The organism is Pseudomonas sp. NPDC087817 (assembly GCF_044742875.1).
Lineage (GTDB): Bacteria > Pseudomonadota > Gammaproteobacteria > Pseudomonadales > Pseudomonadaceae > Aquipseudomonas.
Map to the genome: position 1 here is coordinate 1 of NZ_JBIUVJ010000008.1, position 42,903 is coordinate 42,903.

The window sequence follows — 42,903 nt, forward strand, 5'->3', positions numbered from 1 at the left end:
TGGAGCAAGTCGCACGCCTTGAGCGGGTCAGAGACGTGATGCAGGTTGACTTCGAATTGCGCCGGGGCGCTTTCCTTGACGATGGCGTCAGCCGGGATGCCCTGCTCTTTCGCGCCTTCGAGGATGTCTTGCAGGCAGTCGACGTATTCGTCGAGGTCGTCGATCAGGTAGACCTGAGTCGACACCGGACGCTTGCCCGATACCGGCGAGCGCGGCGACTGCGGACGGCCGTTCACGTTGTCCTGGTCGATCAGGTAGAACTCCAGCTCAAACGCCGCGCAGATAGTCAGACCCATTTCATCGAACTTGCGTACGACGTTGGCCAGCACTTCACGCGGGTCGGCGAAGAACGGCTCGCCTTCGAGCTCGTGCATGGTCATCAGCAATTGGGCGGTTGGGCGCTTCTGCCACGGCTCAATGCTCAGGGTGCCGGGGATCGGGTAGCAGATGCGGTCAGCGTCGCCGATGTCCAGACCCAGGCCGGTGCTTTCCACCGTGGAGCCATTGATGTCGAGGGCGAAGAGCGAGGCCGGCAGGTTGATGCCCTTCTCGTAAACCTTATGAAGACTGGTGCGTTCGATGCGCTTGCCGCGCACCACACCGTTCATATCCGCAATCAGAAGGTCGACGTACAAAACCTCAGGATATTTCTTAAGGAATGCGTTTGCTTCGTTGAGTTGAACGGTACGCAGAGGGACCGACATGATGCACCTATTTAGCTGTTAATTATTATGTTCACTGCTGTTTCGCCGAGCCAGTCAACCCGAACGGCAAAGTGAAGTCAATAGCGAACAGCTGGCCGCTCAGCCTTTATTTTTAGGGCCTTTTTTAACACTCTCGTGCCAATACAGGTGCCAGAGGCCCGGAAATTATGAAGATTTGATGAACGGCGTTTAGAATTTTTTACATGGCAGTTGTTAATTAAAATCAACGAGGCTAAGCTCCGGAAAAGCTCGTTCAAGTGTCAAACTTCGAGGTGAATAAAAATGGCATTCAAGCCATTGATCGGCGTTACTGCGTGCGTCAAACAGATTGGCCTGCACCCCTATCACATCAGCGGCGACAAATACGTTCGCGCTGTCAGCGTTGCGGCGCTGGGGTTGCCAGTGGTCATTCCTTCCCTTGGCAACCTGACTGAAATCGAGGACCTGCTCGGTCAACTCGACGGTCTGCTGCTGACCGGTTCGCCCTCGAATGTGGAACCTTTCCACTATCAAGGCCCGGCCAGCGCCCCCGGCACGGATCACGATCCGGCGCGGGATGCCACCACCCTTCCTTTATTGCGTGCAGCCATCGCGGCGGGCGTTCCGGTGCTCGGCATCTGCCGTGGTTTCCAGGAAATGAACGTGGCGTTCGGCGGCAGCCTGCATCAGAAAGTGCACGAGTTGCCGGGCATGCTCGATCACCGCGAAGCCGATAGTCCGGACGTGGCCGTGCAATACGCACCGGCTCACGCTGTGACCGTGCTGGATGGCGGCGTGTTCGAAGCGCTGGAGTTGCCGGGCGAGTTCCAGGTCAACTCGATCCACAGTCAGGGCATCGACCGCCTCGGCCCCGGCCTGCGCGCCGAAGCGGTGGCGCCGGACGGTCTGATCGAGGCGATCTCGGTCGAGCACAGCCCGTCGTTTGCCCTCGGCGTGCAATGGCACCCGGAGTGGCAAGTGCTCGACAACCCGAACTACCTGCGAATTTTCCAGGCATTCGGCGAGGCTTGCAGGCAACGGGCGGCGCGACGCAACCAGCGCTGATACATCCAAGGATTTCAAAACTGTTTACTGCCCCCACGGGGTCGGCGGTTGCGCGTGTGCGCATCCGTCATCCGTGAAAACAACAAACCGTAATAACAACAAGTACGACCCAGGCAGCCAGGACGGCGGCGCCGACCAAGCCGGATCGGTATGAGCTGTACCCGTCAGATCAATGCAAAACCCTGTGGGAGCTGGCTTGCCAGCGATGAGGCCATCACCTTCAACATAATGGGTGACTGACCCTCCGCCATCGCTGGCAAGCCAGCTCCCACAGGGGGATGTGATCCGACCGGGAATGCACTTACAGATCTGCAATCCACTCTTAAGCCAGGCCACGTTGGCCCGGCGACTGAAACCTGTTGGGAGTTTCACATGGCAAACGCCTCCAGCACTTACAGGAAGGCACTTGAAGGTCATCAGCAACCGAAAAAGGTGTTGGTGAAAGTCGATCGTGTCACCAAGAAGTTCGACGAAACCACGGCAGTGGACGACGTGTCCCTGGAGATCCATCAGGGCGAAATCTTTGCCCTGCTTGGCGGCTCCGGTTCGGGCAAATCGACCCTGCTGCGCATGCTCGCCGGTTTCGAGCGGCCGACTGAAGGGCGGATTCTGCTCGACGGCGTGGACATCACCGACATGCCGCCGTACGAGCGGCCGATCAACATGATGTTCCAGTCCTACGCGCTGTTCCCACACATGACCGTCGCGCAAAACATTGCCTTCGGCTTGAAGCAGGACCGTTTGCCGGCCAGCGAAATCGACGCCCGCGTCGAAGAGATGCTGCGCCTGGTGCACATGACCCAATACGCCAAACGCAAGCCGCATCAACTCTCCGGCGGTCAGCGCCAGCGCGTCGCCCTCGCCCGCTCGCTGGCCAAGCGGCCGAAGCTGTTGCTGCTCGACGAACCAATGGGCGCGCTGGATAAAAAGCTGCGTTCGCAGATGCAGCTTGAGCTGGTAGAGATCATCGAGCGCGTCGGCGTGACTTGCGTGATGGTGACCCACGACCAGGAAGAGGCCATGACCATGGCCGAGCGCATTGCGATCATGCACCTGGGCTGGATCGCTCAGATCGGCAGCCCGGTCGACATCTATGAAGCCCCGGTCAGCCGCATGGTCTGCGAGTTCATCGGCAACGTGAACGCTTTCGACGGCACCGTGGTGGAAGACCTTGAAGGTCACGCGATCATCCACAGCCCGGATTTGCAGCAGAAGATCTACGTCGGTCACGGCGTCAGCACCTCGGTGCAAGACAAGTCGATCACCTACGCGATCCGCCCGGAAAAAATGCTCGTCAGCACGACCAAGCCAGAGTTCCGCTACAACTGGTCCGAAGGCAAAGTGCATGACATCGCTTACCTCGGCGGTCACTCGGTGTTCTACGTCGAACTGCCCGGCGGCAAGATCGTCCAGTCGTTCATGGCCAATGCCGAACGCCGTGGCGCGCGTCCGACCTGGGACGACAAGGTTTACGTCTGGTGGGAAGACGACAGCGGCGTGGTGCTGCGCTCATGAGAACCTTCAATCAGCAATTCCTGCGCCTGGTGCCCAGCGGACGAAAACTGGTGATCGGCATTCCGTTCATCTGGCTGTTCCTGTTCTTCATGCTGCCGTTCTTTCTGGTGATGAAGATCAGCTTTTCGGAAGCCGCACTGTCGATCCCGCCGTACTCGGAGATCTACACCTACGCCGAACAGAAATTCCAGCTGCTGCTGAACATCGGCAACTACAGCATGCTCGGCGAAGACGAGTTGTACCTGTCGGCGTACCTCGGTTCGTTGAAGGTCGCCGCACTGAGCACGATGATGTGCCTGCTGATCGGATTCCCGATGGCCTACGCGATCACCAAAACCGGCAAGGAAACGCAAAACGTCCTGCTGCTGTTGATCATGATGCCGACCTGGACCGCGATCCTGATCCGCGTTTACGCGTGGATGGGCATTCTCAGCAACAACGGTCTGCTTAACGCATTTCTGATGTGGACGGGGCTGACCGATCACCCGATCGAGATCCTCAACACCAACACTGCGGTGTACATCGGCGTGGTCTATGCCTATCTGCCATTCATGGTGTTGCCGCTGTACGCCAACCTCGTCAAACACGATGGCAGCCTGCTGGAAGCCGCGTCGGATCTGGGCTCGAGCAACTTCAACAACTTCTGGAAAATCACCGTGCCGCTGGCCAAGAACGGGATCATCGCCGGTTGCATGCTGGTGTTCATTCCGGTGGTTGGCGAGTTCGTGATTCCGGAACTGCTGGGTGGTCCGGAGACGCTGATGATCGGTCGCGTGCTGTGGCAAGAGTTCTTCAATAACCGCGACTGGCCGGTAGCGTCCGCGCTGGCGGTGGTGATGCTGTTGATCCTGATTGTGCCGATTCTGCTGTTCAACCGCAGCCAGGCCAAAGAGATGGAGGCACGGGGATGAAACGCTTCGGTTTTTCCAAGTTCATGCTGATCTTCGGCCTGATGTTCATCTATCTGCCGATGCTGATTCTGGTGATCTACTCGTTTAACGCCTCGAAACTGGTGACGGTGTGGGGCGGCTGGTCGGTGAAGTGGTACGTCGGCTTGCTCGACAACACGCAACTGATGGGCTCGGTGGTGCGCTCGCTGGAAATCGCCTGCTACACCGCGATTGCTGCGGTGGCCTTGGGCACCCTCGCCGCCTTCGTGCTGACGCGTGTCACCCGTTTCAAGGGCCGCACGCTGTTTGGTGGCCTGGTCACTGCGCCGTTGGTGATGCCGGAAGTGATCACCGGTCTGTCGCTGTTGCTGCTGTTCGTGGCGATGGCGCAACTGATCGGCTGGCCGCAGGAACGTGGCATCGTGACGATCTGGATCGCCCACACCACGTTTTGTGCAGCCTATGTGGCGGTGGTAGTCTCCGCCCGCCTGCGTGAACTGGACCTGTCGATCGAAGAAGCAGCGATGGATCTGGGCGCGAAGCCGTTCAAGGTGTTTTTCCTGATCACGATTCCGATGATCGCGCCGTCGCTGGCAGCGGGCGGGATGATGTCGTTCGCCTTGTCGCTGGATGACCTGGTGTTGGCGAGCTTCGTGTCCGGCCCGGGCTCCACCACCCTGCCGATGGAAGTGTTCTCGGCGGTGCGTCTGGGCGTGAAGCCTGAGATCAACGCGGTGGCGAGCTTGATTCTGCTGGCGGTGTCGCTGGTGACTTTCCTGGTCTGGTACTTCGGCCGCAAGGCAGAGGCCAGCCGCAAGAAGGCGATTCAGGAAGCGATGGATCAGACGGCGAATGAGTCGTGGCAACAGCCGCAACGCGCCGCGACTATCGCTTAATGTGAGACAACTTTTGTGGCGAGGGGATTTAGCGAAACGTCGCACCGCCCCGATCGGCTGCGAAGCAGTCGTAAAACCATTCCACGCGGAGTATCTGACTCACCGCATGCACAGGTTTTGGGGCTGCTTCGCAGCCCATCGGGGGCGGTGCGACGTTTCGCTAAATCCCCTCACCACAGAAGCTCTCTCCCAAGGTTTTATGTACACCCGGTTTGTGTTTTTGAATAAGAAGAATGGAGTTTCACCGATGAAAATGTTTGGCAGGACTCTGCTGACACTGTCCTTAATGGGCGCAATCGTCATGGGCGCCCAGGCCAACGACAAGGTGCTGCGTGTTTACAACTGGTCCGATTACATCGCGCCGGACACCGTCAAGAAGTTCGAAGACGAGACCGGTATCCGCGTGACCTACGACGTCTTCGACAGCAACGAGACCCTTGAGGCGCGTTTGCTGGCGGGCAAATCCGGTTACGACCTGGTCGTGCCGTCCAACAGTTTCCTGGCCAAGCAGATCAAGGCCGGCGTCTATCAGACGCTGGATAAATCAAAGCTGCCGAACTGGAAGAATCTCAACCCGGTGCTGCTGAAAAACGCTGCCGCCAGTGATCCGGACAACGCCCATGCGTTCCCGTACATGTGGGGCTCGATCGGCATCGGTTTTAACCCGGCCAAGGTCAAGGAAGTACTCGGCGCCAACGCCCCGACCAACTCCTGGGACTTGCTGTTCAAGCCGGAAAACGCTGAAAAACTCAAAGCCTGCGGCATCAGCTTCCTCGATTCGCCGACCGAAATGATCCCGGCCGCCCTGCACTATCTGGGCTACCCGGTGAACGACAAGGACAAGGCGCACATCCTCGAAGCCGAAGCGCTGTTCATGAAAATCCGCCCGTACGTGGCGTACTTCCATTCTTCGAAGTACATCTCGGATCTGGCCAACGGCAACATCTGCGTGGCCGTCGGTTATTCCGGTGACGTGCTGCAGGCCAAGGCCCGCGCCGTGGAATCGGGGAACAACGTGGTGATCGACTACAGCATCCCCAAGGAAGGCGCCGGCAGCTTCTACGACATGGTAGCCATCCCGCGCGATGCGGCGAACGTCGAGAACGCTTACTTGTTCATGGACTTCCTGATGCGCCCGGACATCATTGCCGAGATCACCAACAGCAACGGCTACAGCAATGCCAACTCGGCCGCTACACCGCTGGTGGACGAAGCGATCCGCAACGACCCGGGCTCTTATCCGTCGCAGGCGGTGATGGCGACTTTGTATGCGGTACCGGATCAGCCGATCGCCACCCAGCGGATCATGACCCGTGGCTGGACCCGAGTGAAACTCGGCAAGTAACCCTACGGAGTTGGAGTTCCAACAACACTGATGAACATGTGGGAGCTGGCTTGCCAGCGATGTCGGTGGGTCAGGCAAAGGTGATTCGGATGTGCTGACCCCATCGCTGGCAAGCCAGCTCCCACAGGGTTTTGAGATCACATTCAGACAGTGCCAGGCCCAGGATTTTCTTAGCTTAAATAATTCAGTGCTTTCCCGTTCACGCAGCGCCTTACCACCGCTGCACCCTGCAAATGAACGGCCTCACCTGGCTCCCTCTGCTCAGGTGAATTTCAGGCGCCCTCGGGCGCCTTTTTTTGTCTCTTCAGATCAGCGGCCAATCCTGCAGAACGCGGTAACGGCCCTTGTGCGATTCGAACAAGGCAAAGCGTTCGGCACGCAGGAAAAACTCTGGTGGCGTAGCGGATTCCGGCTCCGACGCACGGTAGTCACGCGCCAATGTCAGGTGCGGGCGAAACTCTCGGGCTGTCTCTTCAAAGCCGAATGGCAGCATGGCCTGTTCCAGGCCGTAGACCAGGCGCAGCAACTCCGGCGGCGCTTGCTCGGGCGCCAGTGACAACACCCCGGCGCGGTGCCAGACCTGCAAGCGATCCAATGAAATGCGCAACGCCTGCCCCGGCGTGCGCACTTTGCCAGCGGCTTCGCAGACCTCGCCGATCTGCGCCAGCGGCACGGCGCCGAGGAACAACAGGGTCAGGTGAAAATTATCCGCCGGTACAGCTTTGCCGGCCCGCAAACCCAACTCCGCACGCCACTGAGCAATCGCCTTGCGCTGCGCCGGTGGGCAGTCCAGTGCAAAAAACAGCCGCTTGAACGGCTCATCCCTGTGCGTTTCATCGGTCATGACCTGCTCCTTCACTGGTGAACGGCAGATTCTACACAGCCTGATCTGACGACTCGCAACGCAGGTCTATAGTTCAAGGATTGCCATCAACCGGAGGTCGCCATGCGCGAGATCCTCAGCAAAGAGCCGTGGTGGGCCCGGCCACCGAATCCCGGGCAGGATGAACAGGAACTGGAATGGGGCTGGCTGGTGCATTACAGCGAGGGCGAGCCACGTTTCGAATTCATCCGTGAGCGGCCGACGGACGAACAGATCCGCCACCGCAAAAGCTGCCGGATCACCCCGTCAGCAGAATGAGATACAAAACCTGCGGGATGCCGCGATCGTCCATCCAGCGCAAATCCCTGTGGGAGCTGGCTTGCCAGCGATGGCGATAGCCCCGTCAACACTGATGCTGAACAGGCTGGCCCGATCGCTGGCAAACCAGCTCTCACAGAGTTATTCGAGTTCCCGAAAGTTTCAGGCTTCAGGGCTCGATGAGGTACTGGAAGCCGCCATAAATCATGCGCTGCCCGTCAAACGGCATCGGGTTGACGTCGGGTTTCATGCGCGGGTCTTCCATCATTTTCGCCATGCCGGCATCGCGAGTGGCCTTGTCCGGCCAGATCAGCCAGCCAGACGCCACGGTTTCACCCTCCTTGAGTTTCACTGCCATCGGGAACGACGTGAGCTTGCCGTCCGGCACGTCGTCACCCCAGCATTCGGCCACGCTCAGAGCGCCGTATTCCTTAAAGAGTACCGCGGCGATTTCGGCATGTTTTTTGTACTGTTCGCGATTGGCAGTCGGGACCGGGGCAACAAAAATATCGATGTAAGCCATGACTATTCTCCTTGTACGGTGGGTTCGTTCTGTTGAATGGTCGATTGCGGCGGCTGCCATTCGACACGATTCACGCCCAACCCGACCGACGGCTCCTCGCCCCCACCCAGATTGCGCTCGACCTGCCCGGCCATGTGCAACGTGCCGGCCATGACACCGGTGGTCGGGTTCTGCACCAGTTTCAGCCAGGCCTTGTCAAAGGTGTTGCCCAGGCTGCTGCGGATCAGCGCCTCGCTGTCAGGCCGGTCGTTGGCCTGGAGGATCGCCCGGATCCCCATCACTCCCACCGAGATCATCGCCCCAGCCAGTTTGCCGGCCGCTGCTGCGACGGCGCTGGCGGCGCCACGCGGGGCCATTTCCGCTTCCATGCGCTGGCTGGCGCGTTTGGCCACGGGTGCCATACCGGCGTCGGTCGAGGCAATGCCCTTGGCGCCGCCGTCGGTGTGAATCTTGTCGATCAGCGCCGCGTAGGCCGGCAGCGTGTTCAACGGTTCGGTGCTGATGACCTTGTACAACGAGGCGTCGCGAGCAGGCGGCGGGCCAAGTGCGATCGCCGGTATCTTCTGCAAACGCCCGTTGAGCTGAGCGACAGGCACACCGTGACGCTGGGCGATGAGCGGCATCTGTTGCGCCATCAGTTGCACATAGAACGCCGTGGCCTGCCCCAGAATGGCGTCCGGATCGATCTCCACCGCCACCGGCGCAAGGACCCTTTCCTGATATTGCTCAAGCAGATACGTCGCCAGTCGCTTGGCCGATGCGTCCTGCTCGCCGCCGGCACTGATCGTGTACCAACTGACCTTCATCGACAGCCATTCCTGGGTCCAGTAGCTGCTGAACCACGGGATGAAATTTTCTTCAGTTTGCTGATAGACGCGAGTGCGCCAATGTTCCATCGAGCCACGGGCGAACAGCTTGACCTGCTCGGTGGCCTGTTGCGAAGCACTGACGATCTCGCGGTCGACTTGCTGCCAGGTCGCTGGTGACACAACCACTGCCGGCGCGGGTGCAGGGGCCCGCACCGAAGAGGCGCAGCCGGCCAGCAGAAACAGTGCGGCAAGGGCCAGCGCACGCAGGGTCACGGTGGCGGTTTCCTTCAAATCAGGAGATAGGCAGATTTGAGTATAGGTGGATCAGTAGAGCCTGATGGTGGAGGTGCTGGCCCTATCGCTGGCAAGCCAGCTTCCACAGTGATCTCCAGCGAACTTGGATTTTGTGAGCACCCGCGATTCCCGTGGGCGCTGGCTTGCCGGCGATGGGGCCAGCAAACCCACCACCGAATTCCCAACCATCAATGCCGTCGATATTCACCATCGCGACGATTGCCTTCCGCCCGCCGTCCGGCGAAGGCACGATTGCCCCATCCGAGACACAACGAGGAGTTCACATCATGATTCACACCATCGCACTCTCCGTGAGTTTCCCGGTGTTCGGCAGCAACTACTACGAACAACACGTCGTCAACCGCAAGGCGCAGACGCTGGTGTTCAACGAAGATTTCGAAGATCTGCTGATGCCCGCCGCGACCAATCATTTCAGCAATGAAGTGGTCGGCATCAACGATCAGTTCCGCTTTCTGAGCGACATTCTCGCCACCCATTTGCTGGATCTCGAGGCCTCAGTGCCTGCGCATACCAGCGTCCGGGCGAGCGCTCACTTTTAATTGCAACACGCACAAAAAAGCCCACTGGCCGTTTCGGCGCAGTGGGCTTTTTTACAACGCAATAACGCTGCTCAGCGTGTCCAGCAATCGCGGTAACGCGAGCACACGTCGTATTGCGCTTCCAATCTAGCCATGCGGTCGAGATGGCGTCTGCTGGCTTCGGCCATCTCCTCTTTGGCCGACTGATAGTAAAACTGGATCATGGCCGTCTCCATCTCCGTCGGCGCCACGTTGCCGCGCTTACCGGAAGTACCGTCAACGGCGGACCATGCCTTCAACTGCTGGTCGTCGATACTGCGCAAACGCTTGCGGTACTCATCGCTGGTACGTGCCATCGCCTCGCTGGCAATGGCATCGCTTTCATGGGTGAACTCGAACAGATTCTGGCGATAGAGCGTCCAGTACTCATCCGGCAATTCGAAGCGGATTTTGCCCTTTCGCTCGCTGACCATCGAATCGATTTTGTCCGGGGAAAAGCTCGTCGACGTCGGCGTTTTCAGATCAGATTTGATCGCCACGAAAAGACTCGCCTCGACGATGCGATCGATCATGGCGGTGCGCTCCGGCGTATCCGGCAACTGCACCAGTGTTTTCGGAAAGATCCCACGCCCGGCACATGCCTCCAGTCCCTCTCGTTTCATTGGAATGGGCGTGCGCAGGTCCTTGCCGTCAATACGCTGCACCTGCTGCAACAATGTCGAACATTGCCGGCCCTTGACGCTGAGGGTCAATTCGTACTCTGAACCACGCTCAGGTTTGAAGTTGAAACCGTATCCGCAAACGGCATAACCCACTTGGGTGTTGACACTCAGGTACATGTCTTTTTCGGGCGGCAGTTTGATTTCCAGATAGCCCCTGGCCTTTTCCGGTGGGGCGACCATCATGCCGGCCCGGCGGTTGCTGTCGGGGATGAACAGATTGTTGAGCAGGCCCGTCGTCAGACCATCGCAATGCTCTGCATCGTAGTAGTCCATCGTTGCGTTATCGGTATTGGCGACAAAACGCAACTTGGCGGCATTGCTGTCGGTAGCATCCTGATAAGTGCCCGTCACAGAGCATCCCGAAAGCAAGAGCCCCGACAGCGCTGCGCAGATTACAGCGGGCGAGCAACGCAACAGAGGAGAGACAGACATGATCATCCTTGGGTGAGAAAGGCAAAAAGACGGCGATGCTACTGAATCGCCATCATCGAGTCCATCCCCTCATGTCTGCGTAACTCTTTTCATGCCCGACGCGCAGAACTCAGTCAGTCATCATCGCGATCACGGTAGTAGCGACGCCCGTCGCGGCGGTCGTCATCGCGGTCATCCCAGCGCCGGTCATGGTCGTAATTGCGCCCATGATCGCGGTCGTAATGCCGGCCGTGGCGGTGGTCATCATCAAAGTCCGCCACACAGCCACCGAGCATTACGGCGGCGGTCACGGTCAGCAACATCGTTGTAGTGCGCTTCATTCAACACTTCCCTAAAACCAAGGTCTTGACGACGGAACGGCTAACGCTGCCTGCATCTTCAGGACGCAGTGCGCGCAGCCGCCCATACGACCGGGCAAAAACACTTTGATTCAGTGGCCAGCAATGACCGTTTATCGCCTCAATCACCCTGGCCGAACGGCGGCGTAATGCCACCTATACTGCTTCTTGACGATACCCACGCAACGGACCTGCGCCCTCAAGAATAAAAAGCAGAGGTGCACCATGGTCTGGCAGCAAATCTATGATCCGTTCGGCAACCCGGTGATCTCCACGCTCATGGCCGCCGTGCCGGTGGTGGTGATGCTCGCGGCGCTGGCCTTCTTCCACGTCAAGGCGCATCTGGCCGCCCTGCTCGCCCTCGCTTCGGCGCTGCTGATTTCGATCTTCGCCTTCGGCATGCCGGCGAGCATGGCCGGTTCTGCGGCGCTGTTCGGCGCAGCCAACGGCTTGTTGCCGATTGGCTGGATCGTGCTCAACATCATCTTCCTGCATCGCCTGACCACCGAGAACGGTTCGTTCAAGGTGTTGCAGGATTCACTGGCGCGGATCACCGACGATCGACGCTTGCAGTTGCTGTTGATCGCCTTTTGCTTCGGGGCATTTTTCGAAGGCGCGGCGGGCTTCGGCACGCCGGTAGCGGTGACCGGGGCGATTTTGATTGGCCTCGGTTTTTCACCGTTGGCCGCGTCCGGTCTGGCCTTGATCGCCAACACCGCGCCAGTGGCTTTTGGCGCGCTCGGTACGCCGATCATCACCCTGGCCAAAGTCACCGGACTGGATGAGATGGAACTGTCGATGATGGTCGGTCGGCAACTGCCGTTCTTTTCCGTGCTGGTGCCGTTCTGGTTGATCTGGGCGTTCGCCGGGTGGCGCAAGATGCTGGAGATCTGGCCGGCGATTCTGGTGGCCGGGGTCAGCTTCGCCGTGCCGCAATTCCTCGTGTCGAACTTCCACGGACCAATGCTGGTGGACGTGATCGCCGCGCTGATTTCCATGGCGTGCCTGACGCTGTTCTTGAAGGTGTGGAAACCGGCGACGATTCATACCTCGGCGGCGCTGTCAGGGCGAGTCGACAACTCGAAAGTCGAGGAAGAAAAAGTCACCGCCAGCGCCGCGTTCAGCGATCAGGCGCGCCCGGCGGTGATGCGCGCGTGGATGCCGTGGATCATCCTCACCGTGTTTGTGTTTGCCTGGGGCACCCAGGGCTTCAAGAACATGTTCGACGTGCGCCCGGCAATCGATCCGGTCACGCATTCGGCGAAACTTGATCCGCAAGGCAAACCGGTCAACGAGGCCAACCCGATTTTCGCTCCGGCCGTGACCTTCACCACGCTGCACCTGCAAATCGAGAAAGTCCCGCCAGTGGTACCCGCGCCGAAAGCCGAGGAAGCGGTGTACAAATTCACCTGGTTCACCGCCACCGGCAGCGGGATTTTGCTCGCGGCGATCGTCGGCGGTCTGCTGATGGGCTACTCGATTCCGCAACTGTTCAAGCAGTACCTGCGCACGCTCTGGGTGGTGCGCTTTTCGTTGATCACCATTGCGGCGATGTTGGCGCTGGGGTTTCTCACGCGTTACTCGGGACTCGACGCGACCATGGGCCTGGCGTTTGCGGCGACGGGGATTTTCTATCCGATGTTCGGCACCTTGCTCGGGTGGCTGGGCGTGGCGTTGACGGGCTCGGATACCGCTTCGAACGTGCTGTTTGGCGGGCTGCAACGGGTGACGTCAGAGCAGCTCGGGATCAGTCCGATCCTGATGGCGGCGGCGAACAGTTCGGGCGGGGTAATGGGCAAGATGGTCGATGCGCAATCGATTGTGGTGGCCTCCACGGCGACGCGCTGGTATGGACATGAGGGCGAGATTTTGCGCTATGTGTTCTTTCACTCGATTGTGCTGGCGATTCTGGTTGGCGGGTTGGTGACGTTGCAGGCGTATGTGGCGCCGTTTACCCATATGGTGGTTGGCGGGCATTGAGGCTGGATGATCTGGCCTCATCGCTGGCAAGCCAGCTCCCACAGGTTTCTATGTTGTGAATCAAATTGTGTTTACGGCATAAGTCCCTGTGAGAGCTGGCTTGCCAGCGATGAGGCCCTGTCATTCAACACCTATATTGGCTGACACCCCGCCATCGCGAGCAGGCGAAGACCTACATTGAATCTGTGTCGGCCAGACCATTGATGAGCTGTGCGCATAACTCTATAGCGTAAATCCGCAAAAACCTTTTCCTATCCCCGGCGGTCATTCCTAGAACGAGACTGGCAAGCATGCCGGCGTGCCCCCATGGGCCATTCGCAACCCTGCCGCCTGATTGAGAGAAAAAGGAATCGAACCATGCCGATTTCCCGACGCAAATTTTTGATCCTCGGCGCTGTGACCGCGACCGCGTTTGCGATGCCACCCTTTATCAGCCTCAAGGCCTACGCCGCCAATCTGGAGCAACCGGCCATGAACAAAGTGACGATTCAAATCAATGGCAAGCCCCGCGCCCTTGAGGTCGACAACCGCACCACCCTGCTCGACGCCCTGCGTGAACACCTGCACCTGACCGGCAGCAAAAAAGGCTGCGACCACGGCCAGTGCGGCGCGTGCACGGTGATCGCCGATGGTCGACGGATCAATTCCTGCCTGACCCTGGCGGTCATGCACGAAGGCTCAGAGATCACCACCATCGAAGGCCTCGGCATGCCGGACAACCTGCACCCGATGCAAGCCGCGTTCATCAAACACGACGGCTATCAGTGCGGCTATTGCACGCCGGGGCAGATTTGCTCGGCGGTGGCGGTCATCAAGGAAATCCGCGACGGCATTCCCAGCCATGTCAGTCCCAGCCTGACCGAGCAACCACAACTGATCGCATCAGAATTCCAGGAACGCATGAGCGGCAATATCTGCCGTTGCGGCGCCTACTCGAACATCATCGAGGCGATCAGCGAAGTCGCGGAGGTGCCGGCATGAGACCGTTCAATTACAGCCGCGCCGACTCCCCCGCCGCCGCGGCACAAGCGGCGCAGATCGAAGGCGCGAAATTCATCGCCGGCGGCACCAATCTGCTCGATCTGATGAAGCTCGACATCGAAACCCCGCTGCATCTGATCGACGTCAATCACCTCGGCCTGGATCAGATCGAAGCCACGCCCGAGGGTGGTCTGCGCATCGGTGCGCTGGTGCGCAACACTGATCTGGCTGCCGACGCCCGCGTGCGCAAGGACTACGCGCTGCTGTCGCGCGCTCTGCTCGCCGGCGCTTCGGGGCAGTTGCGCAACATGGCGACCACCGCCGGCAACCTGCTGCAACGCACGCGCTGCCCGTATTTCTACGACACTAATCAGGCCTGCAACAAGCGCAATCCCGGCAGTGGCTGTGCGGCAATTGGCGGGGTCAGTCGGCAGTTGGGAATCATCGGCGTCAGCGCGGCGTGCATCGCCACGCACCCGAGCGACATGGCGATTGCGATGCGCGCCCTCGATGCGCAGATTGAAACGGTCAAACCGGACGGCAGCACGCGCCGCATTGCCATGGCGGATTTCCATCAGTTGCCCGGCGACACGCCGAACATTGAAACAAGCCTCACACCCGGCGAATTCATCACCTCGGTGACCCTGCCCGCTCCGCTCGGCGGCACCCACGTTTATCACAAGGTACGTGATCGTTCGTCCTACGCGTTTGCGCTGGTGTCGGTCGGTCTGATCCTGCAAAAGGACGGCAGCGGCCGCATCGCCGTCGGCGGAATTGCGCCGAAACCGTGGCGCGTCGAAGCGGCTGAAGCGCTGCTGCCCAAGGGTGCGAAAGCCGTCAGCGAACGATTGCTCGAAGGCGCCACGCCAACCGACGACAACCAATTCAAACTGACCCTGGTCGAGCGCACGCTCGGCTCGGTGTTGGCGCAAGCGAGGGATGAAGCATGAAATTCGACACGCCCGCCACCACCAACCCGATTGATCAATTGAAGGTCATCGGCAAACCCACCGACCGCATCGAAGGCAAACTGAAAACCTGCGGCCAGGCGCCGTACGCCTACGAGCAACATGAAGCGGTGGCCAATCAGGCCTACGGTTTCATGGTCGGCTCGGCCATCGCCAAGGGCCGCATTACCAACATCGATCTGGAAGCAGCCAAAGCCGCGCCCGGTGTTCTGGCGATCGTTACCGCTGCCAACGCCGGCAAACTCGGCAAGGGCAAATACAACTCGGCGCACCTGCTGGCCGGCCCTGAGGTGCAGCATTATCACCAGGCTGTCGCGCTGGTGGTCGCCGAGACTTTCGAGCAGGCGCGCGCTGCTGCGCAGTTGGTCAAAGTCGATTATGTCGCGGCCAAAGGCGAGTTCGATCTGGCCAGCGTGCGCGATCAAGGCGTTGAACCGAAAGACGAACTGCCAGACGTAAAACACGGCGATTTTGCCGCCGCTTTTACCGCCGCGCCGGTGCAGTTCGACCAGACCTACACCACCCCGGATCAGTCCCACGCAATGATGGAACCGCACGCAACATTGGCCGCGTGGAAAGGCGATCAGCTGACCTTGTGGACGTCCAACCAGATGATCGCCTGGAGCGTCGGTGACATCGCCACTACCCTTGGCTTGCCCGAGGAAAAAGTCCGCTTGATCTCGCCGTACATTGGCGGCGGTTTTGGCGGCAAGTTGTTCATTCGCGCCGACGCGATACTCGCCGCCCTCGGCGCGCGCATGGCGAGCAGACCGGTGAAAGTCGCCCTCGCCCGCCCACAGATCGCCAACAACACCACCCACCGTCCAGCGACTATCCAGCGCATCCGTATGGGGGCGACGGCGGACGGCAAACTCACCGCCATCGCTCACGAAGGCTGGTCGGGCAACCTTGAGGACGGCAAGGTCGAGGTCGCGGCGCAACCGAGTCAGTTGCTCTACGCCGCACAAAATCGTTTGGTCAGCATGCGTCTGGCGCCGCTCGATCTGCCCGAAGGCAACGCCATGCGTGCGCCGGGTGAAACACCGGGGTTGATGGCGCTGGAAATCGCCATGGATGAAATGGCCGAGCAGCTCAAACTCGATCCGATCCAGTTCCGCATCCTCAATGACACTCAGGTCGACCCGGTGAAAACCGAGCGGCCATTCTCCCAGCGGCGTTTGATCGAATGCCTGCAAACCGGTGCCGATAAATTCGGCTGGGACCAGCGCAACGCCACGCCCGGCAGCCGCCGCGAGGGTCGCTGGCTGATCGGCATGGGCGTCGGCGCGGCAATCCGTAATAACCTGCTGGTGGAGTCCGGCGCACGGGTCCGACTGGAGCGCGACGGCAAGGTCACGGTGGAAACCGACATGACCGACATCGGCACCGGCAGTTACACGATCATCGCGCAGACCGCTGCCGAGATGATGGGCGTGGGTATCGACGATGTCGTGGTGCGGTTGGGCGATTCGAACTTCCCCGTGTCAGCGGGCTCCGGTGGCCAGTTCGGCGCCAACTGCTCGACGGCCGGGGTCTATGCCGCGTGCGTAAAACTGCGTGAAGCGGTCGCGGCAAAACTGGGCATGAATGGCGAAGTTGAGTTCACTGACGGTCAGGTGCGAGCCGGCGGCAAAACCTTGCCGCTGCGCAATGCGGCGCAGAACGGCGTTGTTGAAGCAGAGGACAGCATTGAGTTCGCCGACCTTGCCAAGCAGTATCAGCAGTCGACGTTTGGTGCGCACTTTGTTGAAGTCGCGGTGGACGCAGCGACTGGCGAAGTTCGCGTACGGCGCATGCTCGCCGTGTGTTCTGCCGGACGGATTCTTAACCCGAAAGCCGCGCGCAGTCAGGTTATCGGGGCGATGACCATGGGCGTGGGCGCGGCGTTGATGGAGGAATTGGCGGTCGACAAGAAGCTTGGCTTTTTCGTCAACCACGATCTGGCCGGGTATGAGGTGCCGGTGCACGCCGACATTCCGCATCAGGAGGTGATTTTTCTTGATGAGACCGATCCGATTTCTTCGCCGATGAAGGCCAAGGGTGTCGGTGAGTTGGGGATTTGCGGGGTGAGTGCGGCGGTGGCGAATGCGATCTACAACGCGACCGGGGCACGGGTGCGGGAGTATCCGATTACCCTGGACAAGATTCTCTCGTCGTTGCCGGAAATGATTTGAAGCGCTGAAAAGCCCCTCACCCTAACCCTCTCCCAAAGGGAGAGGGGACCGATTGGGGGATGCTTCAGAACTACGCCGACCTGAAAGAGCATTGCCGAATCCATAATCGACGCTGCTCTTTCAGGTCGATGTATAGCGCAAGACACCTCCGTCGGCTCCCTCTCCCACCGGGCGGTCCGACGTTTCGGGAGGGCTGGGGTGAGGGAAATGGGCTCACTCGGTGCGCGGATACTGCGTTTCGCTCACCTGCTCCATCCACTCCACCACATTGCCATCCAGCACTTCGGCAATAGCGATGTGCGTCATCGCCGTGGTTGGTGCCGCGCCATGCCAATGCTTGGCACCGGGCGCGATCCACACCGTGTCGCCAGGACGAATCTGCCGAACAGGTTGCCCCCACTCCTGCACAAAACCTGAACCAGCAGTAACGATCAGCGTCTGACCCAACGGATGGGTATGCCACGCCGTCCTTGCTCCGGGCTCGAATGTCACCGTGGCGCCGCTGACTCGCGCGTCATCGCTGCCTTTGAATGGCGCATCAATCCGCACGGCGCCGGTAAACCAGTCAGCCGGCCCTTCAGCCGATGGTTGTGATCCATTGGGCGTTACCGTCACCCGTGGATGTTCATTGGCCTGAACATCCGCAGCCAACAACGAAAGAGTCAAAGCAGATGCAGTAATCGGATTCATGACCAGCCCTCCAGAATTTCGACAAACCCCTGCGGCACTGCCAACACGGGACATGCGTTCACTTTATCGGGCTGTACTCTTTAGATAATCGACTAGAATTCGAAAAAACTTATGCAGGACACTCATCAATGCTTCGTGAAAACGCCACTGACCTGCTCGCCTTTCTCGCCGTGGCACGTGAGCGCAGTTTCACCAAGGCTGCGGCCAAACTCGGCGTCTCGCAATCGGCGCTCAGCCATACCATCCGTGCCCTCGAAGCGCGATTGGGCCTGCGCCTGCTGACCCGCACCACCCGTAGCGTCTCTCCCACCGAGGCTGGTGAACACCTTTTGCAAACTGTTGGCCCGCGCTTTGAAGAGATCGAAGTAGAACTCGCTGCGCTGAGTAATCTGCGCGAAACCCCGGCCGGCAAGATCCGTATCAACGCCACCGACCATTCGCTGGACTGGCTGCTGCGCCCGGTGCTCAAGAAGTTTTTGCCGCGCTACCCGGATATCGCCGTCGAAGTCTGCTGCGATTACGGTTTCGTCGACATCGCCGGGCAAGGTTTCGACGCGGGCGTGCGCCTGGGCGAGGACGTGGCGCAAGGCATGATCGCGACGCGCATCGGCCCGGACATGCGCATGGCGGTGGTCGGGTCGCCCGCGTATTTCGCCAGCCGCTCAGTGCCGCAAACACCACGCGCGCTAACCGAACACGCCTGCAACAATTTGCGCCTGCCCACTAACGGCGGGCTCTATACCTGGGAGTTCGAAAAGTATGGCGAAAGCCTCAAGGTGCGGGTTTCCGGACAAGTCACGCTGAACGGCGTCTACCCGCTGCTTGATGCGGCCCTGGACGGTTTCGGCCTGAGCTATATCCCGGAAAACATCGTCGCGCCGTACCTGGCCGATGGCCGCTTGCTGCAAGTGCTCGAAGACTGGTGCCCGACCTTCGCCGGTTATCACCTTTACTACCCGAGCCGACGCCAGGCGGCACCGGCGTTTGCCTTGTTGCTGGAGGCGCTGCGCTATCGCGAGTGAGCGCCGCAGAATGGCGTCAGCCGTTTGGTCATTTTTTATAACAACCCGCGGCGCCCCAAGTCGCCTTGGCTATTTTCACAGCCGCTTCCAAAGAGCTCGCAGACATTGTCGCAATCTGCCCGCGCTGCGTTCCCAGACACACAAACTGTTGATTCAACGCATAGGCCGCGAACACGATCAGCAGGAGGCAAACCCCAGTGAAGCAGGCATATCTGCGGCTTTGCACGTCCATGATCGTTCTTCCTGGTTGAAGCTACGTCTCTATGATTGCCTGCAAGCAAAATCCCTCCAACTGTCAGATATGACAGTCCTTCAGATCATTTGGAAATTAATGCACGGTCGAATCGGCGCAAAGTTGTGAGTCGCTTACCTAACCGTTCAACCCACCAGCGCAATCAACTGATGGCGCTGCGCATCGGTGAGCATCGGCCCGAATCCCGCCCTGACGTTATCAGCCATGTAGCGTGGATTGCCGGTGCCGGGAATCACGCAAGTCACCGCCGGGTGCGCCAGCAGAAACTTCAGCGCCAGTTGCGGCCAACTGTTGACCTGCACGTCCGACACCCACGCCGGCAGCGGTTTGCCCTTGAGCCGGGCGAGCACGCCACCGCCGCCAAACGGCCGGTTGCAGATCACTGCCACACCGCGCTCGCGGCACAGCGGCAGAATGCGTTTTTCCACGCCCCGGTCGTCGAGGGCGTAGTTGATTTGCAGAAAATCCAGCGGCTCAGCCTTCAACACCGCCTCGACTTCGTCATAGGCCGAAGGCGTGTAGTGGGTGATGCCGATGTAACGAATGCGCCCCTGCGCTTTCCATTCACGCAGGGTTGGCAGATGAGTTTGCCAGTCCAGCAGATTGTGGATCTGCATCAGATCGATGCATTCGGTGCGCAGCAGGCTGAACGACTGCTCCATCTGCGCAATACCCTCCTCACGTCCCCGCGTCCACACCTTGGTCGCCAGAAACGCTGGCGAGCGCGGCTGATGGATCGACAACAGTTCGCCCGTGGTCGCTTCAGCGCGGCCGTACATGGGCGAGCTGTCGACAACCGTGCCGCCCTTGGCGAACAGTTCGTCGAGCACCGCCGGCAGTTGCTTGTAGGCCGGATCGCCGGGGCCGACGTCGAAACCGCGATAGGTGCCCAGCCCGACCATGGGCAGCGGCTCGGAGCTGGATGGGATGACGCGGGTCTGCATGGCTTGGCCTCCGGGAACGGCGGGCGATATGGCAGTGGCCAACGCCCGATCAAAGGTGAAGACCGCCGAAACCCCGGCAGCCAGCGTGAGCAATCGGCGACGGGAGTAACCCTCAGTGTGGCTCATGCTGGTTCCCCTGCTGCGTGGATCTGTTGCACGTTGTGTGCGAGAACGGCCGGATCAAACCGCTGGACTACACTGCGACAGCGAACCCTCACACCCCGTTAAAAGTAGCCGAATGTCCCGAACCCTGATGTCACTCGTCGTTTTGATCATCGCCGTGTACCTGGTGCTGTGCGCGGCGCTGTTCTTTTTTCAGCGCTCGCTGATCTGGTTTCCCCAGCCCAACGCCGTCAACAGTGCCGACTCACAACTGACCCTGTCGATGCCGGACGCGCAGGTTTCGGTGATCACCCGCGAGCGCGTCGGACCGCGGGCGCTGATCTATTTCGGGGGCAATGCGGAGGACGTGTCGCGCAACCTGCCGGAATTTACCGAGGCGTTTGCCGATTACGCGGTGTATCTGCTCAATTATCGCGGCTTCGGTGGCAGCGGCGGCTCACCGTCCGAAGAGGCGATTGCCGAGGATGCGCTGGCGCTGTTCGATCAGGTATATGCCAGCCATCCGCAAGTCGCCGTGATCGGGCGCAGCCTGGGCTCGGGGGTCGCCGTGCGTCTGGCCAGTCAACGGCCGGTGCAGCGGTTGATTCTGGTGACGCCGTACAACAGCCTCGAAGAAATCGCCGCGCGGCAATACCCGTGGGTGCCGGTGAAGTGGTTGCTCAAGGATCGCTTCGAGTCAGGCAAGTACGCCGCGCATCTTCGCGTGCCGACGCTGTTGCTGGCGGCGAGTGATGACGAGGTAATCCCCCGGGACAGTACGCAGCGGTTACTGGCCAATTTTCCCAAGGGCGTGGCGGTGCTCAAGGTCGTGCCGGATTCGGGGCATAACTCGATTTCCGAGCGGGCGGAGTATTTGCAGTGGATGGGGGATGTTTTGAATCGCTGACAGTTGATTGCCTGGGATTTTTTCCTGGCTGGATGGGCCTCATCGCTGGCAAGCCAGCTCCCACAGGATCGGGGTCGTTCACGACATTTTTGTGCCGCACGGAACCTTGTGGGAGCCGGGTTTGTTAGTCCGGTCGAGATCAATCCTTAGCAACTCCTTGCGCAGCATGGAGGGCTTCAGGATTGCTATTCCAGCCTGCCAGTCGAGCGGCAAGAGATTATTCAGTTTGTCTTGGCTGACGCTGGATTGAGCCAGCAGAGCGCTTTTACCGTCGCGGATGCCGATTACATTCAGCAACCAGTCTTCGCCCTGCCCGGCCATCCAGCCATTGATCGTCGAAAGGTGCTTTTGTAATAAGGCATCGGCATCCCATACCGTCATTTGCGCGAAGACGTGCGGCAGATTGCTTTCGGGTTTCATCCATTTCAAATCGGCCGCCAACGCGGCCGCGAGGTCTGCTTCGATACTGACCTGGCACTCAAGGTAATACGTTTGTGGCCAGCTCACGTGCAGTTTTCCCAGAGGCGCGAGTTCGGCGTAGGCCTCGATATCGGCTGCCGTGGTCATCTGCCCGGTGAAATTCAGCGTGTTATCCAGAATCGCCGTGGCCAATAACGCGGCGCTTTGCTTGCTGATCTGCGGCAATAGACCCGCCGTCTGCCAGCGCTGGAAAACCTGAGTGGCGGCAGCGCCGATCGGGCGGATATCGGCGGTCGATCCCAGTTTTTCCGCCCAGTAGTGTTCGTAACCCGGGTGATGGTCAATGACTTCCACCACCTGGTCGAGCATCACGATCGGGTCAAAATGGTGATAGTCGGAAACGTCGACCAGGATGAATTGGTCGTTCGTTTTCGGGGTGTAGTCGCTAAGACCGTTGCCCCAGGTGAGCACGGTTTTCGACACGCTGGCGTTAGGTCGTGTGCTGCTGACGGCGCGAGCAGGAATGCCTTGCAGGTTGAGCAGTTCGGCGTAGGCGATGCAGCAGGCGTAGGCGTCGATATCCAGATAGGCCGCGCCGGAGGTGATGATTTTCATGGGCGGCAACATCGCACGAAATCATGACGTTTGGGTGACAGGAAAAGATCGCAGCCGCGTTGCACTCGACAGCGCCTGCAGGGCTGCGATCTCCTGTTTTTATGCCGCAGCTTTACCGCCCGCGACCATCGCCGAAGCCGCCAGCATCGCCCGCAACAACACCGCACACCCCGCCGCCAGATCATCCGGCGCAGCATTTTCGATTTCGTTGTGGCTGATGCCGCCCTCGCACGGCACAAAAATCATCCCGGCAGGCCCAAGCTCCGCGAGGAAGATCGCGTCGTGGCCGGCGCCGCTGACAATGTCCATGTGCGACAGGCCCAAACCTTTCGCGGCACTACGCACAGCGTCCACGCAGCCCTTTTCGAAGTACAGCGGAGGAAAATCGGCTGTCGGGGTCAGCTCATAAGTGAGGCCATGTTCTTCGCACGTGGCGTCGATGACTTGCTTCACCTCAGCGATCATCGAGTCCAGGCGTGCCGGTTCCAGATGGCGGAAATCGAGGGTCATGCGCACCTCGCCGGGGATGACGTTGCGCGAGCCGGGATAGGCTTGCAGGCAACCCACGGTGCCGCAGGCATGGGGTTGATGGCCGAGGGCGGCGCGGTTGACGGCGCCGACGATCACCGAGGCGCCGACCAGCGCATCCTTACGCAGGTGCATCGGCGTCGGGCCAGCATGCGCCTCGACACCGCGCAGCTTCAGGTCGAACCACTTCTGCCCCAGCGCACCGAGGACCACGCCGATGGTTTTCTGTTCGTCTTCGAGGATCGGGCCTTGTTCGATGTGTGCCTCGAAATAGGCGCCGACCTTGTGGCCGCTGACTTTGCGCGGGCCGGCATAGCCGATGGCGTTGAGCGCTTCGCCGACGGTGACACCTTCGGCATCGACTTTGGCGAGGGTTTCTTCAAGGGTGAATTTCTCGGCGAACACGCCGGAGCCCATCATGCACGGAGCGAAGCGCGAACCTTCTTCGTTGGTCCAGACCACCACCTCCAGTGGCGCTTCGGTTTCCACGCCGAGGTCGTTGAGGGTGCGCAGGACTTCGACGCCGGCGAGCACGCCGAAGCAACCGTCGAACTTGCCGCCGGTGGGTTGGGTGTCGATGTGGCTACCGGTCATCACCGGCGGCAGGTTCGGATTGCGGCCCGGGCGGCGGGCGAAGATGTTGCCGACTTCATCGACCGTGACGCTGCATCCGGCGTCCTCGCACCATTGCACGAACAGGTCGCGGGCCTGGCGATCGAGGTCAGTCAGGGCCAGGCGACAGACCCCGCCCTTGACCGTGGCGCCGAGTTTGGCCAGTTCCATGAGCGAGGCCCAGAGGCGGTCGCGGTTGATGTGCTGATGGGTGGATTGCAGAACGTCTACGGCTGCGTTCATGGGGATCTCCTCAGGCTGCTTTTCTTATGGATGTTGCTGTGGTGCTTGTGAGACCGCCATCGCTGGCAAGCCAGCTCCCACAGGGGAATGCGCTCCATATTTGAATTTGGAATGCGGTCCACTGTGGGAGCTGGCTTGCCAGCGATGAGGCCCTCAACTACACCGCTGATTTCACGACCGAAGGCTGCGCCCGCATCACGCACAACCCGTAATAAATCACCCCGCCCAGCGCCGAACCGGTAAACCAGCCGTAGCTGTAAAACCAGCTGAACGCATCGCTGCCCAGCGACAACAAGGTCAACACCACCGGCACGCCGAACGCGAGAAATCCAGCCCAGTTCCACGCCGGATACACGTCGTCGCGATACAACCCGGCCAGGTCCAGTTGCTGTTTCTTGATCAGGAAATAGTCCACCACCATGATCCCGGCGATCGGCCCGAGCAGGCTCGAATAGCCCAGCAGCCAGTTGGAATACACGGTCTCCAGGCTGACATCGGAAACGATCAGCCCAAGTTTTTTCAGCAACTCATGGCCCATCAGCAACAGCCCGACAAAACCGGTGAGCAACACCGCTTTGGTGCGATTGATGACCTTGGGCGCAATGTTCTGGAAGTCGTTGGTCGGCGAGACAATGTTGGCGGCGGTATTGGTCGACAGCGTGGCGATGATGATCAACGCCATCGCCACCGCAACCCACACCGGGCTCTGGATATGGCCGATCAGGCTGACCGGATCAGACACCGTGACACCGACCAGTTTCACCGACGCTGCGGTCATGATCACGCCGAGGGAGGCGAACAGAAACATGGTCAGCGGCAAGCCGAATATCTGCCCGAGGATCTGGTCCTTCTGGCTCTTGGCGTAACGACTGAAGTCGGGAATGTTCAGCGACAACGTGGCCCAGAAGCCGACCATCGCCGTCAGCCCGGCAGCAAAGTAACTGACCACACTCGCGCCTTCCGGACGTTTCGGCGGGATTGCCAGCAACTCGGTCATCGACACATTCGGCATCGCCCACACCAGCAAGCCGATCCCGACCGCCACCAGCAGCGGTGCCGATAAGGTTTCCAGCCACTTGATCGACTCGGCGCCGCGAATCACCACCCACAGGTTCAGCGCCCAGAAAATCATGAAACCGATCACCTCCCCGGTGCCGCCAAGGGATTTCCAGCCGTCGAAAATCGAGCCGAGAAACAGGTGAATGGCCAAGCCGCCGAACATCGTCTGAATACCGAACCAGCCGCACGCCACCAGCGCGCGAATCAGGCACGGCACATTGGAACCGAGAATCCCGAACGAGGAGCGCAGCAACACCGGAAACGGGATGCCGTACTTGGTGCCGGGAAACGCGTTGAGCGTGAGCGGTATCAACACGATGATATTGGCGAACAGAATGGCCAACAGCGCTTCGCCAACAGTCAGGCCGAAGTACGCAGTGAGCACACCGCCGAGGGTATAGGTCGGCACGCAGATCGACATGCCGACCCACAGCGCGGTGATGTGCCATTTGTTCCAGGTTCGTTCGCGCACCTTGGTCGGTGCCATGTCGTCGACGAAACGGCGACTGGCGAGCCCGACGCTGCCGGCTTCGAGTTCGAACAAGCCGTCGCGCTCGGTCACTTGCGATCTGTTCTGTTGCATGGCCGCTCCACTGTTCTTCTGATTATTTTTTTGCTCATCAGGCGGCTGCACACGCAGGTGCGAGCCGGACGATGGCCGGAGGAACTGACAACTTTCATGCACCGGCCACGGTGTCAGCGGCGGCATCAATAAACGTGCCGGGTGCCCCGCTTACGCATCGGGCGGTGTTTCAAACGCTTTGCAACTTTCTGATATTCATCAGTTTTAATTATTCACCGGATGAGTTCGCGCAAACTTGTCTGGGTGCTCAGGCTAAACACTTGGCAAGTTGTCCGAACAGACAGGACTCAATCTGGTGCACTGGATTTATTTTCATTGTGAACGAGCAACCGCAGCTCAACTTCAAGCGGCTGATTTCACATAGGAAATCTTGCTCATATTTCCATCCTGTCAAGTGCGTCAAAATGGTGAACAGCCTCACCATTTTGGTGATCTTGTATTTTTATCCTTATTTTTCAGTAGCTTAAAACAGTCATAAGCTTATAAAAAATAATCTTGATCTATTGCAAATCTGCGACTAGCTTCAATTCCTGACAGCGCTGACAGGAATACGCCCTTCACCGCTGTACATCAATAAAACATTTAGAACCGACACAAGTCGGTCATGCCTGCGAGGAACTCGGAATGTCTCTGTTGATCCGTGGCGCCACCGTTATTACCCATGATGAAAGTTATCGCGCCGACGTCTATTGCGCTGACGGCGTGATCAAAGCCATTGGTGAAAATATTGATATTCCCGCCGGCGCCGAAGTACTCGACGGCAGCGGCCAATACCTGATGCCCGGCGGCATAGACCCGCACACGCACATGCAACTACCGTTCATGGGCACCGTCGCCAGTGAGGACTTCTACAGCGGCACGGCAGCGGGTCTGGCCGGCGGCACCACGTCGATCATCGACTTCGTTATTCCCAATCCGCAGCAATCATTGATGGAAGCGTTCCATCAGTGGCGCGGCTGGGCCGAGAAGTCGGCGTCGGACTATGGCTTCCATGTCGCGATCACCTGGTGGAGCGAGCAGGTCCGCGAGGAAATGGCCGAACTGGTCAGCCATCACGGCATCAACAGCTTCAAGCATTTCATGGCCTACAAGAACGCGATCATGGCCGCCGACGACACCTTGGTGGCGAGTTTCGAGCGCTGCCTGGAACTCGGCGCGGTGCCAACCGTGCACGCGGAAAACGGCGAGCTGGTGTATCACCTGCAACGCAAGTTGATGGCCCAAGGCATCACAGGGCCGGAAGCGCACCCACTGTCGCGTCCGTCGCAGGTCGAAGGTGAAGCCGCGAGCCGGGCGATTCGCATTGCCGAAACCATCGGCACGCCCCTGTATCTGGTGCATGTCTCGACCAAGGAAGCCCTCGACGAAATCACCTATGCGCGCAGCAAAGGCCAACCGGTTTACGGCGAGGTGCTCGCCGGGCATCTGCTACTCGATGACAGTGTCTACCAACACCCAGACTGGCAGACCGCCGCCGGTTACGTGATGAGCCCGCCGTTCCGTCCGCGCGGGCATCAGGAAGCGCTGTGGCATGGCTTGCAGAGCGGCAATCTGCACACCACCGCCACCGACCATTGCTGTTTCTGTGCCGAACAAAAAGCCGCCGGGCGCGACGATTTCAGCAAGATCCCCAATGGCACCGCCGGCATAGAAGATCGCATGGCGGTGCTTTGGGATGAAGGGGTCAACAGCGGACGTTTGTCGATGCAGGACTTCGTCGCCCTCACCTCCACCAACACCGCAAAAATCTTCAACCTCTATCCACGAAAAGGTGCGATCCGCGTCGGCGCCGATGCCGACCTGGTGCTATGGGACCCGCAAGGCACGCGCACCATCTCCGCCAAGACCCACCATCAGCAGGTGGACTTCAACATCTTCGAAGGCAAGACCGTGCGCGGTGTGCCGAGCCATACCGTCAGCCAGGGCCGGTTGGTCTGGGCCGATGGCGACCTGCGCGCCGAGCGCGGGGCCGGGCGGTACATCGAACGGCCGGCGTATCCGGCGGTGTTTGATTTGCTGAGCAAGCGGGCTGAGCAACATAAGCCAGTTGCCGTGAAACGCTGAAAGCGGCCTTCGGCCTATCGCTGGCAAGCCAGCTCCCACAATGTTTTTGTGAACGCCATAGAAGCCTGTGGGAGCTGGCTCGCCAGCGATGAGGCCATCCCGAACGACACAAAACCCACTGCCCATCAGAGGCAGAAAACCTCAAATAACCGTGAGGCACAAAACCGTGATCGAGACCCTGAACCATCTCCCGCACCCGCACGAAAGCGCGGCCGCCCTCGCCGGCCATTTCAGCGATCTGGCGCCGCCGCTCAATGATCGCCAGGCGCATCTGGAAGCCTCACGCTGCCTGTACTGCTACGACGCGCCGTGCGTCAATGCGTGCCCTAGCGAAATCGACATTCCGTCGTTCATCCGCAACATCCATCAGGACAACGTGCCCGGTGCCGCGCAGAAAATCCTTTCGGCGAACATCCTTGGCGGCAGTTGCGCACGGGTCTGCCCGACCGAAATCCTCTGCCAGCAGGCCTGCGTGCGCAACAACGCCCACGAATGCGCGCCGGTATTGATCGGCCTGCTGCAACGTTACGCCGTGGACAACGCGCATTTCACCGAGCACCCATTCCAGCGTGCCGCCAGCACCGGTAAGCGCATCGCCGTGGTCGGTGCCGGGCCGGCGGGTCTCTCCTGCGCGCATCGCAGCGCCATGCACGGGCATGACGTGGTGATTTTCGAAGCGCGGGAGAAGGCTGGTGGCCTCAACGAATACGGGATCGCCAAGTACAAACTGGTCGATGACTACGCGCAGAAAGAGCTGGATTTCCTCCTGCAGATTGGCGGCATCGAGATCCGTCACGGGCAGAAACTCGGCGACAACCTGACCCTCAGCGAGCTGCATCAACAGTTCGACGCGGTGTTCCTCGGCCTCGGCCTTAACGCCAGCAAACAGCTCGGCCTGGCCCACGAGGACGCTCCCGGCCTGCTCGCCGCCACCGATTACATCCGCGAACTGCGCCAGGCTGATGACCTCACGCAACTGCCGCTGGCCGAGCGCTGCATCGTCCTCGGCGCGGGCAACACCGCTATCGACATGGCCGTGCAAATGGCCCGCCTCGGTGCTCGCGATGTCAATCTGGTGTATCGCCGTGGCGCCGCCGACATGGGCGCGACCGGCCACGAACAGGACATCGCCAAGGCCAATCAGGTGCGCCTGCTGACCTGGGCGCAACCGGAAGAAGTGCTGCTCGACGAGCAGGGCCACGTGCGTGGCATGCGTTTCGCCCGCACCGATCTGGTCGACGGCCGTCTGCAAACCACCGGAGAAACCTTCGAGCTGGCCGCCGACGCAATCTTCAAGGCCATCGGCCAGGCCTTCGACGGCAGCGCCCTCGTCGACCCGCTGGCCCGCGAACTCCAGCGTCAGGGCGAGCGCATTCAGGTTGATGAAAACCTGCGCACCAGCATCCCCGGTGTGTATGCCGGTGGCGACTGCACCAGCCTCGATCAGGACCTCACCGTACAAGCGGTGCAACACGGCAAACGTGCCGCCGAAGCGATCAACGCTCAACTGATGCTCAACGTGGAGGCTGCGTAAATGGCCGATCTCTCGATAGTCTTCGCCGGCATCAAAGCCCCTAATCCGTTCTGGCTGGCGTCCGCGCCGCCGACCGACAAGGCCTACAACGTGGTCCGCGCCTTCGAGGCTGGCTGGGGTGGTGTGGTCTGGAAAACCCTCGGTGAGGACCCGGCAGCGGTCAACGTCTCGTCGCGTTACTCGGCGCATTACGGCAACAACCGCGAAGTGCTGGGCATCAACAACATCGAGCTGATCACCGACCGCTCGCTGGAGATCAACCTGCGCGAGATCACCCAGGTCAAGAAAGACTGGCCGGACCGCGCGCTGATCGTCTCGCTGATGGTGCCGTGCGTCGAGGAGTCGTGGAAACACATCCTGCCGCTGGTGGAAGCCACAGGTGCCGACGGCATCGAACTGAATTTCGGTTGCCCCCACGGCATGCCCGAGCGTGGCATGGGCGCGGCGGTCGGCCAGGTGCCGGAGTACGTCGAGCAGGTCACGCGCTGGTGTAAGACTTACTGCTCGCTACCGGTGATTGTCAAACTGACGCCGAACATCACCGACATCCGCGTCGCCGCCCGTGCTGCGCATCGCGGTGGTGCCAATGCGGTGTCGCTGATCAATACGATCAACTCGATCACCAGCGTCGACCTCGAACACATGGTTGCCCTGCCCACCGTCGGCAGCAAGAGCACCCACGGCGGCTATTGCGGTTCGGCGGTCAAACCGATTGCGTTGAACATGGTCGCCGAGATTGCCCGTGACCCACAGACCCAGGGTTTGCCGATCTGCGGGATTGGCGGCATCGGCAGTTGGCGCGATGCGGCGGAATTCATGGCGCTGGGCAGCGGCGCGGTACAGGTGTGCACGGCGGCGATGCTGCATGGGTTTCGGATTGTCGAGGAGATGAAGGACGGCTTGTCACGGTGGATGGACAGTCAGGGCTACGCCAACATCGCCGAGTTTTCCGGGCGCGCGGTGGGCAATACCACCGACTGGAAGTATCTCGATATCAACTATCAGGTGATTGCGAAGATTGACCAGGAAGCGTGCATTGGTTGCGGGCGCTGCCACATTGCTTGCGAGGACACTTCACACCAGGCGATCGGCAGCTTGCGGCAGGCGGACGGGACGCATAAATATGAAGTGATCGATGAGGAGTGTGTGGGCTGCAATCTGTGCCAGATCACCTGCCCAGTGGCGGACTGTATCGAGATGGTGCCGATGGAGACTGGGAAGCCGTTTCTGGACTGGAATCATGATCCGCGGAATCCGTATCACGTCTCACCTTGAGTTAAGTGGTGTCTGAACCGGAGCCATCGCGAGCAGGCTCACTCCTACATTTGGAATGCGTTCCCCTGTAGGAGCGAGCCTGCTCGCGAAGAGGCCAGTCTGTTCACCGCAAGACTCAGGGCTCCAGCCCGATCCCGCGCAGGATCACGCTGGTCACCGTCTGCACCGCCCGTTCGAACTGCATGTCCGACAGCGGCTGGTGATCATTGAGTATGTTCACCTGATGATCAAAGTCAGCGTAATGCTGGGTCGAAGCCCAGATCATGTACAGCAGGCTCGACGGTTCCACCGGCAGAATCCGCTTGTCTTCTACCCACTGGCGGATCTTCGCTTCCTTCATTTTCGCCCAGTCATACAGGCTGACATCCAGCGCCTCGCCCAACGTCGGCGCACCGTGGATGATTTCGTTGGCCCAGACTTTCGAACCGTATGGCCGACTGCGTGAGTGGTTCATCTTGGCGCGGATGTAGCTGCTGAGCACCACACGCGGGTCGTCGAACATCTCGAAGCACAACGCATCCTGTTTCCACACTTCCAGCAGGTCGAACAGCACGGCGCTGTACAGTTCGCTTTTGGTTGAAAAGTAGTAATGCAGGTTGGAACGCGGCAGCTGCACCTCAGCAGCGATGTCGGCCATGGCGGTGCTGCCGAAGCCTTTTTCGGCGAAGACTTTTTCCGCCGCCAGGAGGATTTTTTCGACGTTACTGCGGCGGATCTCGATCTTGTGATTGCCCATAAGGGCTCCCTGACAACAGCGTTGCCCAAGACTAGCATCCGCTCTGGTGCGCGGGCGACCGCTGAAAACAAAACTTCGTACAGACGTGGCCGGATGGCTAAACTGACGGCTTCTTCGATCCTGCCTCAGAGGTACCCGCGATGCTGTTCAAGAACATCCTGACCACCACTGCCCTGCTCGCCTCGCTGTTCGCCGCCTCGTCGGTATTCGCCCACGCCCACCTGAAAAGCCAGACCCCGGCCGCCGACAGCACCGTCGCCGCCCCGGCCGATCTGCGCCTGACTTTTTCCGAAGGCGTTGAGGCCAGCTTCACCAAAGTCACGGTGACCAAGGACGGTGCCCCCGTCGCAGTCAAAGCACTGACCACCGAAGGCGACAAGAAAACCCTCATCGTCACCCCGGCCGCACCGCTGACTGCCGGTGAGTACAAAGTCGAATGGCACGCCGTGTCGGTCGACACGCACAAAAGCGAAGGCGCCTATCAGTTCAAGGTTGGCCAGTAATTCATGAGTGAAGCGCTGGTGCTGTGTCGCTTTGTGCATTTCACCGTGGTGTTGATGCTGTTCGGGGCCTGGCTGTTCAGGCCCTTGTTGCTCAAGGGTGAAGCGCCGGCGGTGGATCGGCACCAGGCGCGGCTGGCGCGTTGGCTGGCGGCAATTGCGCTGGTCAGCGGCGTGATCTGGGCGCTGTTGATCACGGCGAGCATGGCTGGTTCGACGGCCGCCGCTTTCGATCCCGACACGCTTGCGCTGGTGTTGGGCAAGACCTTTTTTGGTCAGGTGTGGCGCTGGCATTTGCTGATCAACGCTGTGCTGCTGGCATTGCTGTTCACGCCGTGGCGCTCAAGCATGCCACTGCGGCTGGGCTTGAGCGGCTTACTGTTGGCGACTCTGGCCCCGGTCGGGCATGGCGCAATGCTGGATGGCTTGAGCGGGCAACTGCTGATTCTCAACCAGATCATTCATCTGACCTGCGTGGCAGCGTGGCTTGGCGGATTGTTGGTGCTGGTGCTGATCCTGCGCCAGCCGAGTGAGCCGCTGAAGCAGATTCTGCAGCGTTTCAGCGGTGTCGGTTATGCGCTGGTGGCGGGGCTGCTGATCAGCGGATTGATCAACGTCCGCGTGCTGACCGGTCAGTGGTGGCCGACGCCGCTGTTCACAGGCTTCGCGCTGATTCTGCTGATCAAGGCAATGATCGTGCTGGGGATGTTGGGGTTGGCGCTGTTCAATCGCTTGCGCATTGCTGATTGCGAACAGCGCATCGGTGCGCTCAAGCGCAGCGTGATGCTGGAATGGTTGCTCGGCATCGGCGCAGTCGCCGCCGTCTCACTGCTCGGCACCCTGCCCCCGATGATCTCAACCTGAACGCACTTCCCCTGTGGGAGCTGGCTTGCCAGCGATGACGGTGTGTCAGGAACAGATATTTCGGATGTGCCGACATCATCGCTGGCAAGCCAGCTCCCACAGGGTTATGAGTTGATCAGTGCGGCTGGGTATCGCCCGCCGTCGTGTCGATACTCACCACCACCGACATCCCCGGCCGCAACCGTTCCTCTTCCTGCTGCCCCTCATCAATGGTGATGCGCACCGGCACGCGCTGGGCGATCTTGACGAAGTTGCCAGTGGCGTTGTCAGCCTGCAGCAAGGCAAATTCAGAACCCGTGCCCGGCGAAATATGCTGCACATGCCCGGTAAATTTCTTGTGGTTCAACGCATCGACGGTAAAGCGTACCGGTTGCCCGACCCGCACATTGTCCATCTGCGTTTCCTTCATGTTGGCGATCACCCACTTCTGGTTCGGCACCAACGCCATCAACTGCGCACCGGAGTTGACATAGGCACCGAGGCGCACGCCGATCTGCCCGAGCTGACCGTCGCGCGGGGCGACAATGCGCGTGTTCGACAAGTCGATGCGCGCCAGTTGCACGGCCGCTTCGGCACTGGCCACCGCCGCCTCCTGCGAGCCGCGATTGACGATCACCGTTTGCAGATCCTGACGGGCGATTTCCAGATTGGCCTTGGCCTGCGCCACCGCCGCAATGCCCTGCGCATTGGCCGCCAGGGCCACATCCATCTCGCGCTTGGACACCGAGCCGTCACTCACCAGCTCCCTGTTGCGGCGCAAATCCGCTTCGCTCTTGCGTAACTGCGCTTCGCTGTCGGCGACCACCGCCTGACGCAGCTTGATCGTCGCTTCGGCACTGTTGCGTTGCTGCACGACGTTAGCCAATGCGGCTTTCTGCACGGCCAGTTGTGCCAGCGACTGGTCGAGGCGTTGCTGGTAGATGCGGTCGTCCAGACGCACCAGCAAATCGCCGGCCTTCACATACTGGAAATCCTGCACCGGCACTTCATAGACATAACCGGCGAGCTGCGGGCCGATGATCGTCACCTGCCCGCGAATCAGCGCGTTTTCGGTGGTTTCGACCGCGCTGCTGAACGGTGGCAATTGCCAGGCGTACAGCACGATCAACACGCCGACGATGGCAATCGCGGCAAAGCCCAGCGAAGAGATGATCCGCACCCGCAACGAGCGCGGCTCGGTGTTCGGCGATGACGGCGGTGCCACACCTTCAGGCGTGGCGGCAATGGCATTGGTGGTTGTGGTGGTCGGTTCGGTCATGAAGAAGTGGCACCGCTGGTTGGTACGGAAGGCGCTGGGGCGACGCTTTTGGTGGTGCTCATCAGCCACAGCGCACGAATGGAAATCCAGATCATGGTCAGCACCGCGATCACCGCGATGAGCATGAACACATCGTTATAGGCCAGTACGTTGGCTTCGCGAGTCGCGGCGTTGGCCAGACTGCGAATACCGGCAAGATTGCGCAGGCTCGGATCGGCCAGCAGCGAGCCGTAAGCCGATCCGCCGCTCGCCACCCGTGCGGCGACTAATGGATCTGACATCATCAGGTGTTCGACGATGTGACTGGAGTGAAACTTCTCCCGGACGATCTGAAAGGTGCCGAGCAACGCCGCACCAATCAGCCCGCCGAGGTTGTTGCAGATCCCGAACAGCACGGAAAAGCTCACCAGATTGCGCGGATTGGTCAACACGTTACGCGTGCCGAGGACCATGGTCGGACCGAGGAAAAACGTACTGCCGAACGCCAGCAGGAACTGACTGAAATACAGATTCTCGGGACGCGTCAGGTTGTTCGAATAGCTGTCCATCACCGAGCCCGTCGCCATCAGCGCCAGTGAGATGATCAGCGGCATGAGCAAGTGTTTCGGGTCAATGGTCAGCGCACTGGTGAGCAGCCCGGCGACGCTGCCGATCAGCATCACCACGTACAGGCTGTGTAACTGCTGATTGCTCATGTTGAGGTACTGCATGAAGCCGACGGCGCCGGTGGATTGCTCCGACGTCACCATGCGGATCAGAATCACCGCCAGCGCCAGCCGGATCATCACCCCGCTGCCCAGCCAGCGGGTCATCAGCATCGGGTTGCTGCGATTGTGCTCGATGGCCAGCCCCGTGAGGATCAACGCAATCGAGGCAGCGAGCGCAACGCCGATCCAGTCGGCTTCGAGCCACCAGTCAATCCGCCCCAGCGACAGCACCGCACAGAGCAACGCCACGCCGCTGGCAAGAATGGCGAAAGTCAGGAAGTCGAGTTTTTCGAAAGTCTTGAAGCGGTCGCCCGGCGGCAACTTGAGCATCAACACGCAGCCCAGCGATAGCAACGCCATGCCCAATTCGAACAGGTACAAGCCACGCCATTCGGCAATCTGCAGCAAGTCTTCGGAAAACAGGCGCGCCAGCGGCAACGCCAATTGCGAGGTGCCGAGCCCCAGCACCAGCGCCTTCATCCGCCACTTTGCCGGGAATGCCTGCACCATGTAATACAGGCCCAAGGAACTCAGCGCGGCGCCGACCATGCCGTGGGCGGCGCGCACCGCCACTGCCGAATTCAGGTCGTTGACGAACAAATGACCAAAGGTCACCAGCGCATACAGCACCAGAAACACCTCGGTAAACGCGCGCAAACCGAACTGCTGACGAAACTTCACCAGCAGCAGGTTCATCGACACGTTGGTCATCACGTACGCCGCTGGCAACCAGGCCATTTCCGCCGTGGTCGCGCCGAGTGCACCTTGCAGGTAAACCAGGTTGGCGACCACCAGCGAATTGCCCAAACCACCGGTCAACGCCACCAGCAACCCGACCAACGCATAGGCCAGGCGCTTGGGGTTGGAGTGCAGCGGTGTCGATGGGGAACCGGGCAGACTGGGCTTCTCGTGAGGCTGCCAGTTGCGCGGGGCGTATCGATCCATTCAGAGGCCTTGTGCTGGAAGTTGCTGAAGTTTGCCGCAAATCGTCCTGCAAACCCATATCCCCTGTGTACACAGAGATCCCTGTGGGAGCGGGCTTGCCCGCGAATGCGCTACGTCATTCGATGACTATGTTGACTGATACACCGCTTTCGCGAGCAAGCTCGCTCCCACAAAGGATTTTTGTGAATCCGGGATTCGTAAAATTTGTTTAAAAGTCATCTCGTCCGCAGCGGATTTTTCCCCAGCGTAGCGGATGCCACCCTTGAGCCACTTCTCAAACCTCAAGGTGCCCGTTATGACCACCCACCACCGACAACGCTCCCCGCGCCTGCTGAAAAACCTGCTGGCCGCCGCGCTATTGCTGCCCGCCCTCGCCTTTGCCCAGGAACGGCCATGGCCGGATGGTTCACAACTGGTGATCTCGGTATCAATGCAGTTCGAGACCGGTGGCCAACCCGACGGTGCAGAAAGTCCGTTTTCCGGCAGCCCTTTACCCAAAGGCTACCCGGATCTGCCGGCGCAGACCTGGTTCGATTACGGTTACAAGGAAGGTTTGTGGCGCATGCTCGATCTGTGGGATCGCACCGGGATCAAAGTCACCTCCCACGTGGTCGGCGAAGCCGCGCTCAAACACCCGGAGCTGGCCAAGGCGATTGCCGAACGCGGCCATGAACTCGCAGCGCACGGTGTGCGCTGGGCCGACTCCTACAACATGAATTACGCGCAGGAAAAACAATTCATCGGCGACGGAGTGGCGGCGGTGAAAAAACTCACCGGCCAGCGTTCGGTCGGCTACAACGCCAATTGGCTGCGGCGCAGCCCCAATACGCTGAAGGTGTTGCAGGATCTCAACTTCACCTATCACATCGATGATGTCAGCCGCGACGAGCCCTTCGTGACGATGGTGCGCGGGCGTAAGTTCGCCGTGGTGCCGTACACCCTGCGCAACAACGACATCGTCTTGGTCGAGGGCCGGCATTTTTCCGCCGACCAGTTCTATCAGCAACTGGTGCTGGAGTTCGACCGGCTCTATACCGAAGGTGCAAGCAAGCGTCGGATGATGTCGGTGAGTCTGCACGACCGCATCGGCGGTACGCCGGCGATGGTCGAGGCAATGGAGCGGTTCATCCGTTACGCCCAGTCGCACCCGAAGGTGAGTTTCATGCGCAAGGATCGGATTGCGCAGATCGTGCTGACCGAGAAAAATCCGCTGATCGATAACAGTGAAGCGGCTTACAACCAGTAATCGGACGCAGCACCATTGGTGAGGGAGCTTGCTCCCTCACCACGGATCAAGACTCAGGCACGCAGCAACATATAAGCCGCGACCACCAGACACACACTGGCAAATCCCACCTGCAACGCCCGCGCCGGCACCCGTGCGCAGAGCCTGCGACCGATGATCATGCCGATAATGCTGGCGACGATGAACGCCGCGCCGAGGCTGTCGATGCGTACGCCGGCATGGAACGCGCCGATCACACCAATCGCCGAGATCAGACTGATCACCATCAACGATGTGGCGACGATGCCGCGCATCTGCACGTCGGTCAGTTGCTTGAACGCCGGTACGATCAGAAAGCCGCCACCGACACCGAGCAATCCGGACACCACCCCGGTGACCGCACCCAGCGCTGCGAGGGTCGCCGTGCATTTGGCTGTCCAGTCGAAGCGTCCGGTTTCTTCATCAAGCATGCAGTTTTTCTGCCCCCAACTGCCGTGACCGTGGTCGCTCGGGCCTGCTTCCTGACGCTCGCGGCGCAACATGCGCCAGGCCACCATGACCATCAGCAGGCTGAACAGAATCATCAGGATCTTCTCCGGCAACTGGTGCGCGAAGTAGATGCCGAGCGGCGAAAACACCGCGCCGAGCGCCGCAATCAACAACGCCGCGCGATACCGCACCAGACCATGACGCAAACCATCGATGGCTCCCACCGCCGCCGCACTGCCCACAGCGAACAACGCCACGGGCGCGGCCTGGGTCATCGTCCAGCCGAGCCCGAGCACCAGCGCTGGCACCGCGAGAATGCCGCCGCCCGCCCCGGTCAGACCGAGGACCAGCCCCATCACTACGCCAAACAGACTTGCCAGCAACATAGTGATTTCTCAGTCGACTTTGGACAGACGCGTCAGCCACTCACGCCCCTTGAGCATGCCGTTCCAGTAGAACCACGGCAGCAGCGTCGCCTTGAGAAACCATGCCGAGCGGCGCGGCACGGTGGGGTCCAGCGCAAAGGTCGGCAACAACTTCCCGGCATAACCGAACTCGGCGAGGATCACCTTGCCCTTCTCCACCGTCAGCGGGCACGAGCCGTAGCCGTCGTACTTCAGTGGCAGCGGTTGTTGTTTGCGCAGAGCCAGCAGGTTTTCCGCCACGACCACGACTTGCTTGCGCACCGCTGCAGCGGTTTTCGCATTGCTCGTGCCGCAGATGTCGCCAAGCGCGAACACTTCGGGATAACGCGGATGCTGCAGGCTGTGCGGATTCACTTCGCACCAGCCAGCGGGGTCTGCCAGCAGACTTTGCGCAATGAAATCCGGCGCGACCTGCGGCGGCACGACGTGCAGCAGATCGAAGGTTTTCGCCTCACGGACAACGTTGCCGTCCGCGTCCTTGCGCTCGAACCAAGCCGTTTTCGCCGGGCCGTCGACCTTGACCAGGTTTGAATTGAAAGCCAATTGCGCGTTGTATTTTTCGATGTACTTCATCAGTGGCGGCACGAACGTCGCCACGCCGAACAGCGCGGCGCCGGCCAGATTGAATTCGACTTCGATCTTGTTCAGCACGGCATGCTTGCGCCAGTAATCGCACGACAGATAAAGCGCTTTTTGCGGCGCACCGGCGCATTTGATCGGCATCGCCGGCTGCGTGAACAGTGCCTTGCCGCCGCGCAGTTTCTGCACCTGATCCCAGGTGTATTGCGCGTGCTGATAGCTGTAGTTGGATGTCACGCCGTGCTGGCCAAGACTTTGCTGCAAGCCTTCGATTTTTTCCCAGGCCAGACGCAGGCCGGGGCAGACGATCAGGTTCTGATAGCTGACCGTGCGCTCGTCGCTCAGGGTGAGTTGGCGCTGCTCGGGGTCGATCGCCGTCACCGCCGCCTGAATCCAGGTGGCCTGACGCGGCATCACCCTGGACATTGGTCGGACGGTGTCTTTCACGTCGAAAGCGCCACCGCCCACCAGCGTCCACGCCGGTTGGTAGTAATGTTGGGCACTTGGCTCGATCACGGTGATGTTCAACTGCGGATCGCGTTTGAGCAGGCTGGCGACGAAACCGATGCCGGCCGTACCACCGCCGATGACCACGATATCTGCACTGATGGATGGGCCCCAGTGTTGATCGTTCATTGCTAGTTCCTTATTGCTGCACGCAAGGAGTATCAGTCATACACAAAACCTGTGGGAGCTGGCTTGCCAGCGATGGCGGAGTTTCAGTCGCCATCAATGTCGGCTGACAAGGCCTCATCGCTGGCAAGCCAGCTCCCACAGGTTTTATGTGCTGTTGGCTGACATTTATGAGTGGCCGAGGCTTTTCATTACGGCTCCACAGTAGAGCCCGGACAGGGTTTTCATCACCTGGATGACTTCAGGGCTGGCGAGGCCGTAAAAAATGTACTTGCCTTCACGGCGGGTCGCGACCAACCCTTCGTCACGCAGAATGCCCAGTTGCTGAGACAGCGTCGGCTGGCGCACGCCGGTCATTTTTTCCAGCTCGCCGACGTTGCGTTCGCCCTGGGTCAACTGGCACAGGATCAGCAGACGGTCCTCATTGGCCAACGCCTTGAGCAACGCACAGGCCTTGGAGGCCGAGGCGCGCAATTGGGCGACTTCACATTCGGTCAGACTGGATTGCATTTGCAGGAAGCCTTCAACGTCACTTAAGCTGCGAACATTATGTTTTTACATAAAGTGTTGCAACCCATGACTGATTTTTCATCCTCTTGCACAGGTTCGTGTCCATGCCCGCGCTGATTCAAGCTTTCCTCGACCCCGCCTCCTCGACCTACACCTATGTGGTCTACGAAGCCGATGGCGGGCAGTGCGCAATCGTCGATCCGGTGCTCGATTATGACGGTGCCGCCGGCCGCACCTGCACCGCGCAGGCGGACAAAATCATCACCTTCGTCCGCGCGCATAACCTGCAAGTGCAATGGCTGCTGGAGACCCACGCCCACGCCGATCACCTGTCTGCCGCGCCGTACCTGCGCCGGGAACTGGGCGGCAAGATCGCCATTGGCGAGTCGATCAGCAAAGTGCAGAACGTGTTCAAGGCGCTGTTCAATCTGGAGCCGGATTTCTGCGTTGACGGCTCGCAATTCGATCACCTGTTCGCGCCCAACGAGTCGTTCCTGATCGGCAACCTCAAGGCTACCGCCCTGCACGTGCCCGGTCACACGCCAGCGGACATGGCCTACCTGATCGACGGCGAGCAGATTCTGGTCGGCGACACGCTGTTCATGCCCGACGTCGGCACCGCCCGCTGCGACTTCCCCGGTGGCAATGCGCATCAGTTGTTCAACTCGATCCACAAGCTGTTGGCGTTCCCTGCCGGCGTGAAACTCTATGTCTGTCACGACTACCCGCCCGAAGGTCGGCAATCGCAGTGCCAGACCACTGTCGGTGAGCAGCGCAAGAGCAACATCCATGTGCATGACGGGATTGATGAGGCGGCGTTCGTCGAGATGCGCACCAAGCGTGATGCCGGGCTGGGCATGCCGACGCTGTTGTTGCCGGCGATTCAGGTGAATGTGCGGGCGGGGAATTTTCCGGCGGCCGAGGACAATGGCGTGGTCTACCTGAAGATCCCTCTGAACTCCTTATAGGAAAAGTCGCTCAACTCGCTGAAAAATAAATATTTCCTACGCTCTCTGGCGATAGAGGTGAACTGGATAAAATCCTGTCAGCAGCCAGACTTCATTGGGCAAACATTCAATGGAGTTTTCGCAATATGGATATTCGTCGTAATCACCGTGACATGTCAGCGGCACAGAAAGACGCGTTCATCAGCGCCATCCTGATTTTGAAGAATCAAACCCCCAGCATCCTGCGACCTGGCCAGCAGTATCGCTATGATGACTTTGTACAGATTCACAAGAATTCCATGGGGCTGGGCAATCCGATTTCCCCCAATCCCCATCGCAGCCCCCTGTTTTTTCCCTGGCACCGGATCCTGATTCGCCAATTCGAGTGGGAACTGCAAGTCGTGGCCAATGACCCCGGCATTACCCTGCCTTACTGGAACTGGAGCATGAGCGGCGCAGACAATCCCTTCATGGATGACTTCATGGGCAGAGATGGCGATCCCCAGTTAGACCAGCGTGTAACCCTCGGGCCATTTGCTTTCGAGAGTGGCATCTTCGGCGTCAGGATCTGGGATGGTGACGAAGGGATTCCGATGCTGAGGCGCAACTTTGGTGCAGCCGGTTCGCCACTGCCTACCGCGCCAGAGATCGAGTCGGCCATGAACCGAACACCCTACTGGTCCGAACCCGAAGGTTGGGAAAACCAGATGGAGCAGATGCACAATAGAGTGCATTCGTGGGTCGGCGGCAACATGGCCAGCGCCGCCTCGCCGAACGACCCGATATTCTTTCTGCACCACTGTCACCTCGATTACCTGTGGGAAATGTGGAAGCGTCAGCACCCGGCCGAACCCGCGATCTCGTTTGCCGATGACGCCCCCCGGGACATGCTCGATGCCACCCTGATCTTTCATCCGGACATCGAGCCTGCACCTTGGCAAAGAATGTGGAAGGCTGGACAAGTCATCGACACGGCGGCACTTGAATATCGGTATGACTTCAATGACGCCGCCGCAATCAGGCGCCCAGAATCAGACCGTTGACCGGCAGCGGCAACGCGGTCTTGTAGCGCACCTGCTTCAGCGCAAAGCTTGACCGGATATTCGCCACGCCCGGCACCTTGGTCAGGAAGTCCATCATGAACCGCTCCAAAGACTGAATGGTCGGCACCAGCACCCGGATCAGATAGTCCGGGTCGCCGGCCATCAGATAGCACTCCATCACCTCGGGACGATCGGAAATGGCTTCCTCGAAATGCTGCAACGCTTCCTCGACCTGTTTCTCCAGACTGACGTGAATGAACACGTTCACGTGCAGGCCCAGCAGATCGGCATCCAGCAGTGTCACCTGTTCGCGAATCAACCCTAATTCCTCCATGGCCTTGACCCGATTGAAGCACGGTGTCGGCGACAGATTGACCGAGCGGGCGAGGTCGGCGTTGGTGATGCGAGCGTTCTCCTGCAGGCTGTTGAGAATGCCGATATCGGTACGGTCCAGTTTGCGCATGAGACAAAACCACCTGTTTTTTATGTTTATGCAGAATTTCTATCTGCAAATGATCTTCAGCGCAACGAAACAGAGAGAAATATTCTTCTTGCCCGGGCCTATGATTGTTGTAGGACAAGATTTCTTTCACCCAAGAATGATTGCCAGCTCACTACAAGAAATTCACAAGATCGAGCGTAGAAGCCATGACCCAAGCGTATGAACCGCTGCGTCTGCACGTTCCCGAACCATCGGGCCGTCCAGGCTGCAAAACCGACTTCTCCTACCTGCATCTGACCGATGCCGGCACGGTGCGCAAACCTCCCATCGACGTAGAACCTGCCGACACTGCCGACCTCGCCCGTGGCCTGATCCGTGTGCTCGACGATCAGGGCAATGCCCTCGGCCCATGGGCCGAAAACGTGCCGGTCGAGATCCTCCGCAAAGGCATGCGCGCCATGCTCAAGACGCGGATCTACGACAACCGCATGGTGGTCGCCCAGCGTCAGAAAAAAATGTCGTTCTACATGCAGAGCCTTGGCGAAGAAGCCATCGGCAGCGCCCAGGCATTGGCCTTGAACATCGACGACATGTGCTTCCCGACCTACCGCCAGCAAAGCATCCTGATGGCCCGCGAAGTACCGCTGGTCGACCTGATCTGCCAACTGCTGTCCAACGAGCGCGATCCGCTCAAGGGCCGGCAACTGCCGATCATGTACTCGGTCAAGGACGCCGGTTTCTTCACCATCTCCGGCAACCTTGCCACCCAGTTCATTCAGGGCGTCGGCTGGGGCATGGCCTCGGCGATCAAGGGCGACACCAAAATCGCCTCGGCGTGGATCGGTGACGGCGCCACCGCCGAATCGGACTTCCACACCGCCCTCACCTTCGCTCACGTCTACCGTGCGCCGGTCATCCTCAACGTGGTCAACAACCAGTGGGCGATTTCGACTTTCCAGGCGATTGCCGGTGGTGAAGCCACTACCTTCGCCGGACGCGGCGTCGGTTGCGGCATCGCCTCGCTGCGGGTTGATGGCAACGACTTCTATGCTGTTTACGCGGCATCTGCCTGGGCTGCCGAACGCGCCCGCCGCAACCTCGGCCCGACCATGATCGAATGGGTCACCTACCGCGCCGGCCCGCATTCGACCTCCGACGATCCATCCAAATACCGTCCCGCCGATGACTGGAGCCACTTCCCTCTGGGCGACCCGATCGCCCGCCTGAAGCAGCACCTGATCAAGGTCGGCCACTGGTCGGAAGAAGAGCACAGTGCCGTCAGCGCCGAACTCGAAGCCGAAGTGATTGCTGCACAGAAACAGGCCGAACAGTACGGCACCCTCGCCGGCGGCCAGATTCCAAGCGCCGCGACCATGTTCGAAGACGTCTACAAAGAGATGCCGGAGCACTTGAAGCGCCAGCGTCAGCAGTTTGGGATCTGACATGAACGATCA

General features: G+C 59.9%; 40 protein-coding genes and 1 pseudogene. 22 read left to right on the forward strand and 19 right to left on the reverse strand.

Annotation, left to right across the window (positions count from 1 at the left end; all coding sequences use genetic code 11):
* Positions 1-704 (reverse strand): annotated as a pseudogene (locus ACIONG_RS09600) (glutamine synthetase); the annotation flags it as partial.
* A 282-nt stretch (positions 705-986) separates the two neighbouring features.
* On the opposite strand from ACIONG_RS09600, the gene ACIONG_RS09605 reads away from it, so the two are divergent.
* The 5 genes from ACIONG_RS09605 to ACIONG_RS09625 all read left to right on the forward strand — a co-directional run bounded on the left by ACIONG_RS09605 (position 987) and on the right by ACIONG_RS09625 (position 6,394).
* A complete protein-coding gene (locus ACIONG_RS09605; protein WP_401298558.1) occupies positions 987-1,748 on the forward strand; it encodes a gamma-glutamyl-gamma-aminobutyrate hydrolase family protein in 762 nt (253 codons plus the stop codon).
* Positions 1,749-2,120: 372 nt separating this feature from the next.
* Positions 2,121-3,263: a polyamine ABC transporter ATP-binding protein gene (gene potA, locus ACIONG_RS09610; protein WP_123528987.1), complete on the forward strand. Its 1,143-nt coding sequence runs from the start codon at positions 2,121-2,123 to the stop codon at positions 3,261-3,263.
* Positions 3,264-3,292: 29 nt separating this feature from the next.
* Complete coding sequence (locus ACIONG_RS09615) at positions 3,293-4,174, forward strand: ABC transporter permease subunit (protein WP_401298853.1); 882 nt, start codon at positions 3,293-3,295, stop codon at positions 4,172-4,174.
* On the forward strand, positions 4,171-5,049 hold the full coding sequence (locus ACIONG_RS09620; protein ID WP_401298561.1) for an ABC transporter permease subunit: 879 nt from the start codon (positions 4,171-4,173) through the stop codon (positions 5,047-5,049). The genes ACIONG_RS09615 and ACIONG_RS09620 overlap by 4 nt, the downstream gene beginning before the upstream one ends.
* Positions 5,050-5,296: 247 nt before the next feature.
* Complete coding sequence (locus tag ACIONG_RS09625) at positions 5,297-6,394, forward strand: polyamine ABC transporter substrate-binding protein (RefSeq protein WP_401298564.1); 1,098 nt, start codon at positions 5,297-5,299, stop codon at positions 6,392-6,394.
* Positions 6,395-6,698: 304 nt separating this feature from the next.
* On the opposite strand, the gene thpR is transcribed toward ACIONG_RS09625, so the two are convergent.
* Positions 6,699-7,238, reverse strand: coding sequence for an RNA 2',3'-cyclic phosphodiesterase (gene thpR / locus ACIONG_RS09630; RefSeq protein ID WP_401298567.1), 540 nt, complete (start codon positions 7,236-7,238; stop codon positions 6,699-6,701).
* Positions 7,239-7,340: 102 nt separating this feature from the next.
* Here thpR and ACIONG_RS09635 point away from each other — a divergent pair, with 102 nt between their 5' ends.
* Positions 7,341-7,535 (forward strand): hypothetical protein, encoded by a 195-nt coding sequence (locus tag ACIONG_RS09635; protein ID WP_103305912.1) that lies wholly within the window; start codon positions 7,341-7,343, stop codon positions 7,533-7,535.
* A 169-nt stretch (positions 7,536-7,704) separates the two neighbouring features.
* Here the strand turns inward: ACIONG_RS09635 and ACIONG_RS09640 are convergent, their stop codons facing one another.
* Positions 7,705-8,058, reverse strand: a complete 354-nt coding sequence (locus ACIONG_RS09640; RefSeq protein ID WP_103305911.1) for a DUF1428 domain-containing protein — start codon at positions 8,056-8,058, stop codon at positions 7,705-7,707.
* 2 nt (positions 8,059-8,060) lie between these two features.
* Positions 8,061-9,140, reverse strand: coding sequence for a hypothetical protein (locus ACIONG_RS09645; RefSeq protein WP_401298571.1), 1,080 nt, complete (start codon positions 9,138-9,140; stop codon positions 8,061-8,063).
* A 308-nt stretch (positions 9,141-9,448) separates the two neighbouring features.
* Here ACIONG_RS09645 and ACIONG_RS09650 point away from each other — a divergent pair, with 308 nt between their 5' ends.
* On the forward strand, positions 9,449-9,721 hold the full coding sequence (locus tag ACIONG_RS09650) for a hypothetical protein (protein ID WP_212809289.1): 273 nt from the start codon (positions 9,449-9,451) through the stop codon (positions 9,719-9,721).
* Positions 9,722-9,792: 71 nt separating this feature from the next.
* On the opposite strand, the gene ACIONG_RS09655 is transcribed toward ACIONG_RS09650, so the two are convergent.
* Positions 9,793-10,695 (reverse strand): hypothetical protein, encoded by a 903-nt coding sequence (locus ACIONG_RS09655; RefSeq protein WP_401298574.1) that lies wholly within the window; start codon positions 10,693-10,695, stop codon positions 9,793-9,795.
* Between the two features lie 272 nt (positions 10,696-10,967).
* A complete protein-coding gene (locus ACIONG_RS09660) occupies positions 10,968-11,174 on the reverse strand; it encodes a hypothetical protein (RefSeq protein WP_401298577.1) in 207 nt (68 codons plus the stop codon).
* Between the two features lie 243 nt (positions 11,175-11,417).
* On the opposite strand from ACIONG_RS09660, the gene ACIONG_RS09665 reads away from it, so the two are divergent.
* From ACIONG_RS09665 to paoC, 4 genes are all read left to right on the forward strand, one after another.
* Entirely contained in the window at positions 11,418-13,172 is a 1,755-nt protein-coding gene (locus ACIONG_RS09665; RefSeq protein WP_401298580.1) for an L-lactate permease, read from the forward strand.
* 357 nt (positions 13,173-13,529) lie between these two features.
* Positions 13,530-14,153 carry an aldehyde dehydrogenase iron-sulfur subunit PaoA gene (gene paoA, locus ACIONG_RS09670; protein ID WP_401298583.1) on the forward strand — a complete coding sequence of 208 codons (624 nt, stop codon included), beginning with the start codon at positions 13,530-13,532 and terminating at the stop codon, positions 14,151-14,153.
* Positions 14,150-15,103, forward strand: coding sequence for an FAD binding domain-containing protein (locus ACIONG_RS09675; RefSeq protein WP_401298586.1), 954 nt, complete (start codon positions 14,150-14,152; stop codon positions 15,101-15,103). Before paoA ends, ACIONG_RS09675 begins: the two co-directional genes overlap by 4 nt.
* Complete coding sequence (gene paoC, locus ACIONG_RS09680; protein ID WP_401298589.1) at positions 15,100-17,295, forward strand: aldehyde oxidoreductase molybdenum-binding subunit PaoC; 2,196 nt, start codon at positions 15,100-15,102, stop codon at positions 17,293-17,295. The genes ACIONG_RS09675 and paoC overlap by 4 nt, the downstream gene beginning before the upstream one ends.
* A gap of 213 nt (positions 17,296-17,508) precedes the next feature.
* Here paoC and ACIONG_RS09685 read toward each other — a convergent pair whose 3' ends face one another.
* Complete coding sequence (locus tag ACIONG_RS09685; protein WP_401298591.1) at positions 17,509-17,985, reverse strand: cupin domain-containing protein; 477 nt, start codon at positions 17,983-17,985, stop codon at positions 17,509-17,511.
* Positions 17,986-18,113: 128 nt separating this feature from the next.
* Here ACIONG_RS09685 and ACIONG_RS09690 point away from each other — a divergent pair, with 128 nt between their 5' ends.
* Positions 18,114-19,007 carry a LysR family transcriptional regulator gene (locus tag ACIONG_RS09690; protein WP_401298594.1) on the forward strand — a complete coding sequence of 298 codons (894 nt, stop codon included), beginning with the start codon at positions 18,114-18,116 and terminating at the stop codon, positions 19,005-19,007.
* Positions 19,008-19,035: 28 nt separating this feature from the next.
* Here ACIONG_RS09690 and ACIONG_RS09695 read toward each other — a convergent pair whose 3' ends face one another.
* The gene (locus ACIONG_RS09695; RefSeq protein ID WP_401298596.1) at positions 19,036-19,239 is read right to left on the reverse strand and encodes a hypothetical protein; all 204 of its coding nucleotides are present in this window, start codon (positions 19,237-19,239) and stop codon (positions 19,036-19,038) included.
* A 146-nt stretch (positions 19,240-19,385) separates the two neighbouring features.
* Positions 19,386-20,330 carry an aldo/keto reductase gene (locus ACIONG_RS09700; protein WP_401298599.1) on the reverse strand — a complete coding sequence of 315 codons (945 nt, stop codon included), beginning with the start codon at positions 20,328-20,330 and terminating at the stop codon, positions 19,386-19,388.
* A 112-nt stretch (positions 20,331-20,442) separates the two neighbouring features.
* Here ACIONG_RS09700 and ACIONG_RS09705 point away from each other — a divergent pair, with 112 nt between their 5' ends.
* The gene (locus tag ACIONG_RS09705) at positions 20,443-21,213 is read left to right on the forward strand and encodes an alpha/beta hydrolase (protein WP_401298602.1); all 771 of its coding nucleotides are present in this window, start codon (positions 20,443-20,445) and stop codon (positions 21,211-21,213) included.
* A 78-nt stretch (positions 21,214-21,291) separates the two neighbouring features.
* Here the strand turns inward: ACIONG_RS09705 and ACIONG_RS09710 are convergent, their stop codons facing one another.
* The 3 genes from ACIONG_RS09710 to ACIONG_RS09720 form a co-directional block, all read right to left on the reverse strand.
* Positions 21,292-22,248, reverse strand: a complete 957-nt coding sequence (locus ACIONG_RS09710; protein ID WP_401298605.1) for a bifunctional oligoribonuclease/PAP phosphatase NrnA — start codon at positions 22,246-22,248, stop codon at positions 21,292-21,294.
* A gap of 99 nt (positions 22,249-22,347) precedes the next feature.
* Entirely contained in the window at positions 22,348-23,631 is a 1,284-nt protein-coding gene (locus ACIONG_RS09715) for a Zn-dependent hydrolase (RefSeq protein ID WP_401298608.1), read from the reverse strand.
* A 157-nt stretch (positions 23,632-23,788) separates the two neighbouring features.
* Positions 23,789-25,273: an NCS1 family nucleobase:cation symporter-1 gene (locus ACIONG_RS09720; RefSeq protein ID WP_401298611.1), complete on the reverse strand. Its 1,485-nt coding sequence runs from the start codon at positions 25,271-25,273 to the stop codon at positions 23,789-23,791.
* 624 nt (positions 25,274-25,897) lie between these two features.
* Here ACIONG_RS09720 and hydA point away from each other — a divergent pair.
* From hydA to preA, 3 genes are all read left to right on the forward strand, one after another.
* Positions 25,898-27,337 carry a dihydropyrimidinase gene (gene hydA / locus ACIONG_RS09725; RefSeq protein ID WP_401298613.1) on the forward strand — a complete coding sequence of 480 codons (1,440 nt, stop codon included), beginning with the start codon at positions 25,898-25,900 and terminating at the stop codon, positions 27,335-27,337.
* 166 nt (positions 27,338-27,503) lie between these two features.
* Positions 27,504-28,871, forward strand: a complete 1,368-nt coding sequence (locus ACIONG_RS09730) for an NAD(P)-dependent oxidoreductase (protein ID WP_401298616.1) — start codon at positions 27,504-27,506, stop codon at positions 28,869-28,871.
* A complete protein-coding gene (preA, locus tag ACIONG_RS09735) occupies positions 28,872-30,146 on the forward strand; it encodes an NAD-dependent dihydropyrimidine dehydrogenase subunit PreA (protein ID WP_401298618.1) in 1,275 nt (424 codons plus the stop codon).
* Between the two features lie 115 nt (positions 30,147-30,261).
* Here the strand turns inward: preA and ACIONG_RS09740 are convergent, their stop codons facing one another.
* Entirely contained in the window at positions 30,262-30,882 is a 621-nt protein-coding gene (locus tag ACIONG_RS09740; protein WP_095190174.1) for a TetR/AcrR family transcriptional regulator, read from the reverse strand.
* A 140-nt stretch (positions 30,883-31,022) separates the two neighbouring features.
* On the opposite strand from ACIONG_RS09740, the gene copC reads away from it, so the two are divergent.
* Positions 31,023-31,385 (forward strand): copper homeostasis periplasmic binding protein CopC, encoded by a 363-nt coding sequence (gene copC, locus ACIONG_RS09745; RefSeq protein WP_103305894.1) that lies wholly within the window; start codon positions 31,023-31,025, stop codon positions 31,383-31,385.
* Between the two features lie 3 nt (positions 31,386-31,388).
* The gene (gene copD / locus ACIONG_RS09750) at positions 31,389-32,246 is read left to right on the forward strand and encodes a copper homeostasis membrane protein CopD (protein WP_315447363.1); all 858 of its coding nucleotides are present in this window, start codon (positions 31,389-31,391) and stop codon (positions 32,244-32,246) included.
* 115 nt (positions 32,247-32,361) lie between these two features.
* On the opposite strand, the gene ACIONG_RS09755 is transcribed toward copD, so the two are convergent.
* Both ACIONG_RS09755 and ACIONG_RS09760 read right to left on the reverse strand, forming a co-directional pair.
* A complete protein-coding gene (locus ACIONG_RS09755) occupies positions 32,362-33,504 on the reverse strand; it encodes an HlyD family secretion protein (RefSeq protein ID WP_401298622.1) in 1,143 nt (380 codons plus the stop codon).
* Positions 33,501-35,156, reverse strand: coding sequence for an MFS transporter (locus tag ACIONG_RS09760; protein ID WP_401298624.1), 1,656 nt, complete (start codon positions 35,154-35,156; stop codon positions 33,501-33,503). Before ACIONG_RS09760 ends, ACIONG_RS09755 begins: the two co-directional genes overlap by 4 nt.
* A 295-nt stretch (positions 35,157-35,451) precedes the next feature.
* Between ACIONG_RS09760 and ACIONG_RS09765 the strand changes: the two genes are divergently transcribed.
* Entirely contained in the window at positions 35,452-36,402 is a 951-nt protein-coding gene (locus tag ACIONG_RS09765; RefSeq protein WP_401298627.1) for a polysaccharide deacetylase family protein, read from the forward strand.
* Positions 36,403-36,455: 53 nt separating this feature from the next.
* Here ACIONG_RS09765 and ACIONG_RS09770 read toward each other — a convergent pair whose 3' ends face one another.
* From ACIONG_RS09770 to ACIONG_RS09780, 3 genes are all read right to left on the reverse strand, one after another.
* Positions 36,456-37,256 carry a sulfite exporter TauE/SafE family protein gene (locus ACIONG_RS09770; protein ID WP_103305889.1) on the reverse strand — a complete coding sequence of 267 codons (801 nt, stop codon included), beginning with the start codon at positions 37,254-37,256 and terminating at the stop codon, positions 36,456-36,458.
* A 9-nt stretch (positions 37,257-37,265) separates the two neighbouring features.
* Complete coding sequence (locus ACIONG_RS09775) at positions 37,266-38,510, reverse strand: FAD-dependent oxidoreductase (protein ID WP_401298631.1); 1,245 nt, start codon at positions 38,508-38,510, stop codon at positions 37,266-37,268.
* A 165-nt stretch (positions 38,511-38,675) separates the two neighbouring features.
* Positions 38,676-39,017 carry a helix-turn-helix transcriptional regulator gene (locus ACIONG_RS09780; RefSeq protein WP_103305887.1) on the reverse strand — a complete coding sequence of 114 codons (342 nt, stop codon included), beginning with the start codon at positions 39,015-39,017 and terminating at the stop codon, positions 38,676-38,678.
* A 104-nt stretch (positions 39,018-39,121) separates the two neighbouring features.
* On the opposite strand from ACIONG_RS09780, the gene ACIONG_RS09785 reads away from it, so the two are divergent.
* Complete coding sequence (locus tag ACIONG_RS09785) at positions 39,122-39,985, forward strand: MBL fold metallo-hydrolase (protein ID WP_212809319.1); 864 nt, start codon at positions 39,122-39,124, stop codon at positions 39,983-39,985.
* Positions 39,986-40,110: 125 nt separating this feature from the next.
* Positions 40,111-41,007: a tyrosinase family protein gene (locus tag ACIONG_RS09790; protein WP_212809320.1), complete on the forward strand. Its 897-nt coding sequence runs from the start codon at positions 40,111-40,113 to the stop codon at positions 41,005-41,007.
* On the opposite strand, the gene bkdR is transcribed toward ACIONG_RS09790, so the two are convergent.
* Positions 40,982-41,470 (reverse strand): Bkd operon transcriptional regulator BkdR, encoded by a 489-nt coding sequence (gene bkdR, locus ACIONG_RS09795; RefSeq protein WP_103305884.1) that lies wholly within the window; start codon positions 41,468-41,470, stop codon positions 40,982-40,984. The two genes, ACIONG_RS09790 and bkdR, sit on opposite strands and share 26 nt — an antisense overlap.
* A gap of 185 nt (positions 41,471-41,655) precedes the next feature.
* On the opposite strand from bkdR, the gene ACIONG_RS09800 reads away from it, so the two are divergent.
* On the forward strand, positions 41,656-42,891 hold the full coding sequence (locus tag ACIONG_RS09800; protein ID WP_401298638.1) for a 3-methyl-2-oxobutanoate dehydrogenase (2-methylpropanoyl-transferring) subunit alpha: 1,236 nt from the start codon (positions 41,656-41,658) through the stop codon (positions 42,889-42,891).
* The last annotated feature ends 12 nt before the right edge of the window (positions 42,892-42,903 follow it).

Bases quoted from the DNA above. Each gene is read 5' to 3' on its own strand.
- ACIONG_RS09625 (WP_401298564.1), top strand. From the start codon at position 5,297: ATGAAAATGTTTGGCAGGACTCTGCTGACACTGTCCTTAATGGGCGCA.
- ACIONG_RS09665 (WP_401298580.1), top strand. From the start codon at position 11,418: ATGGTCTGGCAGCAAATCTATGATCCGTTCGGCAACCCGGTGATCTCC.
- ACIONG_RS09715 (WP_401298608.1), bottom strand. From the start codon at position 23,631: ATGAACGCAGCCGTAGACGTTCTGCAATCCACCCATCAGCACATCAAC.
- ACIONG_RS09690 (WP_401298594.1), top strand. From the start codon at position 18,114: ATGCTTCGTGAAAACGCCACTGACCTGCTCGCCTTTCTCGCCGTGGCA.
- ACIONG_RS09710 (WP_401298605.1), bottom strand. From the start codon at position 22,248: ATGAAAATCATCACCTCCGGCGCGGCCTATCTGGATATCGACGCCTAC.
- ACIONG_RS09650 (WP_212809289.1), top strand. From the start codon at position 9,449: ATGATTCACACCATCGCACTCTCCGTGAGTTTCCCGGTGTTCGGCAGC.
- ACIONG_RS09800 (WP_401298638.1), top strand. From the start codon at position 41,656: ATGACCCAAGCGTATGAACCGCTGCGTCTGCACGTTCCCGAACCATCG.
- ACIONG_RS09675 (WP_401298586.1), top strand. From the start codon at position 14,150: ATGAGACCGTTCAATTACAGCCGCGCCGACTCCCCCGCCGCCGCGGCA.
- ACIONG_RS09755 (WP_401298622.1), bottom strand. From the start codon at position 33,504: ATGACCGAACCGACCACCACAACCACCAATGCCATTGCCGCCACGCCT.
- copC (WP_103305894.1), top strand. From the start codon at position 31,023: ATGCTGTTCAAGAACATCCTGACCACCACTGCCCTGCTCGCCTCGCTG.
- bkdR (WP_103305884.1), bottom strand. From the start codon at position 41,470: ATGCGCAAACTGGACCGTACCGATATCGGCATTCTCAACAGCCTGCAG.
- ACIONG_RS09775 (WP_401298631.1), bottom strand. From the start codon at position 38,510: ATGAACGATCAACACTGGGGCCCATCCATCAGTGCAGATATCGTGGTC.
- ACIONG_RS09620 (WP_401298561.1), top strand. From the start codon at position 4,171: ATGAAACGCTTCGGTTTTTCCAAGTTCATGCTGATCTTCGGCCTGATG.
- ACIONG_RS09785 (WP_212809319.1), top strand. From the start codon at position 39,122: ATGCCCGCGCTGATTCAAGCTTTCCTCGACCCCGCCTCCTCGACCTAC.
- ACIONG_RS09655 (WP_401298574.1), bottom strand. From the start codon at position 10,695: ATGGACTACTACGATGCAGAGCATTGCGATGGTCTGACGACGGGCCTG.
- paoA (WP_401298583.1), top strand. From the start codon at position 13,530: ATGCCGATTTCCCGACGCAAATTTTTGATCCTCGGCGCTGTGACCGCG.
- ACIONG_RS09700 (WP_401298599.1), bottom strand. From the start codon at position 20,330: ATGAGCCACACTGAGGGTTACTCCCGTCGCCGATTGCTCACGCTGGCT.
- ACIONG_RS09720 (WP_401298611.1), bottom strand. From the start codon at position 25,273: ATGCAACAGAACAGATCGCAAGTGACCGAGCGCGACGGCTTGTTCGAA.
- ACIONG_RS09740 (WP_095190174.1), bottom strand. From the start codon at position 30,882: ATGGGCAATCACAAGATCGAGATCCGCCGCAGTAACGTCGAAAAAATC.
- paoC (WP_401298589.1), top strand. From the start codon at position 15,100: ATGAAATTCGACACGCCCGCCACCACCAACCCGATTGATCAATTGAAG.
- ACIONG_RS09695 (WP_401298596.1), bottom strand. From the start codon at position 19,239: ATGGACGTGCAAAGCCGCAGATATGCCTGCTTCACTGGGGTTTGCCTC.
- ACIONG_RS09770 (WP_103305889.1), bottom strand. From the start codon at position 37,256: ATGTTGCTGGCAAGTCTGTTTGGCGTAGTGATGGGGCTGGTCCTCGGT.
- ACIONG_RS09605 (WP_401298558.1), top strand. From the start codon at position 987: ATGGCATTCAAGCCATTGATCGGCGTTACTGCGTGCGTCAAACAGATT.
- potA (WP_123528987.1), top strand. From the start codon at position 2,121: ATGGCAAACGCCTCCAGCACTTACAGGAAGGCACTTGAAGGTCATCAG.
- ACIONG_RS09780 (WP_103305887.1), bottom strand. From the start codon at position 39,017: ATGCAATCCAGTCTGACCGAATGTGAAGTCGCCCAATTGCGCGCCTCG.
- ACIONG_RS09685 (WP_401298591.1), bottom strand. From the start codon at position 17,985: ATGAATCCGATTACTGCATCTGCTTTGACTCTTTCGTTGTTGGCTGCG.
- preA (WP_401298618.1), top strand. From the start codon at position 28,872: ATGGCCGATCTCTCGATAGTCTTCGCCGGCATCAAAGCCCCTAATCCG.
- hydA (WP_401298613.1), top strand. From the start codon at position 25,898: ATGTCTCTGTTGATCCGTGGCGCCACCGTTATTACCCATGATGAAAGT.
- copD (WP_315447363.1), top strand. From the start codon at position 31,389: ATGAGTGAAGCGCTGGTGCTGTGTCGCTTTGTGCATTTCACCGTGGTG.
- thpR (WP_401298567.1), bottom strand. From the start codon at position 7,238: ATGACCGATGAAACGCACAGGGATGAGCCGTTCAAGCGGCTGTTTTTT.
- ACIONG_RS09760 (WP_401298624.1), bottom strand. From the start codon at position 35,156: ATGGATCGATACGCCCCGCGCAACTGGCAGCCTCACGAGAAGCCCAGT.
- ACIONG_RS09635 (WP_103305912.1), top strand. From the start codon at position 7,341: ATGCGCGAGATCCTCAGCAAAGAGCCGTGGTGGGCCCGGCCACCGAAT.
- ACIONG_RS09660 (WP_401298577.1), bottom strand. From the start codon at position 11,174: ATGAAGCGCACTACAACGATGTTGCTGACCGTGACCGCCGCCGTAATG.
- ACIONG_RS09790 (WP_212809320.1), top strand. From the start codon at position 40,111: ATGGATATTCGTCGTAATCACCGTGACATGTCAGCGGCACAGAAAGAC.
- ACIONG_RS09640 (WP_103305911.1), bottom strand. From the start codon at position 8,058: ATGGCTTACATCGATATTTTTGTTGCCCCGGTCCCGACTGCCAATCGC.
- ACIONG_RS09705 (WP_401298602.1), top strand. From the start codon at position 20,443: ATGTCCCGAACCCTGATGTCACTCGTCGTTTTGATCATCGCCGTGTAC.
- ACIONG_RS09765 (WP_401298627.1), top strand. From the start codon at position 35,452: ATGACCACCCACCACCGACAACGCTCCCCGCGCCTGCTGAAAAACCTG.